Raw genomic sequence first — 53,774 nt, 5'->3', positions numbered from 1 at the left:
AATCCAAAGGAAATTCGGAAAAAAATCGTTGTATTCTACGGTACCTTGACGCTTGGAGGGCGTCACTGAATACAACACAAGCCAATTGGTTTAAATTAACTGTACGCGTAGCAAGCAATGCAAGTAACATAGTTACAAAACATGTTATTCTCCCTTGTTCCAGCCAAAATACATATTTAAACTATCCTTCAACTCGCTGATACACTCCATAGAACCTTCTTTTGACGATCGAGATTATATGATTTTCATTCTATGGCAGCGAGTTATCTTAAGTTACTTCAGTGCCAAACCAGAAATGGTTGCCCGCCTGCGCGGGCATGACAGGTTTTTTTGTCATGTACAGAGGTTTTTTTTAGATCATAATTGACAAGCGAATTAAATCACTGCAAAATACACCCCAGTTCGACGCATGAATGTACAACATTTGTGTAAATATAGAATCTAAAGCTTACTGGGGTGTAGCCAAGCGGTAAGGCACAGGGTTTTGATCCCTGCATTCCTAGGTTCGAATCCTAGCACCCCAGCCACAATCTTGGTGATTCAAGTTAACAGACGGCAGAAGATACCGGGAAGGATGCGTTCACCGGATCGCTAAACAACAATAATATCTTTCTGGCTGTCTTCTGCCATGTGTTTATGCTACCTGATTAAATTTATCTAAGGTTTTCACGCACATGTCTACGATGATGATATTCACTGGCAACGCCACCCCTAAACTTGCCCAAAATATTTCTTCCTATTTAAACTTACCTATTGGCAAAGCGAACGTTGGAACGTTCAGCGATGGTGAAACCATGGTCGAGATCTTGGAAAATGTCCGAGGAAGAGATGTCTTTATTATCCAATCAACCTGTGCGCCATCAAATAACAATTTAATGGAACTCTTGGCCATGGCAGATGCGCTCAGACGCTCCTCAGCCAACCGTATTACCGCCGTCATTCCCTATTTCGGATATGCAAGGCAGGACCGTCGCGTACGTTCAGCCCGTGTTCCCATCACCGCTAAAGTCGTTGCTGATATGATTACCTCCGTTGGCATTGGTCGCGTGCTAACGGTTGACCTGCACGCCGATCAAATACAGGGATTTTTCTGCATGCCTGTCGATAACGTGTACTCTACCCCGGTTTTATTGGATGATATTCAGAAACAACAACTAGATAATTTAATGGTTATTTCTCCGGATGTAGGTGGGGTGGTGCGTGCTCGCGCTATGGCCAAGCGGTTAAATGATGCGGAGCTTTCCATTATTGATAAGCGCCGTAGCGGTCCTAATAAATCAGAAGTCATGCACATCATTGGTGACCCTAAAGGTCGCAATTGTATTATTGTCGATGATATCGTCGACACGGCTGGAACCTTATGTTCTGCCGCCATTGAGCTTAAAAGAAGCGGAGCAAAAAGCGTGCGAGCATACATCACTCACCCCGTTTTATCTGGGCCTGCCATCACCAACATCATGAGTTCTTCACTAGACGAAGTCGTTGTTACAGACACCATTCCTCTCTCTAAAGAAGCCAAAAGTTGTTCTAAAATTAGAGTGGTTAGCCTTGCGGAAATGATTGCTCAAGCCATAAAGCGCGTTAATGAAGAAGAGTCTATCAGCTCAATGTTTGCTGATTAAGAGACAATTTATCTTCAATAAGATCATGAAGTTTTGGGAGTCAACGAACATACTTATTATTTTGATGCATAATAATTAATTAAATACATCCATTGGATTACAATTTAATCTTACTCACCCCACCCTCTCTCTCCACACTTCGTGCGGGTGAGAGGGGAAAAGGCGGTGAATTTATGTAACAACGGCGCGCTTCAAGCACAGTATGTAAACAACATACAAAAAGCCGAGATGGGGTTTATCAATCGCGAGAACCAACGTATTTATCATCAAAGTAGTGACGTAGCTTGGTTCTTAATGTTCCACGGCTGATACCCAACATGAGCGCTGCGCGGGATTGATTGTATTTACAATGCTCCATAACTGCACGGAATAAGGGTGCTTCAACTTCCTCAAGCACAAATTGGTATAAATCAACAGGATCAGTCCCCTTCAGCTCGGAAAAATATTTTTGCACTGATTGAGTTACGCTCTGGGCCAAAGATGCAGTTGTATCCCCAGCTTCATTGCTGATTGTTGTCATTATTATTAACTCCTTCTTTCAAAAAAAAATAATTCTAACGAAATGAATATAGCTCGACAAGTTTGAAGAATAAATGGTGGGCATTTAGCCCACCAAGTCTTAACTAAAATTGAACCATAGCCGGATTAAATGGGTTACCATTAACCGTTAATTGACCCTCACTCAAGGTCACATGAATAACGTATTCATTGCCTTGCTTCTCCAATGCACCGGCTGCGACCAAAGCATCTAGTTTTTCTTGGGCCTTTGCCTCCGCTTTTTGGTCAAGTTCTGCAAGCGTCATTTGTTTAGTAACCGGCTGCTCGGCTGGTGCAGTAGTCGCATCGGACTGAGCCGCTTGTTCCTGTGGCTTAACTTTACCTTGTGGTTGAGTATCACCATCTTGATTCTGCGCACCAGCTGCTTGAGCTTCGTTACCGGCCGGTTGTTGAACCTGTTCTTGTTGCTCATCCGCAGCATGCATCTGCATTTGATTAGCCAATGCATCTTGCAAGCTAGGCTGCTTGATGAGTTGACGCTTTGCTGCTTCCTTAAACCCTTGTTTTACAAACTCAGCAGGCATCTTAAGGTGACCTTCGCCCCTAATTTGCTGGATGAGCTGGAAGGGATTTGATGAATCGCCTTGCGGTAAATTCAAGGTAAGATTGCCTTCAATATTACCCTCGGGCATCACAAAGCTCAATGTTGTAACTTCCAACTGGGCTCCCTTACTAAACAGCTTTGGCAACTCTGGTAAAATAGTAAATAAAGCTTGCTGACGTTCGGCATCGGAACTTCCCTGCACTTGATTGGCTTGCTCATTGATTTTCGCCAAAACATCTGCATCTAAGTTTTTGATCGCCAGCTTTATCTCACCAGGACCATAGGTTTTGCCATCCATGTATAGTTGATTTAATGAAACCTCAAGATGAGAGTGAAACAAACCATCCTCAATATCGCTCTTCGTATGAGCATTAAATTTAGAGAGTTCAAATGTCTTTTGATCATGATTCGTCACCAAAACAGAAGGCAATGAAAAGCTAGCTTGACCTAAATACAATCCATTTTCAGCTTGATACAGATTGTACTCACTACTAACCTGGCTAACCGTTGCGGTCATTTGATCCTTTTTGACATTAATCCCCTTAATATTCATATCACCATCAATGTGATCCAATTGGGAAGTTAATGTGACATCGCTGGTCATGCCATGCCATTCAAATGTACCCCCGCCATCTTTAGCAATCAATGTAAACTGCGGTAGTTGAGCCCGAAATCGGCTACGATTTAGATAGTTTACTAATACGCTGACATTCAGTTTTGGGGTTGTCGATTCATTGGCAAAGGTCTCGGAAAATTTTTCTTTAAATTGATCAGGAAGATTCAATTCCGTCTTTGCGTATCCTAAGCCGAAATGAACACCATCTTTTGCGAAAATTACCGGGCCATGATAAATAGAAAGTGGCATATCCATTGTATAGTTTTGAGCAGGTACTAAGGTAGGGTGATCATCTTGGCCTTTCACCACTCGCTCAGGAACATGAACTTTCCATAATAAATCTGCTTTAGACGTAAACCAACCTCGATCATAGCGGTTAATCGTAACATTCAATCCGTTTGCTTGATTAACTAAAGTAATATCTTTCTTTAAGGTACGCTCGGTCATCATTCCTGTGCCGTAATATCCACCAAGGATTAAAACAACTAAGATAATTATCAATCCCACTAATTTTTTCATTATCAGCTCCGTGTTTAAAATGATCCTCTTTTTTGCGTTCTGGGCAATTAATTGCAAGAGGGTAATGTTTTATCGCAAAATAATTGCGTTAGAAAACAGCTGTTATTAAAGCACGATAATTGTATTCTCGCAAAGGCATTGAGCGATCTGGAGGAAATTATTTTTAAATAGAACTCAACTGTTCTGTGTGCGTCGCTTGTCATAGCCCGGCCATTAAACTATCACCGAACGCAACAGGATTGCGTTCGGTGATAGTCGACGCACTTATTGTTGTTTACAATAAGTTTCTTTCACCATGAAGGCTAAAATTAATGCGATAAACGAGCAAATAGGTAATATTTGTAAGCCAAATTGAAAATCAGATAAATGGAGCATCTCAACATTGTAAGCTCTTGTGCCAGAAATCAAGTCCACCATTTTCCCTACCAGCGGTTGTAATGAGGCACCTACAAAAATTGAGATCATATTGGTAAAAGCAATGGATGTGCCAATGACTTTTCGCTCATGCAACTCCGTTGAAACAGCATATGCAATTGCAACACCGGTATTGGTTAAGCCGAATGCAAAGAATAAGAGATAAGCCATCGTTTTATTCATTTCAGGAGAAAAGACATAAGCGGTGGTTAGAACCATTCCAAAAATGGCAGACACAATCATGATGGGCTTTCGTCTACCCATTTTATCCGATAACCAGCCTGATAATGGCCCGCCTATTCCCCAACCAATAAAGATAAGCCCAGTCGCAAATGCTGCTGCATGAGCAGTTAAACCTCGACCATATTGCAGATAAGCTGGTCCTATCGATTCTCCAATAACCGCGGTAGGTCCAAACAAAAATCCAGCATAAAGTGCGTTTATCCAAGCTTGTTTGTGGGTCAAAATAATACGAAGACTTTCGGCTATGCTGATTTTATGTTCATCTTTAATGCGATTTGCTTTCTTTGCTGGTCTATCTTGCACGAATTGATACAGCAAACCAGCCAACAAAATAAACAAAAATGCAATAATCAACATGCTGTGACGCCAGCCAACCGAGCCTACTAAAAAAGATACAGGTGCTTCGCCGGCGGCCGCGCCAAGCATGCCAAGCGCTTGGGTCAACCCCGCCAATAAGCCAAGCATCGCAGTGGGGAACCAGGATGTTGCTAACCTTAGCGCACAGACAAATGCAAATGCGGCACTAAATCCAATTAACATTCTGCCAATCGATGCGGTTAAGAGTCCATCCGCAAGTCCAAACACACAGCATCCAAAAGCAGTAATTAAAGACATGATGGTCAAAATCCAGCGGATACTTAGTCTGTCTACGGTAAGTCCAACAGGAATTTGCATTAAAATATAAGGAATGTAAAAAGAGGCTGTTAAAATACCAAATCCAGCTTCATTGATGCCAAAATCGCTTTGCAGAAAGCGATGCATGACACCCGGAGCAACTCTTGCCATATAATCGGAAAAAAAAAAGGCAGCAGCTAATCCCCAGACAAGCCAAGCATAGCCAAGCTTTTTTTGAGTTCTATCTTTATTTGTTTGCGAGAGTACAATTGAATTCATAGGTCCACTATTAGATTTTCTGAATATCTTATACTAGCCTCTAAAGAGGCGTCGTTGCTCAATAATCATGCAAAATTGTTGTCCCATTATACTGTTGCGGTAGATAATTTCAACCTATATCCACAACCTTCCTACCAGCCACTGTTTTTCAATCGGAAATAAATCTGATAAAATTATGGGCTATTTTACTAATCATTTAGATGTTGATGAACGAATTAGAAACAGCCATTTTAAACGCGTTTCAGCAGGAAGGCGCACAGAAGGAGGCCAATAAAGCCTACTTGGAATTTATTAAAGCCAATTTCATTATTCCTATCGAAGCCGATAGTGAAGCAGATCCTAAAGTGCTTTACTGTATGGATCAAGGCCTTGTTTTTTTACCTGTGTTTAGCAACATGGTTTTTTTTGATGCTTGGGCAAACGATATCGCTGAGCAGATTAAATTATTGCGTTTATCTGGCGTTGATTTACTGAAGGGCATTGGCGATGAAGTTACGGTTTGCTTAAATATTGGCAGTTCTTGCTATAAAGAGTTTAATCCGGCTGAGCTTGCTAGAATGCGAAGCATGGTCCTCAAGTTTTTCAATAAATAGACAGGACTTAATCTTTAAAAATTCCAAACTCCCAATCATGGCTGGGAATTTGGTATTTTTAAAGCTGTTTAATACCCAAAAATGTTCTTACGCCACCATGTCTAAAACTTGGTATCCTAAAATAGCTGATACTGCAATAACGCTGCTTAATTCCAGCACTTTAGTAATAAATCCAGTCTTGGCTGAGGCATAGAAACGTTCGTCATTCGCTGCAAATTCTTCCGTTATGTGATCATACCCAATGTAATCGGTTATATCATAAATGGGCTCTTCTTTGTAAAATCCAGCCCACCAGCCATCAGACCATTGTTCATACTCTCTAGTGCCTTCCTTATAAGGGTTGTTCTCCTCACTTACATTGGTCAACCCACATTCGTAGCCATAGGCATAGCATGCTTCAAAGGAGGGATGCTCAACATTGAATTTTAATTTAATATAAGGTACAAATTCGTTGATTGTGTTCATGTCATTACCCCTTTCATTTTCATTGTGATGTAAGTTGGTCAACCATTAATGACCTTGACTTAGTATTTATTTTACCTCTTCAAATTCCAATTTATATCGAGCTAAGAAAACTTTACATTTTCTTCACAAACAAATTCTGCAGTAAATGATTTATCGGCCGAACCGTTAAAGATCTTTAAGGGGGAAATCGCTGTGAGTTCAAATCGGGAATGATTTGTGCAACGGATATTAGGGGGCAAGGCGCTTTATATGCCATTGTCCGTCTTTTAGTATATATTGAAGCCTGTCGTGGAGCCTATTGTCCCTTCCTTGCCAGAATTCTACCGTTTCAGGGTTAACGACATACCCACCCCAATATTCAGGCCGTACGATAGGTTCTTGTTGATGTTTCGCAATCAGTTCATTAAATCGGTGTTCCAACTCGCCTCTCTCCCCAACAACCCGGCTCTGGGGTGAGCAGATTGCGCTCAATTGACTAGACAACGGTCTTGAAGCAAAATAAGTGTCTGATTGCGTTTTGGATGCTTTTTGAATCGACCCTCGAATTCGGACTTGTCGAGCCATTTCTGGCCAGTAAAAATTTAATGCAACATAAGGATTTTGATCAATCTGAATGGCTTTGGTACTTTGATAGTTCGTAAAAAAAACAAACGCATTGTTTTCAATCCCTTTCAAAAGCACAACACGCGTATCGGGATGGCCTTGATGATCGACTGTCGCCAACACCATGGCGGTAGGATCAATCGTTTCAACTTCAATTACATCTTGAAACCAACGCTCAAATTGCTCAAAAGGTGTAAGGGCCGCGTCTTGTTTAGAGAGCGATAGCGTTCCATATTCACGTCTAATGTCAGCGATTGTTTTCCATTTTTTCATTCGTTGAATTCCTTGGCTTTAAAACAGCTTATCGCGTCTAAGCTATGTATCCTGCGGTCAAGCCGTAAGATACAACGCATAATTATTGCGATAAAGCTTCGCTAGACTCCCTAGGCAGCGTCCCTAAAGTTTCGCGACCAGCGAAAAGCAATAACTTTAGGGACGCTGCCTAGTTTAGCTTTAAACATCACACTTTACACGACGAATGTTCTGCAAGCGGTTAGACTTACCATCCTGTGATTTCAGCAATCGCCTCCCCTAATAGGGCCGGGGATTTCACAGTTTTAACACCAGCGGCTTCAAGCGCTGCAAATTTATCTTCCGCAGTACCTTTACCACCAGATATAATTGCTCCGGCATGGCCCATGCGCTTTCCGGCTGGCGCGGTAACGCCTGCAATATAAGAAACGACAGGCTTGCTAACATACTCTTTGATGTATTGTGCCGCTTCTTCTTCAGCGGTTCCGCCGATTTCGCCTACCAAAATGATGGCTTCGGTTTGTTCGTCTTTTTCAAACAATTCTAACACGTCGATAAAGTTTGTCCCGGGAATGGGATCCCCTCCTATCCCAACACAAGTACTTTGGCCAAATCCCTTATCCGTGGTTTGTTTGACTGCCTCATAAGTTAATGTCCCAGAACGAGAAACAATTCCTACCTTGCCAGGAAGATGAATGGCTCCTGGCATAATGCCAATTTTGCATTCCCCTGGTGTAATCACTCCCGGGCAGTTAGGTCCTATCAAACGACTGTTAGTATTGTTCTCAAGATAGGTCTTTACTTCCAGCATGTCTAATACTGGAACGCCTTCTGTGATGCAAACTATCAATCGAATTCCAGCATCAGCGGCTTCTAAGATGGAGTCTTTACAAAAAGGGGCTGGAACATAAATCACGCTAGCATCTGCTCCTGTTTCGCGAATAGCGTCTTTAACGGTATTAAAAACTGGCAACCCTAGGTGCTCTTGCCCTCCTTTGCCAGGTGTAACGCCCCCGACCATGCGTGTTCCGTATTCAATCGCCTGCTCAGAGTGAAACGTACCTTGTTTTCCGGTGAATCCCTGGCAAATGACTTTAGTGTCTTTGTTAATTAATATACTCATTCATAACCTCGAGGTTTTAGTGTGGCTAGAACTTTTACAATCAGAGCCACATTAATTTAAACGGATAAGCCTAATCCACGTATCAAGAAACTTGTTCTACAATTTTTTTAGCCGCATCGGTTAAGCTGGTGGCCGCAATCACATTCAAATCGCTTTGATTCAAAATGTCTGCGCCTTTTTTAGCATTATTTCCTTCGAGACGAACAACGACAGGCACGTTCACATCAACTTCTTTGACGGCCTCTAAAATCCCTTCTGCAATTAAATCACAACGTACAATACCACCAAAAATATTAACCAGAATGCCTTTCACTTTTTCGTCTGAGAGAATGATTTTAAAAGCTTCTCGAACGCGTTCTTTAGTGGCACCACCGCCTACATCTAAGAAATTTGCAGGTTCCCCACCATGTAGTTTAATAACATCCATAGTGGCCATAGCCAATCCCGCGCCATTGACCATACAACCTATCTCACCATCCAAAGGAATATAGTTTAATTCCCAGTCATGCGCGCGGTTGACCCGTTCATCTTCCTGAGTCGTATCTCGCATAGCTTTCAATTTGGGCTGACGATACAACGCGTTATCATCAATATTCACTTTACCATCGAGACAAATCAAATTACCTTGCTTATTAACAACGAGCGGGTTAATTTCTAGCAAGCTTAAATCACATTCTACAAACATTTTCCCCAATGCAATCATTAGGTTGGTGAATTGTTTAATTTGATCCCCTTCTAAACCCAAATTAAATGCGGTTTCGCGACACTGATAGGGCATCACGCCAACCATCGGATCCACTTGAATTTTAAATATTTTTTCAGGTGTTTCTTCGGCCACTTTTTCAATTTCAACGCCACCTTCCGTTGAAGCCATGATTACCACGCGGCGTGTGGCGCGATCAATCACCGCACCCAAATAAAGCTCGCGTTCGATATCACTGGTTTCTTCAACTAAGACTGAATTAACCGGTTGACCATGTTCATCAGTTTGGTAAGTCACCAAACGAGAACCTAAGATGGATTTAACATATGAACTTAGTTCTTCTTTATTGGAAACCAACTTCACACCGCCCGCTTTGCCGCGGCCGCCTGCATGAACTTGTGCTTTCACGACCCATCGGGGTGTTGATAACTTGGATGCAACCTGCAGCGCATCTTCTACATTATGGGCCACTTCCCCATTCGGGACTGGAAGTCCATAGCTTGCAAATAATTGCTTGGCTTGATATTCATGTAAATTCATTCTGTTTTCCTATAAAAATCCATTAGAGTGCGTGTTTACAATCCACTAGACTAAACTGAAAAGACTTGACTTTCGAGCATTAACGAAGCACCGAACATCGAAGCTTATCAGCCAAGATAGTAAATTGTTAATACACCCCTAAAAAAATAAGACAGATAAGATGATCTTATCTGTCTTCTTGTGATTAAGATTAGACATTCAACAATAAACGTGCAGGATCTTCTAGAAGCTCCTTTACGCTTACTAAAAACTGTACCGAGTCTTTACCATCAATTAGGCGGTGATCATAAGAAAGCGCCAGATACATCATTGGACGAATGACAATCTCACCGTTTTCAACGATTGGTCGTTGTTCGATCTTATGCATGCCAAGAATACCGGTTTGCGGTGGGTTTATAATAGGAGTAGCCAGAAGAGAACCAAATACACCCCCATTAGTAATGGTAAAAGTTCCCCCCTGCATCTCGTCCATCGATAATTTACCTTGTCGGGCACGTGTTGCGGAATCGGCTATGGTATTTTCAATTTCTGCCATGCTTAACTGATCCGCATCGCGCACAATAGGAACCACCAAGCCGCGCTCTGTTGAAACGGCAATTCCAATATCATAATAACCGTGATAAACGATATCCTGACCATCAATAGACGCATTTACGGCTGGGAATCGCTTCAATGATTCAACGACCGCCTTCGTAAAGAAGGACATAAAGCCTAGCTTTGCGCCATGTTTTTTCTCAAAACTATCCTTATATTGCGCACGAATATCCATCACCGCTTTAAGATTAACTTCATTGAATGTGGTTAGCATGGCTGCGTTATGCTGAGCTTCGACTAAGCGCTCTGCAATTTTGGCACGTAATCGCGACATAGGAACGCGCCGTTCTTCTCGAACTCCCGTTGAAACAGGTGCTTTGTCTTTTGCTTTCTCTTCGGTGGATTTTTTTGCTTTATCGCGATTCGATTCGATATAAGCCACAACATCTTCTTTGGTGATACGACCGTCTTTCCCTGTGCCTTTAATTTGGTTGGGCTGTAAGTCATGTTCAGCGAGCATGCGACGAACTGCGGGGCTGGCGGCTTTTTCTTCGTCACCTGATTTTTCTTGCTTTTCTTCTTTCTCTTCTTTTGTTTCTTTCTGCTTTTTCTCTTCTTTGTCCGACTTGCCGTCTTCGGCTCCTTCTTCTATCGTAGCTAAGATTTCACCGGCCGTAACCGTGTCACCTTCGTCAAAATGAATTTCTTTTAATACCCCATCCGCCGGAGCAGGGACTTCCAGAACGACTTTATCGGTTTCTAAGTCAACGAGATTTTCATCCCGTGATACTTTGTCACCCACTTTTTTATGCCAAGTGGCAATAGTAGCGTCAGCAACTGACTCGGGTAAGGCCGGTACATTGACTTCGATAGACATAATTTTACCTTTTTTGTAAATTAATTTTAGTGTTTAACGTCTCTGGCATTAGGGAACTGTCCCTACCCCAAAGCTCCGATTCTTTATGGCCTAAGCCACTCATTGTTCCATTAAAGCTTCTTTCACCAACTTTTCTTGTTGCTCAGCATGAAGTTTTGGACTTCCCACCGCAGGAGCTGCAGCAAACCCTCTGCCAGCATAATACAGAGAATGATCTTCCTGTAAGCAATCCTTAATGTTATGTTGAGAAGCGAACCAAACGCCTTGATTTTGGGGCTCTTCTTGACACCAGATAATTTTTTTAGCGTTTGGATATTTTGCCAGCTGTCTCTTTAGCTCCTGTTTCGGGAACGGATAAAGTTGCTCAATCCGGATAATAGCAACATGATCTAACGATTCTTCGCGCCGCTTTTGCAATAAGTCATAATAAACTTTCCCGCAGCAAAGAACTATTTTAGACACCTTTTCTTCCTTTAGCTCATCAACTTCAGGGATAACATTATAAAACTTTCCTTCAGATAAATCTTCAAGTGATGAAACGGCCAATTTATGCCGTAATAAACTTTTGGGCGTCATGACAATTAAAGGTTTTCTGTACTTACGTTTAATCTGACGTCGTAGTAAATGGAAGATTTGAGCTGGTGTTGTTGGAACACAAACTTGCATATTCTGTTGCGCACAAAGCTGCATAAAGCGTTCTAATCTTGCGGAAGAGTGCTCTGGTCCTTGGCCTTCGTAGCCATGCGGCAAAAACATAACAAGACCCGATAAACGCCCCCATTTTTGCTCGCCAGAGCTAATGAATTGATCAATAACAACCTGAGCTCCATTAGCAAAATCACCAAATTGAGCTTCCCAAATCACTAAAGTGTTTGGTTCAGAAGCCGAATAACCATATTCAAACGCCAACACCGCCTCTTCGGAAAGAACGGAATCAATCACCACAAAAGGCTTAAGTGGATTATCAACTATGGTTTCTAAAGGAGTGTAGGTATTGCCTGTTTTGGCATCATGCAACACGGCGTGACGATGCGCAAAAGTTCCTCGGGATGAGTCTTGACCAGACAGACGAACAGAATACCCTTCGTGTATCAATGAAGCATATGCTAGTGTTTCAGCAAACCCCCAATTAATCGGCGTTTCACCCGCAGCCATTTTTCTTCGTTCTTCAAGTAAACGCTTAACCACAGAGTGCGGTGTAAAACTATCCGGTACTGAATTCACTTTTTCAGCTAATTCTTTTAGTGTTTTTTCATCAACGGTCGTATCCGCCTTTTCGGTCCATTTAGTATGAATAAAAGGGGTCCAATCCACTGCGCGCTTCCCGGAGTAGGATCCTTTAACCGTTTCAACCACGGCTTCACCTTTATCGAGCTTATCTCGATACTCTTCTGCTAGCTGCTCGACTTTTTCCTTGCTGATTAGCCCTTCATCAATCAACTCACTGGCGTAGAGATCTTTGACGGTCGGCATCGCTTTGATTTTTTGATACATTTCAGGCTGGGTTACGGAAGGCTCATCAGCTTCATTATGTCCATGACGTCGATAGCAAACCAAATCCACCACAACATCGCGTTTAAATTTCATTCGAAACTCAAATGCAATGCGAGTTGCAAACATTACCGCGTCTGGATCGTTGCCGTTAACATGAATAATTGGCGCTTGCACCATTTTCGCAACGTCCGTGCAATATAAGGTTGAGCGAGCATCCAAGGGATTGCTGGTCGTAAAACCAATCTGGTTATTAACGACAACATGGACTGTTCCGCCGGTACAATACCCTCTGGCTTGGGAGAAGTTGAACGTCTCCATCACAACACCTTGACCTGCAAAAGCAGCATCACCATGGATTACTAAGGGTAACACACTATCCTTTTTCTCCAAATCATTGCGTCTTCTTAGCCTTGAGCGAACCGACCCTTCGACTACCGGACCGATGATTTCTAAATGAGAAGGATTGAACGCCAGGGCAACATGGACGATATTGCCAGATTCCGTTCTTAGATCCGATGAATACCCCAAGTGGTATTTGACGTCGCCCGTTCGCTCTGAATTCACTTTTCCTTCAAATTCTTGGAACAAGGCATCAGGCTCTTTTCCAAGCACATTGACTAAAACATTTAATCTTCCGCGATGGGCCATGCCAATAACAATTTCTTTTACTTCACGATCCCCACCGGATCGAATGATTTCTTGCACTAAAGGAATGAGGGCATCCCCCCCTTCCACAGAAAACCGTTTTTGGCCAACGTATCGTGAGCCAAGATATTTTTCCAGACCTTCGGTTGCAATCAGCTCATTAAGAACTTTAAGTTTATGTTTGGTCGAAAGCTTAAGCTGGCCATGGACACTTTCAAGTTGTTGCTGAATCCAGCGACGTTCGTCGGTATTGGCAATATGCATGTACTCAATGCCAATGCTTCCACAATACGTTTTCTTTAAGAGTTCGTAAATTTTAGAAAGAGGCATCGGCTTTTCATTAAATGAATGGCCAGGATGAAACTCTTTATTCCAGTCTGCATCGGTTAGGTTATGGTAGGATAATTTCAGGCTATCGACTGGGGTGCGCTCAGACATGTTCAAAGGATCCAACTTCGCAACGAGGTGTCCATAAGTACGGTAAGCGTTGATTAAGTTAGCAATTTCAGCTTGTTTACGATCAGCGGAAGTCACTTGAACGCACTTCTTATTGGCCGTTTCCTGAAAATAGTCTCGAATTTTTCGATGAGAAACGTCTTCTTCCGCGTTTATTTTTGGTAATTCACGAAAGAATGTTTGCCAGTCTTCAGGAACGGACTCAGGGTCGCTCAGATAATCTTCGTATAGAGAGTCAATATATGCCATGCTTCCACCAGAGAGGTAAGAAGAGGCTATTTCTTTTTGCAGATTACTGCTGCTCATTACATCATTCTCCAAAGGTACGTCGAGTAATTTGGCCAAACAAAACATTCTAGCCAGCTATACAAGACAAAAAACTCATACATCACGAGCCAATTCAGCCGAGGCGCAAGCTGCCTTAAGGAACCTTCCCTAGTTCATCCGTTTTAGTTGCAAGTGTAGTTGGCTTCTTGTAAGTTCGCCAAAAATGCGTGGCTTTTCTGAGTCTTAACTTATCGTTTACAACTCAAAAAAGCCAGGCGAAGCCCTTAACAAGCCGGCTGGTTTTTAGCGATTAGTCCCTAATTGGCTTATAAAAATAGTCTTTGCGTGTCTTGGGTTAAACCCAACGAAAGTATCCGCCTAAAAGTCGCATGTTGAAGTATCTTGGGTATACCCACGCACTATGTTTCAACGCTCAGCATTTGCTGGCGAATTTCTCCAATTGCTTTGGATGGGTCGAGTCCCTTCGGGCAAACATTAGTACAGTTCATAATAGTACGACAACGAAACACACTGAAAGGATCTTGTAAGTTTTTTAATCGTTTAAACGTCGCCGTATCGCGATTATCCGCTAAGAATCGCTGTGCTTGCAGCAAACCTGCAGGCCCTACGAATTTTTCAGGGTTCCACCAGTAAGATGGACACGAACTTGTGCAGCAAGCGCATAAAATACACTCATATAAGCCATCAAGCTTGGAACGCTCCTCTGGAGATTGTAACCGCTCTCTTGGAGGCGCCTCTGAATCATTTTGCAAATAAGGTTCAATACGTTCGTATTGCTCATAAAATTGCGCCATATCCACTACAAGATCTCGGATAACCGGAAAGCCTGGCAGTGGACGGATGATAATTTTATCGGAGTTAAGCTTAGACAGATGGGTCACACAAGCCAGCCCATTTGTGCCATTGATGTTCATGCCATCTGAACCACAAACCCCTTCACGACAGGAACGCCTAAACGATAGGGTTGGATCTTGTTCATTTTTCAAGCGCTCAAGCAGTGTTAATAACATCGGATCGCTTTTGGCAGGAACCGATAGTTCATAATCCTGCATATAAGGCTTGTCATCTTGGTCAGGATTATAGCGATAAATCGACAAGGTCAGATTTTTTGTTTCAGCCATGGCATATCCTCATTAATAAACGCGTTCTTTCGGCTCAAATGGCTCGACAAACTGGGGCTTGGTATTCACTGGACGATAGTCAATTTTATCATCTTCTGACTGATAAATAGTATGCTTAATCCAGTGTTCGTCATCCCGATTTGGATAATCTTCACGACTATGAGCACCACGGCTTTCCGTACGTGCCAGTGCAGATTTCGCCGTGGCATAGGCGGTTGCCATTAAATTATCTAGTTCCAGCGCTGTAACTCGTTCAGTATTAAAGACGTTACTTTTATCTTCTAGTGTTGCGTCATTTAAACGATCGCGTAATTTCTGTAATCGCTCAAGGCCTTTTTCCATGACCTCACCCGTGCGAAACACACCGAAATCTTCTTGCATAACCCGCTGCATTTCATCACGGATTACTGCTGGGCTTTCACCTTCTGAAGAGTTCTCCCACCGTTGATATCGCTCCAATGCGACTTCGATGTTGTCATCAGTGACATAAGGCATATCTGGTAGTTGGTTGGATTGCCATTGCAACTCCACATGAAGCCCGGCAGCACGCCCAAAAACGACCAGATCCAATAATGAATTACCCCCAAGCCGATTGGCACCATGAACTGAAACGCAAGCACATTCACCTACGGCATACAATCCTTCAATCACTTGATCTTGGCCTTTATGTTGTGTTATCACCTGACCATGGATGTTTGTTGGAATTCCACCCATGCTGTAATGGCATGTTGGTACCACAGGAATCGGTTCTTCAATAGGATCAACGCCAGCAAACTGTAACGACAGCTCGCGAATACCTGGCAGACGTGATTTAATTAAATCCGCTCCAAGATGATCTAGTTTTAACTTAACGTGATCGATGCCATCCGGATCGAACCCTTTTCCAGCTCTTAACTCTCTGGCTATCGCACGGGCAACCACATCTCGAGAAGCTAAGTCTTTCGCGTGTGGAGCATAACGCTCCATGAAGCGTTCCCCGTCTTTATTGATGAGGTATCCACCTTCCCCACGGCATCCTTCGGTAACCAATGTTCCTGCACCGGCGATTCCGGTAGGATGGAATTGCCACATTTCCATATCTTGTAAAGGCAAGCCCGCACGAAGCGCCATGCCAAACCCATCACCCGTATTAATGTAAGCGTTGGTGGTAGACTGGAAAATACGACCCGCTCCGCCAGTGGCTAAGACACAAACACGGCTTTGGAAATAGACCACATCTCCTGTTTCGATGCACAATGCTGTAACACCGGCGATACGACCATGATCGTCCTTAACAAAATCTAAGGCTAACCACTCACTAAATATATGTGTCTTAGCCTTCAAGTTTTGCTGATACAGCGTATGCAAGAGCGCATGCCCGGTTCTATCCGCCGCAGCACAAGTTCTAGTCGCCTGATCGCCTCCAAAATTTTTTGATTGCCCGCCAAATGGACGTTGATAAATCTTACCGTTATCCATACGAGAAAAAGGAAGCCCCATATGTTCTAGTTCGTAAACCGCTTCAGGTCCAGTTTTGCAAAGATATTCAATACAATCTTGATCGCCGATGTAATCGGCTCCTTTAACGGTATCATACATATGCCATTGCCAATCATCTTCATCAGCATTCCCTAAGGCCGCTGTAATACCGCCTTGCGCTGAAACCGTGTGTGAGCGGGTAGGGAACACCTTAGACAATAAAGCCACTTTCATTCCGGAATTGGCAAGCTGTAATGCCGCCCGCATACCGGCTCCACCCGCCCCAACAATTACTGCATCAAATTTATTACGCATGAAAGCCATTACTATTGTCCCCAAACAATCATTAACGCCCAGATAAATTGGCCGACTAAGAAAAGAGCAACGAGAAGTTGCACAGATAATCGAATGACTGTGCACTTAATGTAATCTGTGGTCACGGTCCAAATACCAATCCAGCTATGCAATACAAACGTGAAAAAAGCCAGTACTGTGCCTACCTTAAACCAGGGAGACTGAAACAACGCATGCCATTGTTCATAACGCAACTCTGGGTGAATGAATAGAAAGGTAATCATAAATAGCGCATATATCGCCAGGTAGACAGCGGTCACGCGTTGTATTAACCAATCTTTTAAGCCATTACCCGTTAAACTTGTGACGTTCGTTACCATATCCAGATTCCTAAACCAATCATCAAAATAATCGCTAGCAGAATAACCAAAAGAGCGCTCCTTCGTCCGGTAGGAAGTCCTTCCGCAAAGCCTAAATCCATAACCATATGGCGAATTCCTGCCAATAAATGATACGCGAGGGCAGATACGAATACCCACGTTAAAAATTTGTTCAATGGGGTGGCTAGAAGGTGCTTCATGGATTCAAACGAAGCTTCTGAACGCAGCGAAAGACTTAATACATATAAAAGAGCTGGAGACAGTAAGAATAAGACAATTCCTGACAAGCGATGCAAAATGGATGCGATGGCCATAGGAGGATACTTTAAGCTCATTAAATCTAGATTAACCGGTCGTTTCTGCTTCACAGTGTTTCTCTTCCTTTTGGAAATTATTAAGTGGGCAAGCCATATGTAGGGTAATACTAAAATCGTTTGCATTTTTTAAAAAACGAGACAAGTATACCACTGTGTTATTCTCACGCAAAGTTTAAGGGATCTGAATGAAACAATTAGGGGTAATTTTTTTGGTTCGTTGGGGATGTGCTTTGATTTATGACATCCTCATCCTTTTAACGCTTTTTCTATTTTATACTTTAATCTGCTTATGGTTTCGTCATGGTCACGCCATTGAACCAGGAACCTTGTGGTATCAAATCACCTTGCTGGCCATTTTCTATGGTTACTATTTTTTTTCGTATCGGTATGGCGGTCAAACCATTGGTCTAAAGGTGTGGAAGATAAAGCTCATCTCGACGCGAGAGAGGGTCAGCGCAGGTCAGGTATTCTTACGCTTACTAGTGTTCATTCCATCAATGATCCTGAGTATTTGTTTGTTTAAACGGCTAAATCCTCTTACAGAAACGCTAACTGGAACCCGCTTAGTTCAGCTGGAAAACGCCTAACGTTTTGGTTTATTTGGGGTCGCGTGGGAGTGCCGAAAAGAATCCCTGGGCGCCTCTGATGGATAACCATAACCTTTATTGGCCAGATTTTTTACAACTTGAAGATATTGCTCTCCCCAAGGACCAGGATCAAAGTTTGTAACCACCACATTGTATTGAAGGTTAATAATGGATTCAAAGGCTTTGCGTTGACAAATTTCATGCCCATCAAAGGCCACCTGCACCTCAGACTCCGGCCCCACGCCCTCATTCTTTAGACGTTCGATGAGAAGATAGATCATTTTTTCAATGGTGTAATTCATTTTACACATAGACATCCCAGCATGGAACATATCTTCTGCTTTAGAAGCGCTCAGCCTATATCCTGAATCGTGAATCGGGTAAACAAACTCCAATTCATTACTATCGTCGGTTTGTTCAGGAGGGATGATCGTTGGAGGAGATATAATCGCTAACGTTGGTTGTACAACGATGATATGAAAATCTGCCCAGTTACGCCATAAATGATAAACGCGCTCGATAATCGTTTCTGGTTCGAGATCGGTATTTTGAACAATCTCTTTAAGCAGATCCTCAGACAGCTCCTCGAACTTTGGTGAGTCTTTATCCTCTGTATTTGCCATGGTGCATTAACCAATTAGGTACGATACTTTAATCTTAGTGGAAAATTATGAATCTAGCACAGCAGCCTCATAATAAACAGGAGAATTTACTTTGCATCGAAAGCAACGGGTCTGACATGCCGTTTGTGTTTTGCAAGGGCGTATAATACCCTTTGTCACCCAAAGATTTAGCATCGGTAATAAAGCCTGCTCATCAAGATGAAATAATCGCTCCAGCTGCTGGGTGCTAACAACTCCATGCTTGATGATGTAATCACGAATTTGTATAAGCATGGCCTCCTCCTTTGAACCTGGAAGTATAATAAAACGTCGCCACAAAAACACCAACAGTAATTGTAATTCCGCTAAACCAGAGTAACGTTTGTTGTGGGTGCTCAATAAATCGTGCGCATTGATAAAATAAAACCGCCATAGCATAAGCCACAATTAAAGACCATGCGATTGAAAACCACATCAAGGTGCGATTGGCTTCTTGTCGAATTGCGGCCATTGTGGACACGCAAGGGATGTACAATAAGATAAATAGCAAATATGCGTAAGCTCCGGCCTTACCATCAAACCGCTCATACATTGCGCCATAGGCCGTTTGAGATAGCTCCCCATCAGGAATACTCGCCACAATAGGATTCACTAGCGCTTGTCCAAGGGTTGCAAAATTTTGTGGAATAGACCACAACGCTTCTTGCATTGCACCCCAAAAATCGAATCCCGCGGTTGTTGCATAATGCGCCATGGTTCCAGTCTGAGCATATAATGTATTTAAAGAGCCCACGACCACTTCTTTAGCCAACATGCCGGTCAAAAGACCAACCGTTGCCGGCCAATTCTCTTCGGTTAGCCCCATAGGATAAAATAAGGGCGTCAACCATCGTCCTAATTGCGATAAAAGTGAAGCACTACTTGCTGTTCCTGTGCTAATTCCGCCATCAAGAGTTATTGAGTTTAATAACCCCAAAATAATGCAGACTGGAATAATTAATTTTCCAGCGCGAAAAATGAAATGGCGCAAGCGTCGGTATGTGTCATTAGCCAGTCTTCGCCAAGAAGGTCGATGATATGCAGGGAGCTCAATAATTAATGATGAGGGATGACCGCGCAGCATAGTTTTTCTAAGTAGAAATCCGGTTAAAACGGCCATCAATATTCCAATGAGATACAAAGAAAATACGACATTTTGCCCTCCCGTTGGGAAAAACGCGGCCACAAAGACCGCATAAATGGCTAGTCGCGCGCTACAAGACATGAACGGGCTCATCAGTACCGTCAATAAGCGATCGCGTTCTGAGTCTAATGTTCGAGCCGCCATGATCGCTGGAACATTGCAACCAAAGCCTACAATCATCGGAACAAAAGACTTGCCTGGAAGTCCAAGAATTCGCATTAACTTATCGACCACAAAGGCCGCTCGCGCCATATAGCCCGATAATTCTAAAAAAGAAAGCATGAAAAACATCGCGGCGATAACAGGAATGAACGTTAACGTCGTATTAATGCCTTTCCCAATTCCATGAGCACAGAGTGCAATCACCCAATTGGGCAGGTGTAGCTGAGTTAATACATTCGCAAAACCCTGAACAAATATTGCATCGGTCGCGATATCAATAAAAGATTGAAAAGCGCCGCCAATATTAATCGCAAATAAGAACATCAAATACATGATGCCCAAAAAAATAGGCAGTGCCCAAATTCGATGCAACAAAAGGCGATCAATCTTAGCCGTCAAGTGCTCACTGGCATCAGACGATTTGCACTGCACGGCTTCCACCAGTTGATGTACGGCCTGGTAGCGTGCATCAGCCATTAAAATATCGCTGTCGGGAAGCACATTCATACGCTCACCTTCTTGAGCCAATAATATAGTATCCCCCTCAAGCACCCTTAATGCGATATAAGAAACTAAGAATGGGCGATGAAAGTCCGGCAGCAAGAGTTCTTCAAGAGCATTTAAAGCGGCGCTTGCCCCTTCTGGCATATTGAGTTTAAGCGTATGTGGTTTGAACGTCTTAGTATGTAAGTATTTCTTTAAGCGTTCAATTCCTTTTGATTTATGAGCTTCTATGGCCACAACAGGGCAGTTTAAACGCTCCGCTAATAACGTCGTATCTATGGAGATACCGCGTTGCGCTGCGATATCACACATATTGAGCGCAATGATCGTAGGTCTGCCGAGCTCTAGCAGTTGGCTTGTCAAATACAAATGCCGCTCCAAATGACAAGCATCAACAACATTAATGATTATATCTGCCTCTTCATGAGCAATGGTTCTGGCCGTAATTCGTTCATCTTGACTTGAACTGGTTGATAGTGCCAACGAATAAATGCCGGGTAAATCTGTGACTTGAATGGTTTTGCCTTGGTCAAAAAACGAGCCGGTTTTTTTTTCTACCGTAACACCAGGCCAATTACCAATTCGTTGATTTTCCCCGGTAAGTGCGTTAAATAGCGTTGTTTTACCGCAGTTTGGGTTTCCAACCAACATAACATGGGTCATAGGCGTTCCCATGATAAATGGCAAGCTTCATCCTTTCTTAAGGTTAACGACGTGCCACGTACCTCAACTTGCATAGGACAACCAAGGGGCGCAACTCGCACCACTGTTATCTCAGCACCTCGGGTGAGTCCTAATGACAATAACCGACGTCGATAGACAGGATCCGTATGACCAAAGTCGATGAGCCGCGCTCGATCACCTGTCGTCAGATTGCTGATGTTAAGCCTCATATTCTATTCCACAGCATAACAATAAAGATTCAACTACAAATGATATCGAGAATCATTCTCAATTACAATAGCAAACACCCTGTTCAATATACCCAAGATACTTTCTCGGATTAAAAACGAGCGTTACGATTTAAATAATCAAGTGATTGCATATCAAATAAACGGCTGACGATTCGTTGAAACTCCGCATACAGCGAACCTTGTGGGTATAATTTATCCGGTGGCGCTTGGGCTGATAGGATAACGCGCACACCTTGATCATACATCACATCAATAAAATGCATAAACAAGATGACCTTAACGGTATCTTGACTAGAAAAAATAGGAACCCCACTGACAAACACTATGTTAAACCGATCGGCGATTTCAAGATAATCCAGTTGTGAACGAGGAAGATTACAAATAACATCAAAATCAAACCAAACCGCATCCTGACTTACTTTTTTACAAACAACCTCGCGCGTTTGGACGGTAATGGTCGACTGCGTTTCGGCCTTTGGCGCGATTGCATCAAATTGAGCGCTCATTTTGTTTGCCGTCGCCTCATTCAGCGGATACAAATACGCTTGTACACTAGGAGCTTTGCCAAGACGATAATCGCGCTTATCTCCTAAGGTCATAATCTGACAATGGGTTGTAATTAAATCAATGGCCGGAAGAAAGCGTGCACGCTGCAACCCTTTTAAATACAACTGGTCTGGTGGCGTATTGGAAGTTGCAACCAGTGTTACCTTGCGGGAAAATAATTCTTTAAGTAATTGTGCCAAAATCATAGCGTCGGCGATGTCATACACTAAAAATTCATCTAAACAAAGTAAACGATTTTTTTTAGCGAGATCAGCGGCTATCGTTTTGAGTGGGTCTTTTAAACCCTGCAACGATCGCAATTGAGCATCAACTTGTTGCATAAAATGATGAAAATGAAAACGGGATTTATTCTCTAAGGGAATTGTTTGGTAAAACAAATCCATGACCAAGGTTTTCCCGGCCCCCACTGGTCCATAGAGGTACAGCCCTGTTATGGATGTTCGGCGTTTAAACCATCGGTTGGTGCGCACAAGCTCATTGGCTAGTTGTTGCAGATTGGTAAGGATTTGTCTTTGCAACGAATCATCTTCAATACGCCCTTCTGCAATAGCCGCCTCATAATGCGCCAATAAGTTCATAATGCAGGAACCTGTCGCCGAATTTCATCGATTAAACGGGTTTTTAACTCTACGAGTCGACCATGAAAAAAATGCCCAGTTTCAGCGAATTCTAATACCGGCAAGGAAGGCGAGGCTTGGTTCGCAAATTCTAATACCAAATCACTGGGAACGACTTCATCATCCTGACCTTGAATAATGATCCAAGGAGATGGAGCGTTTTGAAAGCCTTTGTAATCATAATGATGAACGGGTGGAGCCACCGTGATTAATAATTCATGTTCATGCTGTGCGGCTGTTCTGTACACGACATAAGACCCAAATGAAAAGCCAGCGTATATAAATTTTGCCTCAGGGACAGCGTTTAACCAACGTTCTGAAATAGCCAACATGTCTTCACTTTCACCAACACCAGCATCGTACTCACCTTCGGATTGGCCCACGCCGCGGAAATTAAATCGAAGACTAGGAACGTGCAGCGCCTTAAACGCCCGTGCCATGGTAGTCACTACTTTATTATTCATCGACCCACCCTGCAGCGAATGCGGATGCCCTAAGATAGCCACAACATCACGACGAACCTCATTAGGGACCGTCAACACCCCCTCGATCTGACCCACAGAGCCAGGAATTAAAAAGAGATGTTCACCAGAGACGTTTAGTAATTCATTAATATTCATTGTTACTTGTAATTGTTCAATTAAGGGTTGTCGGTAAGCTTTTCTTGCTTTTTTATCGTTGTGATTTATGATTACAGTCGCGCTGACTCAGTAAGCACTAAGAGCAGCGACTTATTATTATATAACTACCAGGAGGACTTGATCCATGCGACAGGTACCTATTTTTAGTCTCACTGCAACCTTGGCAGAGGGACAACCATGAAAATCCAAGATTTTAAACGTAAAAAAGAACAACAGCAAAAAATTAGTGTTCTAACCTGTTACGATTATCCATCTGCCTGCATCATTGCTGAATCAAACATTGATTGCGTGCTTGTAGGAGATTCGGTCGCGATGGTTATTCATGGTCATGAAACGACCATTAATGCAACCATAGATATGATGGTGCTGCACACCGCGGCTGTCGCTCGAGGTCTTAATCGACAATTTCTTATTGCTGATCTTCCTTTTCTGGCTTATAGAATCTCAAAAGCAGACACTGTAAATGCGGTAAAACAATTGCTGCAAGCCGGCGCTCATGCCGTTAAATTGGAAGGCGCCGATCAAGAGGCATGTGAAACCATCCAACATTTAGTAACCTCAGGCGTTCCGGTCATGGGACATATTGGACTGACACCGCAGTCAATTCATCAACTAGGCGGATATCAGGTACAAGGAAAACAACAAGAACAAGCAAAACGGCTCATACAAGAAGCTAAAGCACTTGAACAAGCGGGATGTTTTGCACTTGTGTTGGAGTGTGTCCCGCAAAATCTCGCGGCGACTATTACTGCTCAATTAACCATCCCAACCATTGGAATAGGTGCAGGTGTAATGACTGATGGTCAGGTCTTAGTCTGGCATGATTTACTGGGGTTACAAACTGAGTTTAAGCCACGTTTTGTTAAACACTATCTTTCCGGCAAAGAAACGCTCTTAAACGCTATCAATACTTATACGGAAGAAGTTTCAAGCCAGGCCTTTCCAACGATGGATCACAGCTACTAACCTCACTTCTGAGTTTGGAGTAATATTTATGAAAACAGTCCATCAATTGACTGAATGGCAGTCTTTACGACGCACCTTAGGCGCTAAACATCAAATCGGCTTTGTTCCCACTATGGGAAACTTGCATGCTGGCCATGCCTCTCTTTACCAAACTTCTAAAGCGGAAAATGACATAACCGTGGCTAGTCTCTTTATCAATCCCACCCAATTCAATCAACCGGATGATTTCAAGCTTTATCCAAAAACATTAGAAGCTGATCTCAATTTATTAAAGGATTTGGGGGTTGATTATTGTATTTTGCCGGACGAACCAAGCATGTATCCAGATCGCTATCGTTACCAGATTCAAGAATGTGAGAACAGCTTAGTGATGGAGGGCGCTCATCGTCCAGGTCATTTCACTGGGGTATTAACCGTTGTTATGAAGTTACTGAATCTAGTTAAACCCCATCGGGCCTATTTCGGGGAAAAAGATTATCAACAATATCAGCTCATACGAGATATGGTCGCGGCATTTTTCATGGATATTGAAGTCCTATCTTGCCCGACCATCCGTGAAACGAGCGGTTTAGCCTGTAGTTCCAGAAATAATCGTTTAGAGTCTAAACAGCGGACATTGGCGGATCAGTTTGCTTCTATATTTCATCAGCCCCTCCCGCGTCAAGACCTCATTGCCCAACTAGATGATCTTGGGATAGAGGTTGAATATCTGGAAGAAAAAGACAACCGTCGCTTTGTCGCCGTAAACATTGGCGGGATACGGCTGATTGATAACTACCTTCTTGATGAAAACAAAAGCGCATATCAGAACATCGCGATGAGCGCTTAGGTGTAGTGGGTTCTGTTTCCTGTTCAGCAGCAGAAGACTCAAATGATTGAAGGCTTTCTGAATCAAACTCGGGCAAAGACACGGACGCATATTAAGTTCAGTTGTTTTTGTCCGCTTCAAAAAGATTAAGAAGTGACTTTTTTCCATGTTTCTTGTGCAAGCGTAATTTGCTTTTCAATTTCTCCTAAGTCCCGTTGCAGAATAAGAATAGCCTGCTGATCTTGCTGCGATGCGCTTTGACAATGATTTAAGCGACGCGCAAGCGACTCTTTCTGTTCCGAAAGCGATTGGATGTTCTGTTCTAGTTGCTGTAACCATTGTTGTCGGGTGGCTAACGTTTGAATATCCAGGTGAGCTGAACACTTAGGCGATAATTTTTTTTCATGAAGCCTGCAAAGACGAACCAAAAGATTAATTTTGCGTGAGATTCTATTGGCTAAAAATTGAGTGCTGTTTTTGCTTGTTTCATGTTTTATAGCTGACAAGTCCGATTTAATTTCTTGGATATATGATTGTGGTCGGTCGTCTCCCGTACACTTAAACAACCCCTCCGGTAACACCTGTTCCTGGATCCTTAGTCCCACCTTATTCATTCGCCATAATAGCTCCGGTAATCTTAAAGCTAATTGCTCGGTAGTCTCTTCATTTGAATTCATAACATGATCCAATTAAACGGTGAGTCGGGATTATAGGCCTCTGCAATATACCCTTGTAATCGGTCAGTGATTTGATATTCCTGAACTTGATGTAAATGGCCACTATAGACGCGAAGATTGATTTCAGGGTAGGTATCCAGTAACTGTTTTAACGCATCTGACAAAGCAAACGAATAGTAAATGGTTCGATTTTCTTCAAGGGTTCGAACCGGATAATGGCCATGCATCGCTTCCATGGGAGGAATATGAGTAAAAATTATGATGGTTTTGATAGATTTTTTGATCCCAGCGGCACATTTTTGTAATAAGAATGCGGCGTCCTGTTCAGCAAGCTGGTTCAGCTTGCTGTTTAAATCATCTAAGTTTAATCGCATTAAATCCTTTATGGAATCACTATCCCAGGTATTCTCTCGAAGGGGTATACTCCCAGTATTACTCCAGCACCCAATCCCTACAATAAAATTATCCTTTAATGTAAATCCTGACTCATAGGTCAAGTAATACGCATTGGGGTAGGCGTGGCTTAGATTTCGAGCTTTTTGGCGGGCTTCATCCACTTGTAAATGATAATAATCATGATTTCCTAAGACAAAATAAACCGGTTTAGTAAATTTACAGAATAGATCTTCTAAAAAACGCCAATTCAACGGGGGATCCCCAATATCTCCGGTTATCCAGACTGCCTCGGCTTCACTCGCTTGAATTCGCTCCAGTAAATGAATGTACTGTTCTTTATCCAAGCGATTTACATGTAAATCAGTTAGCCACAAAGTACGCAAATGAATCTCATTATAAAATTGAGTAGGAATAATTGAAATTTTAGTCTAAATTAATTTAAAAAGTATAGTTGCAAGTTCGGCACAAACTTTTATGCCCATGAAGTCTTAGCAGAAAACCCACTGGTCGGAGAGTTCATTATGACAAAGACGAAGCAATATTTTGAGTCGTTGCTAGAACGTTGTGACATACGTCTTAATGGAACAAGGCCTTGGGATATTCAAGTCCATAATGATGCGGTATTTGCTCGTGTAGTAAAAGAAGGCACTCTAGGAGTTGGTGAGGCATATATGGATGGCTGGTGGGACTGTGATCAGCTGGACGTATTATTTGATCGTTTATTACGAAGTCAATTAGATACCCAAATTAAACCACCGTTAAGCGTGACGATGACGAACTTGATGGCTCGGGTAGTAAATCTGCAAAACAAACGGCGAGCTATCCAAGGCGTGCAACATTACAACATTAGTAATAAGCTCTTTAAAGCGATGTTGGATGAACGCATGATTTACAGTTGTGGCTATTTTAAAACGACTGACAATCTCGATGAGGCACAAACTGCTAAATTAAAATTAAGTTGCGATAAATTACATCTTGAACCGGGCATGCGCTTATTAGATGTCGGCTGTGGCTGGGGAGGAATGGCTAAATACGCAGCTGAACACTATGGTGTATCCGTGGTTGGCATTACCATATCTAAACAGCAGTATGACTTGGCCAAAGATCACTGCAAAGGGTTGGATGTAGATATTCGATTACAAGATTATCGCGATCTTCGTGAAACGTTTGATCGTGTCGTTTCAATTGGCATGTTTGAGCACGTCGGGCACCTTAATTACAACACTTACATGCAAACAATTTATAACTGTTTGAAGGATCAAGGCTTATTTTTATTGCATACCATTGGCGTGGACAAAACAACTTATATTGCAGACCCATGGATACGAAAATATATTTTTCCCAATGGCATGCTACCTTCGATGACCCAAATCTCACAAGCAACGGAGTCTTATTTTACTCTGGAAGATTTGCATAATTTTGGGCCATATTATGATAAAACCCTGTTAGCCTGGCGAGACAACTTCGTTAGACACTGGAGTGAGCTCAGTAAGCACTATGATGAGCGCTTCTATCGCATGTGGCTATACTATCTTTTATCCTGTGCAGGGGGATTTAGAGCACGGGGGATGCAACTGTGGCAAATGGTGCTCTCGAAAGGAGGGTATCCTTTGCCATACCAAGCCCCAAGATAAGCAACCCCAGTTTTCTACTGTGCCATCTGTATCGATGCTTTATTCGCTCGGCGAGATTGGAATTTATTGGCAATAAATGGTGGCAAGCACATAACGATAAAGCCTAACAGCAAGGTAATTTCATAGCGTGTGATGCTGCCTACATTTATTCCATCCGGAGGCATAAAGCTGACAATCAGTGTGGTTAAAGCGCCAACAATACCAATGCCGGCAACAAAAAGAAGTCCCGGCATCCCACCTGGAATTTTAAATCCTCGGGGATGATCAAAAGCACTTAATCTTAACTTAATTGCGGCAGCAAACATAATGAGATACATAATCATGTACAACTGCGCAGCCAAAGCCGTAAGCAACCAATAAGAGCCATTCACGCTTGGCATAAATAAGAACAAACTAGACAAGATTGTAACAATAACGGCTTGACCCAAAAGCATTGTTAATGGTGCATTGCGTTTGTTGGTTCGTTGAAATAAGGGAGGAAGATTGCCATCTTCAGCAGCCACCAATAGCCCTTTCGTTGGTGCAATAATCCAATTACTCACACCACCTAAACCGCCCAATACTAACATGATTGCAATGAGCGGCATAAACCAGCTTAAATGATAGCGAGCAAAAAAAGCATCAAATGCCTGCATAATACCAGCAACCAGGTTGATATCACTTTGTGGTAGAACCACGGCAATGGCTAATGAGCCTAAGATTAGCGTGCTTAAAATAATCAACACCGAGTAAATTAACGCGTAAGGAAATGCTCGTTGTGGATTGTCAACATCGTTGGCATGAACTGTTGCGATTTCAATACCACAGAATGACATCATGATGGCGGTTAAAGAAACCCACATGGAATGATCTTGCCAGTGAGGGATCACATCATTAGATGCAAAATGAACCTGCATGGGATTTCCCCCAAGAATCCAGGCGGCTCCCAACCCAATAATGAGCGCCATGGGAATTAACAGTCCCGAAATTGCACAAATATTACTAAACATGGCTGAGGATTTCATACCACCTAAGTTAACTAACGTAGCCCCCCAGAAAGCACTGACGATAATTAACCAGAGAAAATAAGGGTTTTCGGCCAAAGCAGGATTTATCAAATATCCCACGGTACCTGCAACAAACGATAAAATCGTTGGGTACCAAATGACATTTTCAATCCACTGCAACCAAATCGCAAAAAAGCCGGCTCGTTTTCCAAATGCTTCTTTAACCCAAATATAAATTCCACCTTGCTTGGGCCAGCCTGAAGCCAACTCAGCTGAAACCAAGGCCGTGGGAATGAGAAAAAATAACGCGCCAAGCGCGAAGAAAAAAATCAATTGGCTGCCAAATAATGCCGTCGCGGGTAGATTTCGAATACTATCCACGGAGCCAACTGTAATCATAGTCAAACTGAATACAGTCAAAGCATGTTTTTTATTACTCATTGTATTCCTTTTCTGCTTAATCAGATCAGCAGTAAGTTTAATCTCTTTGTTAGCACAAGCACTACGTCCTGTTTCCTTTCCTTACGGTCGCGACTTAGGATTAGAGAACAAAACACTAGCTAACATTATAATCCGAATAACTTAAGAAAACCTTAATAATCGTACAAAAAAAAATCACAAACGTCGATTTTCTTATACCTGGACTTTATTTTGTCCATCAATTAACAAATAGGGCCAACATTACCACAAATTTCTCATCAAGTAAGCAACTCACCCAGCAAATTGGAACTTAATGTTCCAAAACATAATTTTTAGTTAGCAGCAAGGTCTACCGACCTTACCTGCCCAAGACTCTGAAGACAGGAATATCTGCGCAAATTGTTACCTATTTGAAAAAAAAGTCATTTTTAAGCTAGGATTACAATAAACGCCATGGAAGAACAACCTATGAGGATATCAAAGCGGTGCCTAGTTCTACTTGCTGGATTACTTTCCATTAAGGTTCTTTTTGCCCAAAATATTCCCCCTCGGCATCCGCAATGCCACAATGCAGACAAAATCCTAATTAATGCAACGTTCATTACTTTGAATAACACTCAGCCAGAGGCACATGCAGTTGCGATTCATCAAGAACATATTGTCGCAGTGGGTGATGAGAAATCCTTATTTGAACAGTGTAAAGGCCCGGATACAACACTTATCGATTTAAATGGTGCTACCGTTGCGCCAGGTTTTATTGATACCTACTCTCACTTTATCTTGTATGGATGGCTAGCAAACCACTCCCTAGATTTATCCACCACCAACGCCTTTCAGAGAGCACATTGGAAACCGATTAAGAACATCGATGATTTTCTGAACGCCATAAAAGCCAATTTAGATCCTAGCAAACCCTGGTTGGTTGTGAGTGGGTATGATGAAGGACGGGTTCAAGGCGCATTATTGAATCAAGGGTTATTAGATGAAATCGATGCTACTCATCCCATCCTTGTGTTTTATGCATCCGGGCAAAAAGCCCTATTAAACACCGCCGCAATAAGGAAAATTCAACAAGATAAACGCTTTGGATCAATATACATTGACTACGAAGGGGTCATCAGTGGCAACAGTTTAAATCACTTTCTAACCGCATTTATCAAACCTATGGAGGTGGCTGAGGCCATTGAAACGGCAGCAAAACATTATACAGAGCAAGGGTATACGACGATTACTGAGGTGAACAGCACCCCTTCATGGATTAACAACTACATTGCGGCCACCAAAAATAAAGCGTTCCCACTGGATGTGGTGTACACAACTTCCAATGCCAAACAACGTCACAATTTACAACAAATGTCCGCGAAAAATCCAAGACTCTATCCTGGACCAGTCCTTGTTAAAGTGGATGGTTTAGCACAAAATTATGCGGCTTATTTAACATCACCTTATATTCAACCTATTGCTCCTTTTAGCTCAGGGTGGCGTGGGGCATTGCACCGTCCACCCAAAGACTTAGAAGAGGAAATCGCATCTGCGCTTCATCAAAAAATACCGCTTGCCATTGAAGCACATGGCGATGCAGCTATTGATTTTTCTTTAAATATTTTACAAAAAACAAAACCCACAGGAGCACCGCTGGTTCTCATCAATATTGAATACATTCGCGAAGACCAATTACAACGACTTAAGCTCTTGGAGGTTCAGGCTAGCTGGTTTTCTCCTTATCTCTTTTACTGGGGAGAAAACATGTGCCATGAGCGTTTAGGCTCTCTTCGCGCTTTACAAATGAACCCCCTGCAAACCGCAAAAAAAATATTAGGGCAAACCCCAGCACACGCCAACTCTCCTGCCGTTCCTCCATCTCCAATTGATGCCATGAACTGGATGACCACCCGAACGGTGCAACGGTGGCATTATCCGGTTAACCGCCGCTGTCCACAGTATTTCAATATCAATGAACGAATCAGTATGAAAGAAGCGCTGGAGTCCTTTACAATTGATGCGGCCAAGTTATATCAATTGGATCACGAAAAAGGGTCCATTGAGCGAGGGAAATTAGCAGATATGGTTATCTTAAGTCATAATCCTTTGAAGGATTTAAGCGACTCTTTAAAGGTAACAGGTACGATTGTGCGGGGTCAGATTCATTTCATGGATAAAAAGCCCGCAAATAAACCTCTGAGTGCACCCCAATCCAGCACGCTACCTTAATCGCTTACCAGTTAGAACCTCATAAATTTTAGTTGGCGAGGGTTCATGACCGAGTTCACCACTGACAATCCCCGCTATCCCTTCAGGAAATTGCTGAGCAAGTTGTTCAACACTTTTCGCAGGATCTTGGCCGCTCAAATTTGCGCTGGTGGAAATCAATGGACCGGCAAAACTAAGCGCTTTTGCAACAGGATGCGCACTCATCCGTATGGCTAGCGTGTCTCGTTCGCCGGTAATCCAATCTGGAATGGATTCGGCTCTTGGAAAAATCCAGGTTACAGGCCCAGGCCAGGTTTCTTGAACCTTTCGCATCGCCAAATCGGGAATCGGCGCGGTTAACTCTGATAATTGCTCCCAAGAAGAGATTAGAAGAATGAATCCTTTTGAAGATTCGCGATTCTTTAAACGAAGCAATTGGGCTACTGCTGTTTCATTAAACGGATCGCACCCTAGCCCAAAGACTGCCTCTGTAGGGTAAGCAATCACCTCTCCTTGATTCATTAACTCCCGAGCATGCTTAATTTCATGGACTATACGCATCGCGTTCAAATTAGATTCTTCGTTTAAGTTTAATGCAGATTACTGGTAATATCGGCAAATTACAAGCCTCTAAAACGATGAAGTGGGGCGTTTTTTTGTTTCATCCTAGATGAGTTTGGAGCATGTATGATCCAACAAATTCCCCCGTCAATGGCCCACCCTATGGTTATTGGGAGAAAATGACCTAACCTGCTTTGGCGTTATGCGTCACTTCGATTCCACGCCCAAGCATAGATTAATATAAAACCAGGTTGATTAATATTTGATTTTTATGTAATATATAGTATCCGTTACCTCGAGGAATCCATGTCCAATGGCAAAGTTTCATGCTTTTTTTATCGCCACTTTACTGATGTTTCTTTCCTTTTTGGGTCATGCTACCCCTACCTTAGATGAAAAAATAGGTCAGATGCTCATTATCGGCTTTGACGGCCAAGAAGTTACCGAGAACTCTCCTATTACTCAAGTAATTAATCACTACAATATTGGTGGGGTAATTCTTTTTGACTTCAATAAAAAAACCGGTACTTTTGATAAAAATATTTCAAGTCCGAAGCAGCTAAAAAAACTCAATCAATCTTTAAAAGAACAAGCCGAACGTTCAAATCGCACCCATCATCGGGACGATTTACCGCTGCTCATCTCAGTTGACTACGAAGGTGGCGTTGTTACTCGTCTTCGTAAAGATAAAGGCTTTCCGGATACTTATTCTGCAAAACGTATTGCCCAAATGCCTTTGAGCGAAGCGCAAGATGCTGCTAAAGAGATGGCGAATACTCTGCACACCTACGGGTTTAATTTAGACTTTGCGCCAGTACTGGATGTAGATATTAATCCCAATAATCCTGTGATAGGCGGGCTCGAACGGAGTTTTTCTGAAAATCCATACGTTGTGCAACAATATGCACAATTGTTTGCTACGGAATTTACCCAACACCAAATTGAATGCGCTTACAAGCATTTTCCTGGCCATGGAAGTTCGGATTCCGATTCTCACCTAGGCTTTGTCGATGTGACAGAATCTTGGCAAGAAAAAGAGCTTCTTCCCTTCGAGTTAAGCATAAACGAACCTAATCACTGCCATATGATTATGAGCGCTCATATAGTCAATCGTAAACTCGACCCCTCTGGTTTACCAGCCACTTTATCCAAATCCGTTTTAACCGGCTTGTTACGTAACAAATTACATTTCGACGGTGTTATCATTACCGATGATATGCAGATGAAAGCCATCACGGAACATTATGGTCTCGAACAAGCATTAAGTTTGGCAATAAACGCAGGTGCTGACATGTTGATATTTGGGAATCAATTATCCGATACTGCACAAAATCCTGGCGAAATCATTCAAATCATTCGTAATAAAGTCAAAACTGGAGAAATCCCGGAAGCTCGGATTAATGACGCTTACGCTCATATCGTAGAATTCAAAAAGCGTCTTAAGCCTCAAAATAAGCAGTAATTGCAGCAATCCCTAATAATCAATTTCAAAAAAATGGGGGTCGTATAAATAGCAATTCCAAGCGACCTTATGGTCATTTTCTTCAATGATGAGCACTAATTTAGGCAGTGCATCAAACTGTGGCATATCATGGATAAAACAAACACGCCTCAGGTTTGCAAAAGTTATAAAATGATGGCGCGGTTGAGCAATGTGAGATGGCGGGAGTGAATAATACCCATCATGAACAATTAATTCACTCGGTTTTCCAGTGATCACAAAGCGATCAGCGGCCGCAGCCGAGATTATCATACTAAGAAACAGCGCGAACCAGACTCGCATCAGGGTTCCCTCCCAACCATCAATCAGTGATATTTATGAAGTCGTATATGCTTAAGTATAGGCAAAATTTTTATTCATTATTCTCGGCAATAGGCCGGTCGGTTATCTTTTTAATAATCGATACCTTAAATTGATCCGCGCCCGACCTCTATCCGCATGAATCAACCTCTATAGCTCGCGAACTTCTTCGATAATAATATCTTCGTTAGGAACATCGTTGTGACCCATGCGAGATCCTGTTCTCACTTTGGCTATTTCATCAACAACATCCATGCCTTCAACCACTTCACCAAAGACACAGTAACCATAAGTTTGTGCTTGATCGCCACTATAATTTAAAAACGTATTATCCACTAAATTAATAAAAAACTGCGACGTGGCTGAGTGGGGATCCATAGTTCTAGCCATTGCAATAGTGCCCCGCTTGTTTGGCTTGGCCTGCTTCGCTTCGTTTTCAACTGGGCTTTTGGCCGGTTTTGTTTTCATATCAGCCGTTAACCCACCGCCCTGGATCATAAAATTATCAATGACACGATGAAAAATGGTATTATCATAAAAGCCATCGCGAACATATTGCAAAAAATTTGCACTGGTTTTAGGGGTATTTTCCTCATCTAGTTGAATTTTAATCGTTCCTTTGGATGTTTTAATCTGGATCATGAAGTCTCCTGTAAAATGCGTTTCGCATTTGTAATTATGAATTTGAGATAATCAGAGCACGCATCTTATCACAAACATCATGCAACACATGAACGTTATGAATGCTTGCTAACGCAGTAAATAAAATAGCTTTTTGCTTACAAAGCTGATGTAAATAAGCACGCGAATAATGTTGACAGGTATAGCAGGTACAATTTGGCATAATCGGGTCTAAATCGTCAGCGTAAATGGCTTTTTTAATTTGGATGCGGCCTTGCTCATGTTCGCTTTCGAACTTTAACCAATGACCATCGTTTACAACGCGGCCACAATACAACGCCCCATGTCTTGCATTTCGAGTTGGAGCCACGCAATCGAACATATCAATACCCTCTTTGACGACATCGATAAGATCTTGTGGGGACATTCCAACGCCCATGGTGTAGCGTGGTTTTTCGGGGGGTAATAAATCCATTACCCAGGTTAAGACCTGCACGGTCTTTTCCATATCAAAGCCAATCGTTTCGCCTCCAATAGCAATGCCATCCGTATCCATGGAGGCTACAAAAGCAGCACTCTCACGCCGTAACGCCTCATAAACCCCACCTTGGACAATCCCAAACAACGCTTGCTGAAACCCATATTTCGAAGTCGGGTATTTCAAATGATAATCCACAGACTGCCTCAACCACCGGTGTGTGCGAGTCATGATATGCTGCACTTGCTCTTTGGTACAGGTGTCTGGGGTACACTGATCAAAGGCCATGATAATGTCTGCACCAATAATCTTCTGTGTTTCTAGGGACATTTCCGGGGTCATGTGAATGATACGATCACTGCCTGGTAAGGAAAAATGTGCGCCCTCTTCATCAATGGTGCAAATTTCTTTATTTTTTGAGAGACTAAAGACCTGGAACCCGCCACTATCCGTGAGCATCGGACCATCCCATCCCATAAACTGATGCATGCCGCCCGCCTTCTCAATGACCTCCATGCCTGGCGCGCATAACATATGATAAGTATTCCCTCCCAAAATAATTTGGCTACCGGCTTCTTTTAATTCGCGGGGAGTCATATTATTAACGCCCGCGCGCGTACCTACGGGCATGAATACAGGAGTTGTAAATGCACCGTGTGGGGTTGTAACGCACGTGACTCTTGCGGCTGTGTATTTATGGCGATGGGTAACTTCGCAACGAAATTTGTTCATAACTAGCGCATAAGGATAAAGAAGCGATCATAACCAAGACCGCTACGGTTTACCAGTCACTTGATGCAAGGTTTTTTTAAGAATAAAAAAAACAAGAACGCTAGCCAAACACATGAACATGAAATAAAACAGTGTCCACATGGCCATGGATAAGCCTAACCAATGCCAATGCTGCTCAGCGCAATCACCCGCACCAAAGAATAAAGCGTGGGCAATATCTTTCCATGGAAAATATTTTAACATCACGTCTAATCCTGGCATGCAGGCTGGGGTCATATCTTGAGGTAAAGACTGTAACCAAACTTGGCGACTAGCAAAATAAATACCAGCCAGTGAAAAAATCATCTGAAACACAGCCACCAAGCGAGCACGCTTAAGGGTAGATAAAGACATCCCCATTAAACAAAATATACCTAAAGCCATTGCACAAAAACGCTGCATAATACAAAGAGGACACGGAATCATGCCCTCAACGTATTGAAAATAAAACGACATGAATACTATAAAAAAAGTTAATAGAAACAAAAAAGATTGTGAGACTCTATAAATACGTTTTGTCATGCTTGTGGCACCATGTATTCAACCGCTTGTTTAATTTCTTCGTCAGTACATTTCGCACATGTCCCTTTGGGAGGCATGGCATTGATGCCTTTAATAGCCGTAGTCACTAACCCGCTGATTCCCTTTTCAGCCAAACGCTTTTTCCAATCCTCTTCAACGCGAAATTTGGGCGCCCCAGCCACACCAGCCTGATGACAAACGGCACAATAGCTATTATAAATTTCAGACCCAGGTGCTTTTTCAACAACCATTTGTGCTTCAGGCTGAAGTTCTTCAACCGTTTTACGAGCTTCTTCAGGGGCTTCTTGAACCCTCACGTTACCGATTGGGCTAATGCGTTTTCTAATTTCTTCGCGATAAAAATCTTCAGCCGCCAAGAGCGGTGTCGCGACTATTAATAATCCAAATAACCATCCTAAACGCATGAGATGAACCTAATCTTAAGGAATAAAAAAATGATACCGATAACGCGTTGTTATTTCTACCTAAATCTCACTCAGAGCGTTACGATAAGCGTCAATCCTCCACGATATTTCATGAACGCATCAGCAATTCTTCAGCATCCAGTTCTTCCATATAACGATTATACGACAGTATTTTAGGCTGACGGACACTAAATAGGTCATTGCCGCGCAAATAAGCATAGTAATACGGATGCGTAGCATCCAAACGGGTTGCGGGCAATAAACAACTGGTCCAATCGTTCGTGCCAGAATTTAAAACTTTGGAAGACCAAAGACCTGGAATTTTTCTACGGCTTGTTAGTTCATTAATCACTTGTCGGCTCGCGCCATGGGCAGAAGCAAGCTCTTGGCAGGCATTCATGTCATGTTCGTTTTTGACAATTAAAAAACTGGTATTTGCATCTTCATCGAGCATAAAAAAGCTCCCGGAATGATCCGCCAGATAATACTCAATAATGCCATTCGCTTGGAGAATGCCCTGGAAAAATTGAACAAAATTTTTATCACTTAAACAGGGAGGAGCCTGAATCGTAAGCATTCGTTCAATCGCATCAGACATACTCTGGAAATATTGATGCTGTAGCTCATTAATGCTTTTGATGATTAGCTCAGCGGCGTTGGTATCATTTTTTTTAATGTAACGATCAATTAGTCCTTCATTAAAGGCTTCTATGGCCAGTGCTTCATTGGCCTGTCCTGAAAGCAGAATTTTTTTAATATTGGGATTTTCAATGCGACGACAAAACTCTAATCCGTCCATGCCGGGCATCGCATAGTCAACCACGATGACAGAGAGCTCAGCAAATCGGTTTGGGTTATACACTTCCGCGTGGATCGCTGCGAAGTCACTGTTGGGGTTAGGTTGTAGTGTAATTTTCTGTTTAGACTCATGATATTCATTAAGATATCGTTGATTTAAAAACTCAAATTCACAGTGTTTATGGTGAATGTAATCCAATGCCTTAGTTGGGTTATCAAATATTCGATAAGCCACCTCTTCATCTAGCTGCAGGACGAAATTCAATAAAAAATCACGATTGTCATCAAGGAAGATCGTAGTACTAGGAAAAAAACAAGTTGGAATCTTATAGTTTTGCATAGCTCCTCCTGAGCAAACCTTAACTATCGATCTAAATCCATCACCATTCACTACAATGGTCATTGCATCAAGGATTTAGGTTAAATCTAAAAGATTAGTATATACTCAACCTCTTTAAAAATGCGAATTATTGTTCTTTATTTTCTCTGTTTGCTGGATTTGGTCTCCAACTCAATGCTATTTGCGCGGGGATTGGGAAAATAGAGTATAAACGTTGTGTAAGCCCCTTCTTCAGATTCACAGCGTATATCCCCCCCAAAACGCCTCATAACTAATTTACAAAAAGAAAGCCCGATTCCTGTTCCCATGAAGGAGGTGGTATAGAAATGTTCAAATAACTGATGCAATTGTTGTTGCGACATGCCTAAGCCCGTGTCTTTAAAATACAAATAATGATATTGGTCATCAGAGTGCGTTGAAATATTAATTTCCCCTCGTTCGGCAACCGCAATGGCGTACAACGCATTTTTCATTAAATTAAAAAGAACATGTTGCATTAATAATTTTGAACCGAAAAATTCAAAATCCCCTTCAAACTGCACTAACCGCCGGGCTTCATTGGTTCGAAAAGGGTAGCGTTCTATTGCTTCTTGCAAACATTCAGACATCGAGCAAGGTTCAAGCACACAGTGTTCCAAATGGTTGTCGCGGCCGGCCTTGATTAATAGCATATCAATGATTGCATTGGCGTAGTTAATTTCATTAATGATGCGATCATTCACCCCCTCCAACTGATTCAGGCGGTTGACACGAATTGGCTTGTCCAACAAGCCTTGTTCTTTTGCCAAACGATAACCATCGAAAAGCGCAGGTAGTGATGTTTTTAATGCTTGTGCCCCGCTTTTAATACTCAGCAATGGGGTACGAAGTTCATGAGCAATCATGCCAGCGGCTGCGGCCATTCCTTTAAGACGCTGGCGTTCAACCACCGCTTTTTTATAATTAACTGTTGAACCCGCCACAATAAAAAAAATAGCCAACAACACTACCTCAGCATGCTCTTCATTAAAAAAAAGTTCCGAGGCTGTAAAATAATATGCGACAAAAGCAATGCTAATTCCAAGCAATAAAAGCACTATGAGACTAACAAAATCAACTAATGATACCAGTAAAAAAACACTGCTTAACAATAACATCGACGCCAAATCGTTAGCGCGATTCATTAAAAACAAATAGGTGAAAAAAAAGGGTAATATGTAAAGAAGCGCGACAAACCAAAACCACGGAATGAGTTTTTGTAGCTGTTTTGGCCAGAATGGACTTAACACCAGACCAAGCCCAAGCGATGCGCCGAATAAATGTAACCTTAAAGCAGCATACGTCTCTGGTTGGGGATACCAAGCTTCCCACAACAGGTAAAAGAACGGAAATCCAAGAAACGCAATGAGTCCAACGACAACATATTGGTGAGAAGAACTTGCCAAATTCTGTTGCATGAATTGATTTATTGAACGCATTGATTGTTTTATAAATTCCATATGACGCCTTTTGTAGTAGGAAATCCTGTTCACATACCATCGCCACTCTCACTGAATAGCACATTTTCCCTATCCCATCAATTAATGATACTATGGGCCACATTCAGCGCTCACATAAATTATTACGGTTCATGTATTCCAAAGCACTTAAAATAGCCACGCGTGAAAGTCCTTTAGCCATATGGCAAGCAGAATATGTTCGTAAAGCCCTTCTTAAATATTGGCCCAAACTTAGCATTGAACTTGCCCCAATGAAAACGACCGGGGATAAATTTCTCAAAGACAATCTAATCACCCTAGGTGGGAAGGGTCTGTTTGTCAAAGAACTCGAACAGGCGCTGCTGAACCGTCGTGCCGATCTGGCGGTTCATTCTATGAAAGATGTGCCAACCGAATTTCCCAAAGGCTTAATCTTGGGGGCAATATGCAAACGCCATAACCCTTTTGATGCATTACTAAGCATCAACTACAACCGTCTCCAAGAGCTCCCTCCTGAGGCTGTCATTGGAACTGTCAGCCTAAGAAGACAAACCCAATTGCTTGCCTTACGTCCGGACTTAAAGATGAAACTCTTAAGAGGAAATATCCTGACGCGAATTAACAAACTGAAAGCAGGCGAATACGATGCGATCGTCTTAGCAGTTTCTGGCTTAGAGCGCCTTCACGAAGAACAGCACATAAAAGAAACCTTTTCGGCAGATGCCATGTTGCCTGCCTGTGGCCAGGGCGCCTTGGGAATTGAATGTCGTGAAGAGGATGAATCTATTCGCGAATTGATAGCCCCCCTCAATGACGCTCTAACCGAACATTGTGTCAAAGCAGAAAGAACCGTTAATGCGTTGTTAGGAGGCAACTGTCGTTCACCGCTAGCGGTGTATTGCGAGCCGAGACAAGACGAAACCATACACATCCAGGCGAGGCTTCTTCATGTTGATGGACAATCCGGTATTGCAGGCGCGTTAGTGGGCAAACTCAGCGAGTCACAACCTCTTGCCGTGCGTTTAGCTGAAGAACTGAAGCAAAAAGGCGCTGGCAAGTTAATTCACGATGCCATACGAACATGAGCGACTTGACTCCGATTCGAGTTTTAAACACTAGACCCAAGGGACAAAATGCTGAGCTAAGTCAGCTCATCCAATCCGTAGGTTGCCAAAGCATTGAATTACCAGCAATTACAATCACACCTCTAAACCAATGGTTAAGTAAACTTCCCTCACTCTCTTCTATTGATTACAGTATTTTTATTAGTACAAACGCTGTAAATCTTTTTTTTGACCGTTTAGACCAACATCATATGACCTGGCCTTCAGCGATTCAAGTCGTTGCGATTGGTCACGCCACAGCCAAAGCGTTGCATAAAAGAGGCGTTAAGGTGATCGCCGTGCCTAACCCAGAAAATAGCGAAGGTTTACTAAAATTACCGCAGATATTAAACGTCAACGATAAACACATCTTACAGGTTAAAGGTGAAGGCGGTCTTGAATTAATTCAGAATACTCTGAAAGCGCGTGGGGCGAATGTAACACCAATAGAGGTTTATCAACGAGCGCTGCCGAGTTATTCCCAATCCAAAATCAATTCACTCTGGCATGAGGATGCCGTGGATATTATACTATTTACCAGTCAAGAAACCGTGCAAAATTTATTTGCTATATTTGGCAACCAAGGTCAATCCTGGCTAAGAGAAAAGCCTTGCTTGGTGATCAGTGAGCGCATAGCCGTCACGGCTAAAGCACTTGGCATGAAAACGATTGTAACTTGCTCTTATGCAACATTAGGCAAGACCTTACTGAATGTTTGTGAGTCAAAAAACTTAAAAAAATGATCTCTTCTGCCGATAGAACGTTAAGAGCTGTTTATAATAAAGGATTAAGTCATGGGTACAAGCGAAAAAACAAACACGACCGAAAGTGCAACTGCTAAGTCAATGAATAAATCAGATCAATCCGCGTCTTCACGCAACTACCCCATAGCCCAGAGGCCTACATTTATCGCTTTTATCCTGGTCATTGCCTTAATTGCTATGGCGTTTGCTTTATTTGCAACCTACACCAACATTCGGCTGCAACGACAGATGGCTACTACCACCGATCAAATGACCACGGAACTTAGTTCCATCAGCGAAACGCATTCCTCCGTGCAACAAAAAATTGATAACACCATAGAGTCCTTTACCGAATCAAGCGACCAATTAGCCGCCAAATTAAATGCACTGGATAAACATATGCAATCGGCGCTTAAGCAGCAGCTGTATCACTCCGATGACTGGATTATGTTAAACGCTCGTTATTACTTGCAGCTTGCTCAAATCAATGCCCACTGGAGCAATAATTCTCAAACGACACTCGCTCTTTTACAACAAGCGGATGAATTACTGGCCACTATCCATGACCCGCGCTTATTTGAAGTTCGTCAAGCGATAGCACAAGAAATAAACCAAATTAAAACGCTTCAGACGGTGGATTATACTGGCCTTCTCAGCAAACTCGAGGCTCTGCAAGAGGCGGTTTCCGCTCTTCCCGTTAAAAAAACCGTCACCCCAGATCTAGAACACGGTGAGAAGCCATCTGAACATAAAACTCCAGAAGCCTGGCGAGAGCGACTCAAAAACAGCGTGAACTTACTTGAGCGATTGGTGGTCATTCGTCGGCATGATGAAGAAATTCAGCCTTTGTTATCTCAGCAACAAGAATCGTTATTACGAGCAAGTATCCGCTTAAATCTGCAAGAAGCACAATGGGCCGTTTTGCAAAACAATGAAATCGTTTATAAGATGGCATTAAATCAAACCGCTGAGACTATTAAGCGCTATTTTGCCGCTGACAGTGCCGTCGCTAAAGGTGTGTTAAAGCAACTTCAAGCGCTTAATAAGAAAGATATCACTGTATCAAAGCTGGATTTAAAGCGTTCGTTAACCTTACTTAATCAGTTGATTCAAGCCAAGAACTCGAAATCCGTTGAGGCCCCTAAAACAGGAGATCGCTCCTAATGATTCGTATGTTATTCATATTATTAGTCCTCTTAGCCTCGGTTTTACTAGGAATTTTTTTACAAAAAGATCCTGGGTATGTGCTCATTTCTTTCCACAAATGGACCATTGAAACCACCCTATGGGTGGCCATCATCGGGTTTATTTTTGTTTTTTTTGCGCTTCATTTTTTTACCTCTTTCTTAAGCTGGGTGCTGGGACTACCCAGCGCCTGGAAGCGGTGGCTAGCGAAACGACGGATCAAAAAAGCCCGCGCTAAGACTCGACAAGGTCTGATCGAATTCAGTGAGGGCCATTGGCAGAACGCCAAGAATCACTTAATTAAGGCCTTACCGGGTACCGATACGCCGTTATTAAATTATTTAACCGCTGCTCGTGCAGCTCAGGAGCTTGAGGACTATGAGTTACGCGATAATTACTTACGCGAAGCCCAACAGTCGATGCCTGAAGCAAAGATTGCTGTAGAACTAACGCAAGCACAATTACAGCTCGCCAATCAGCAATGGGAACAGGCCCTAGCAACCTTAAAACATTTGCAAGATTTAGCACCGAATCATACTTACGTTTTAAAATTATTGATGAAGTTATATGAACAAGTGCGCGATTGGCCGCAACTCATTGCCTTGCTCCCAGAACTAAGACGCCATCAGGTGGTAACAGGTGATGACTATTTACGACTGCAGCAACACGCGTATTTGGAAGCATTGCGGGATTTTATCAAACATAAACATTCTGAAGCCGTTGATGAGTTCTTTATCACTCGTCCAAAAGCGTTGGCGTACAATCCTGAAATTATTGCAGTGTACAGTCGATATCTTCTTGAACAACAACGCGATTCGGAAGCAGAAACGTTCTTGCGTCGAACTTTAGTGAAGCAATTTAATGAAGAGCTGATTACTCTCTATGGCAAAACCAAGGGAGCAAAATTAAAATTCGCTGAAGAGAGGCTGAAAGAACACCCTCATTCTCCAGCGTTATTATTATGTTTAGGCCGCTTAAGTAAAGCTAAAAACCTATGGGGTAAGGCTCGCAGTTATTTTGAAAACAGCATCCAATTAAGTCCTTCTCCTGAGGCGTATTTAGAACTGGGTACCTTATTAGAGTATTTAAACGATCGTGAAAAAGCGTCAGAAGCGTTTCATCAAGGGCTTTTATTACGGACAAGTAATAAGGATCTTCAGCATCACGCTTCATGATGGGTAGATGTAACTGCTCTCCCCCGCCGACTTCCCGCGGCGAATCCAGCAATGTAGAAAGATTATTGGATGCTGCGCAAGCCGCGGGTAGTTGGGCGAAGTGAGGTGAGGTGAGGTGAGGTGAGGTGAGGTGAGGTGAGGTGAGGTGAGCAGTTACGGGTGGATTATAAATAAAGCTTACACCGATCCTCACAATGCAATTGAGTTTGTTCTACCTGTATCGTGATATGATGAATATTAAAATCATGTAAAAGTGTTTTAGCCAACCGCTCTCTTCTTACATCACTTAAAGAAGCCTCGGGCATCCATAAATGCACGGATAACGCATTTTCGCGAGTACTCATTGCCCAAACATGTAAATCATGAACGCCTTGAACCCCTTCAAGACCTTCTAAATAGTACCGAACCTTTGAAATCGAGATTCCACGAGGAACACCATCGATCATTAAGCGAAAACTATCCCGAAATAATGACCATGTTCCTTGCAGTATGATCAAGGCGATTAATAAACCAACCAGGGGATCCAGCCACAACCATCCAGTTATATATAAAAGTCCGGCCGAAAGTACCACACCTACAGAGATTAACGCATCATACATAAGATGTAGAAACGCCCCACGAATGTTAAGATCATTTCCGCCTTTAAAAAACAATGCGGCCGTGGCGGCATTAACAATAACCCCAATGCTCGCCACCACCATAACACTTATCGCATGAACTTCAGAAGGTGCGAAGAATTTATAAATGGCCTCATACGCAATAATACCACACGTAAAAATAAGCACGCCCCCATTGGCAAACGCTGCCAATATGGTTGTTTTTTTCATACCATACGTTGAGCGTTCGGTGGGCTTTTTCTGTAGCATTGAATTAGCAACCCAAGCGACCACAAGACTTAATACGTCTCCTAAATTATGAATCGCATCAGCCAAGAGACTGGTGGAGTTACTTAAGATTGCAAAGAGTACTTGAAATACAACAAAAATACCGTTGGCTAAAATTGCAATGATAAATGCTCGATTAAATTCGGGCATTTGATGAGCATGGGCATGGGCATCTTCATGCTGATGAAAAACCGTCATTCATTGTCCTGTGGGTCATCATTTCGGTAGTAGTTTACACCAATTTTAATGCGACAACGATCATTTTGTTTTCGCCAAGCGTTCGTATCTCGTAATGAATAGACACAACCGCAATATTCTTGTTTGTAAAATTCTTCGCGTTTCGCAATTTCATACATACGCGCGGCCCCACCATTTTTGCGCCAATTGTAAGTCCAGTAAATTAGATTTGGATAACGTTCTGCTGCGCGAACACCAGAGGTATTGATTTGATTCATATCCTTCCAACGTGAAATTCCAAGCGAACTTGAAATAACTGGGAAATCATGCTCATAAGCATATAACGCGGTTCGCTCAAATCGCATGTCAAAACAAGCGGTGCATCGTTTTCCTCGCTCCGGTTCCCACTCCAGTCCTTTTACCCGTTGAAACCAATTGTCTTTGTCATAATCTGCATCAATAAAGGGAATATTGTGCTTTTCAGCAAAAGTGATATTTTCTTGTTTTCGGATTTCATATTCTTGTAGAGGATGAATATTCGGATTATAGAAAAATATTGAAAAATTAATTTCTGAGCACAGCAACGCTTCCATTACTTCGCCCGAACATGGAGCACAGCATGAATGCAACAGCAATCTTGCTGCCCCGTTTGGTAATTCTAACCTTTCTCGTGTAACCATAGGATGTTATTCCTCTTTAGATAATGCGATAAAATGCTTTCGATAATAAACCAACTCTTCAATAGAGTCCTTAATATCATCTAACGCTAAGTGTTTGGATTGCTTTTTGACGCCACTTAAGAGCTTCGGATTCCATCGCGCCGCCAACTCTTTTAACGTGCTCACATCAAGATTGCGATAATGAAAAAAGTCCGCCAACTTAGGCATATAACGCACTAGAAATCGACGATCTTGGCAAATGCTGTTCCCACACATGGGAGACTGCCCTTTGTCAAGGTATTGGCTAAGAAACTGAATCGTTTTTTCTTCCGCCTCTGCTTCAGAGATCTTACTTTCTTTAACCCTCGTGACTAACCCGGATTGATTGTGTTGCCGGGTATTCCACTCATCCATAGCATTTAATAACGCTTCAGGCTGATGAACCGCAAACACAGGACCTTCGGCTAAAATATTAAGTTGCGCGTCTGTGACGATTGTTGCGATTTCTATTATGCGATCGGTTTCAGGATTTAAACCCGTCATTTCGAGATCAATCCAGATAAGATTCTGACTATGTTTCATCTTCTTTCCTACTCATTAACCCGTTTTTCTTTGACGGATTGTAACCGATTTATACGTTGCTTGTGCAACTCGTTTTTAATCGCCTCACCTTTTAGTCCTTCCTCTACCAAGGGTTTAGCGGAAACCGATTGGCAGATCTTGAGCGCTTTTTGCCATAAGGCGATTTCCGTATATTCATTACCCTCCCCATTTTTTCCTAAAGAGTCTGCCTGAGATGCAAGTAGCATTTTTTGAAATAACTCGGGGCGTCTGAACGCATCGGCTTTCTCAAGGATTGAAACCACCGTACTGGCTTTTAAGGTATGATAACGATGAATATTTAAATGATAACGACAAACCATGAGTGCCAACTTACGGTACTCATTGGGAATTCGCAATCGTTCACATAATGACTGTATAACATCCAACCCCAAGTGCTCATGTCGATGGTGTGACGGCCAATCGCTCATCGGGGTTTTCGCTTTGCCTAAATCATGCACTAACGCTGCAAATCGAACAAGTTCATCCTCAGATAACCGGCACGCTGCTTGCAGCACCTGAAGCGTATGAACACCACTATCGATTTCTGGGTGGTGGCGAGGGGGATTTGGCACGCCATAGAGCGCGTCTAATTCCGGTAAAATAATCTTTAATGCCCCACAAGAACGTAGTGTTTGAATGAAAATTTCTGGAGTTGGTTCAGATAGACTCCGTTGCCATTCTTGCCAAACCCGCTCGGGAACTAAATGATTCAACTCGCCGTCTTTGACCATCTGATACATCAATTGCCGAGTCTCATTGGCCACTTTAAACCCTAACTTGCTAAACCGCGCTGCAAATCGCGCTACGCGCAATACGCGAACTGGATCTTCAACAAACGCAGCCGATACATGGCGCAATAGTCCAGCCTGTAAATCTTGTGCGCCGTAGTAAGGATCATACAACGTGCCCTGTTCATCCATAGCCATCGCATTAATCGTGAGATCACGGCGTGCTAAATCTTCTTCAAGCGTCACATTTGGATTGTAATCACAGGTAAACCCATAATACCCTCTTCCTTTCTTACGCTCTGTTCTAGCCAATGCATACTCATCTCCTGTCGATGGATGAAGAAACACTGGGAAATCTTTCCCAACTTGCTGAAACCCTTGGGCTAACAGTTCTTCCGGGGTTGCACCAACCACCACCCAATCTTTTTCCTTTACGGGTCTGCCAAGGAGCGTATCTCGCACAGCTCCACCCACTAAATAGACTTTCATTTGGTGCAATTACCCCTCATACTTAAAAAAGATTACTTTCAATCATAGTCCATAATAAATCATGAGCAAACGTCGAATCAGCAAACAACAATCCTCTCGAATAAAAGAAAAACAATTATCGTTTCAAAAGCCCCTCACCTCAGAAGTAGGCACCACTAACGGCATAGTTATAACACGCTTTGGATCACACGCTCTAATCGAAGATGAATCACGACATCGTCATCACTGCTCCATTCGACCATCACTAGATGCTTTGGTCGCTGGTGATCGCGTCGTGTGGTTGCCACAAGGAGACGGACAGGGAGTCGTAGTCAGTCGTTATCCAAGAACCTCCGTTTTGGGGCGTCATGATAAACGGAGTTTAATTAAACCAGTCGCCGCCAATATCACTCAGGTTATGATCGTAGCCGCTCCCAAGCCAGAGCTATCTTGGCCATTGCTGGATAGCTACCTCGTGATGACTGAATCACTCGGCCTTAATGCGTGTATTGTATTAAATAAAATCGATTTACCTTGTTCTGTATTAAAAGAGCGTTTACAGAAACAGTATCTTACCTTAGGCTATCCTATTCTATTTGCTAGTGAACATTTTGCCAATCATCAAGCTGATCTTAAGCAACAATTAAATGATCAAGTGAGTGTTTTCGTAGGTCAATCTGGGGTAGGCAAATCTTCTCTCATTACCAGCGTTTTGCCGTTTGAATCCAGCATTCAAACGGGTCATATTTCGGAGCTATCCAATTTAGGAAGACACACCACGAGTCATTCGACATTATACCATTTGCCAAGTGGTGGGGCGCTCATTGACTCGCCAGGCGTTCGCGAGTTTGGGTTATGGCATATGTCTCGTGCTGAAATCGCCGCGGGTTATCGCGAGTTTAAACCCTATTTATCACAATGCAAATTTCGCGATTGTGATCATCATAAAACGCCAGGTTGCGCGATTAGAAAAGCGGTTCAAGAAAATAAAATATCTGAGGATCGTTTAAATAATTATGTTAAAATATGTGCACAGTTTGTTAAATAAATAATATTTTATGTGCTCATCGTGTGAATCTCGTAATTGATATTGTGAAGACTAGCACGGCTTCAATCTGAAGTTTTTTGGCCTCTACTATTTATTGTTCTAGGGTTTGATATATCATGCGTAATTACTTTTCCGTGAGTCAAATGACTGCGGGGTTCATTGGAATGATGGTTGGATTTACGAGTTCAATCGCTCTTATATTTCAAGCCGCTCGTATGACTGGGGCGAATGAGGCAGAAATCAGTTCATGGCTTTTGGCCCTAGGAGTTAGCATTGCCATAACCTGTATCGGCCTATCTTTACGATACCGCACACCGATTCTCGTAGGCTGGTCAACGCCAGGCGCTGCGTTGTTAATCGGCAGTTTAAGTGGAATCTCTTTATCTGAAGCGATTGGCGCGTTTATTTTTTCCGCAGGCCTAACCATATTAGCGGGAGTCACAGGAATTTTTGAGCGAGTCATGGCACATATCCCTCGCTCTCTGGCCTCAGCCATGCTGGCCGGCATTTTAATCAGCTTCGGAATGAATATTTTTTCAGCCATGCAAGAGCAGTTTTTAGTGGTGTTTAGTATGTTCCTAACCTATCTAGTCGGAAAGCGCTTTATGCCACGATTTGTTATCTTAGCCGTTTTGTTTGTAGGATTACTAGTAGCCAAGCTAACTGGCATTTTGCATCTTAACCAAGTACATTTAACCATCTCAAAACCTATTTTTACAGTGCCCGTGTTTACATTTTCGTCATTAGTTAGCATCGGATTGCCTTTATTTTTAGTGACAATGACCTCACAAAACTTACCTGGCACTGCGATATTGAAAGCGAATGGATATGAACCTCCAATTTCGCCCATTATTAGCTGGATTGGCTTGGTAAGTTTGGTTTTTGCGCCTTTTGGGTGTTTTTCAATCAATTTAGCCGCTATAACCGCCGCGATATGTGCCAGTAGCCAAGCTGATCTGGATCCAAGCAAACGTTATAAAGCGACAATATTTGCTGGTTTATGTTGGATTGTATTTGGGGTGTTTGGGGCAACCGTGGTTGCTTTAGTAGCCGCATTCCCACAGCAAGTCATTATCGCCCTTGCTGGACTCGCTTTGCTGAGCACCATTGGCAATAATCTTAAATCAGCTCTAGAAGAGGAAGCACATCGCGAACCTGCGCTGATCACTATTCTTGTTTCTGCCTCAGGGATTTCTTTTTTACGAATTGGTTCAGCCTTTTGGGGCCTAGTAGCAGGCATAGTGGCTTTATTAGTATTTAGCTGGAATCAAAATTTAACGCTAAGATTTGTTCACAGGCGCTTGATAAAACAAAGCCTTTAGAACGCTTATAGAGTAAACGAGGGGGCCTCGCTGGTAGAAGACAATGTCACTGGTACCAAACGTCTCGAAGTCAGATTATACCAATATTGCTGCAAGTGTTGGGTTAATGGGACTCGAAGCCTGAATAAGGTGTTTTCTACATGCGGCAACAAATCCGTTACCGACTCGACGGTTTCTGGCAAAAATTTAAATCCGTTTGAAATAACCCTCTCCCAATCCTTTTTGACAACCGCACGTTGATGATGAAACCCTAATCTTGCTCTAGTACATTTAGAGCCTTCCTGAGACAATCTTTTTGCAATTAAATCATTTAAGGTCAACAATACATCGTCTTCGCCCAGATTGATGGGATTATTTTCAAGCCAGCTTTTTATTAAACCAATGGCCTGCGCATCCAACCCTCTTAAGCAAAAAAGATTAAAATACAGTTCTCTCACGACCGGATGCTTTTGAGAAATCATAGCTTTAATAACGGCATCCTGCATCGTTAAATTGTTCGGCATCAGTATTGGGAAGATAGTTAGCATCACTTTTAAATCTAGCCAGAAACTATTTATAAACAACTCTTCCGTCATAATGGTTTTTAACCATCTTCGTGTATCGGTATGGAGTGAATCTACTTCATTGGTTAAGGCTTCATTAACCATTTTGATCAATTCAATATAGGTTTCATGAGCGGATTTAAAATGTTCGCTCATAAAAAAAGGATCTAAAAGATTAAATAGCTTTAATCCTATGCCTGGAACATCATTGCGATAATCAAAACCAGTTATTCTATGGGTTCTTTCGAGAAATCTATGGCTGAGCAGTGATATATATATTTTTTGAAGTTGGCTAATGAGTTTCTCACCACCATTTTTACTGATCAGCCTCTTTTGTGAGGCTAGCCGAATTTCATCTATAGAAACCGATGGACTCGCTTCGATATCTTTTCTAAATTTCATCCATGGGAAATAATCCACCACTAATTGCAAAAACCAGCGACAACTCAAAGCCACACATTCATCTTTATGAACTTGGTCTAATATCACTCCAAATGTCTTCTTTTGACCATGATAAATAATCGTATGGTTATCTAATCGAGTCCTTTCTCGACTTGGTAAGGCCTCATAAAAAACCTGAAATTCATCAAAGGCTTGTTCTGCTGCGGTCAATTGTATCGGGCTATAATTTTGTGCATAGAGTAACCCAATCGGATATAGGCTGCGATTAACAAGGTTCCAAATCGCTAATACGGTAGAGATTGCAAGCGGGTCAATGGCGTCTTGTTCATACGTTTTTAGATATCGCCTGTATTTTGAATTCAGTTTTAATCGCTCTTTCTCAATTTTACTTAAAGGGCGTGGTGGAGGGCCAAACACAACGCTTGGAACATAAAAGGTACCTTGTGTCTCGAGCTGTCGTTTACAATAAGGAAGATAAATTAATTCCTGACCATCCTCAGAAAGCAACGTATCATCCAGGCTAAAGTTTACGGTGCTTTGTTTTCCAATGGGGTCAAACGTTGTCTTTAGAGTCGGCATCAGTAATAAATAATAATCCTTGGGCACAAGGTCTGCGCCACTTAAACACTGGGCAAGCTTTTTCCAAGGGTCATCCGCACCTGTGTTAGTATAATCTAGTTTAGTACCCATAATGCTAGGCCACCGCTTTCCATATAATGCGATGATTGCCTTAATAATTGCTTTATTAAGGGACTGGGAAGATTGAAGTTCTCTCATGATCCAAGCCAGATCATCTTCATATTCACTGTGCGATTCTATTAAGCGCTGTATGTGTACACTCAAATCATCGACCGTAAATCCAGGACCAAGATGTAATGATTCGTAAAAAGGCCTCATTGTAGGGATATTCAAAATAAAGGAAGCATCGAACTGGGCGACCCATTTAGCAACGCCCAGCATTTTGGGAAGTAATGTTGAGAAGTCTTGTACAAGACAATCCAGGAGTATATTGATTAAGAAAGAGCCTCCTTCTACTTCAATTCCTTGTCCATAAAAAGCATTGACATCATCGACTGGGTATTCTTCCAAGGTATTATTTAAAGCGAGTACTCTTGTGCGAAATTCGCTTCGACTGCGTGAGCTAGTGTCAAAAAAATATTGCAACAGCTCGTAGAGTTCCACAACCGCCATTCGCGGAGGTTTACCTTTTGCCTCCCATTTTTCAAACGCTGAGCGCTCTAGATAGGCCCAAAATGTCGTGTATTCATAACCACGATAATGAATACTAACACTGCGCTCTGGTTTAGGTCGTAATCTACTGAGTTCTTTAATTGATAACGGATAAGTCTTGGAAAGTTTGTTTTGTCGATAGGTTGAGAGTGGCAATCCGTGTGAAGTGCGTGATAAAAGACCACTTACTTGGCATAAAGTTAATTCGTCCTCTGCTAAATAAAAACTTTGAAGGTCTTTGCTTTCATGCAAAAAATTCAGTGTATTGGGATCCTTTTTATTAGTGACCTCTGGAAATAATATTTGTAAATACGTACGGTTCGGGAGATCTTCCAAATCTTGCGCGTATGCAACCCATAATTGATTGGCAGTAGAGTTCGACAGCGTATAATCATCTGGGGTATCTTTTATCATTTTACGACGTCGAGCAAATAACTTGATCACATAATCTTCAATAGCTTGATCTTGTTCTGGGGATAACTCTACTTGTTCTGATCTAGTGTTAGTCTCTAAGGTTTCAAGAAACGTATTAATAGTTTCAAGTAAGTCTCTATCCTCTTTGGTCTTGTCCGAGACTAAAGAGAGATCATGTGAAAATTTATGAAGACGACTTAACTGCATACCATACAACACAATACATTCAACACTATGTAACCATTAATTTTAATTCAATCTGCCTAATCTTGCGATATAATTTTATAGAATTGTAAATAATTTTCTTAGTACGAGTCAAAATGACATTAATGGTTGTTATTTCGCTCGGTGCGAAATGTGAGCTTGAGAGGCACAAACTGCTACCTTAGCTTTCGGATTTATGTTATATACCCAATCAACTTCAAAATGCGTGATTTATGCTGTTTCTTTTTCTCCCTGCCGCATGTTAAAAAACTCGCAAGCGAATGAGCCATTACTCGCTTTTTAAAATGCGACAGGACAAATAATAAAGGCACCTAAAAACACGTATTTTTGAACGATCACGGGTATATAAATCCAAGAGGAGGCAAAAGCTTTGCCTTAGTTAGGGGGAATAAATGACGCTATCTGCGCTATCTGATGAACTGCTGTTGAAAATTGGCGCTTATTTAAAAAATGAATCAGACATCATCAATCTAGAGAATACTTCACGGCGCCTGCACTCTCTTTTCAAACCTTTACGCTTATTAGAGACATTCTTAAAACGTGTTTCATATGGCGAACAAGATAAAGCAGAGCAATTATTTACAGAAGTCTTTCAAGGGCAAAACGAAAAGATACAACAAGTCTTATGCTATCAAGGGAAATTCACCGATCGTTCTTCTCGAACATTCACTTGTTCCGCTTATGAATATGCCTATTGGGCTAAAGACACCCACATGTGCCGTATGTTAGAACGTCACATGGATGATGAAACGAAAGGAACAATGCTAGCCCGTATCGATGCGATAAAAGCTTACGGACTTTCTTATTTCCAAAACGGCGAGCGACACCAAAGTGTGCATTTTGAATTTACAGAACTTAGAACGGCATTTGAAGAATATATTCAGATTCATGAAGAGGGGCCTCCTGCTGGCAATGTGTATTTTGATGATCGAGATCGAGTAGTTGATGAAATTCGTAGCCGTTTGCAGCCGGTTTTGGAAAAGATACTTAAGGCGCAGCTTAATGTGCCCGCCCATGTGGCTCATGAATTTTGTTGGCGAGATCGCCCATTTTCCCCGTGCCCTTCATTTAAAGAGCCGAGGTTACCGCGTACTTTAACCGTTTATCATTATAGAACACAAAGAGAGAGCTCATGGTTTTCTCCAGTTCGCTTCGATACTCCAGGTTTAGCCGAGATGAGCAGTTTAGTATTATTACGCGGCCGCGAGAATGTTTGCATGCGGGCACCATTTTTCCCCGATTCGCGTTATTTTCGACACGATTTAGATGTACTTCTTCGCCTCAATGAAGTGAGGACAGGTGAACTCCAACAATTGCGAGAGCATTTAATTTCGGCAGCTAAGCCGAGTGCAATGATTCCTTCGTACGTTTAAACTCGAGCGACAAGTCTCAATAGGAAGATACTGTTTCAATTTTGTAGGCTTGAAAAACGCTTGGTCGGTACATGAACTAAACACTCATGTGCGCAAAAAACTTTAGAGGCCTTGCCGAGTCGATTTTTTATAAAAATTACGGTCGCTTGTTTTCGCGCGCAATGTATTTTAAGTCAAAAAAAAAGCCAGCAGTGAATGACAAAGCTGGCTTTAGGGATAAAACCCTGGCGATGACCTACTTTCACATGGGGAGACCCCACACTATCATCGGCGTACGTCTGTTTCACTTCTGAGTTCGGGATGGGATCAGGT

The 53,774-nt window shown here is 42.3% G+C and carries 50 protein-coding genes, 1 tRNA gene and 1 rRNA gene; 16 read left to right on the top strand and 36 right to left on the bottom strand.

Translation table 11 applies throughout. The features are described from left to right. The first annotated feature begins 452 nt into the window (after positions 1 to 452). Both E1O47_RS08800 and E1O47_RS08795 read left to right on the top strand, forming a co-directional pair. A tRNA-Gln gene (locus E1O47_RS08800) sits at positions 453 to 527 on the top strand. A 147-nt stretch (positions 528 to 674) separates the two neighbouring features. Then, positions 675 to 1,622, top strand: a complete 948-nt coding sequence (locus tag E1O47_RS08795) for a ribose-phosphate pyrophosphokinase (protein ID WP_133130889.1) — start codon at positions 675 to 677, stop codon at positions 1,620 to 1,622. Positions 1,623 to 1,860: 238 nt separating this feature from the next. Here E1O47_RS08795 and E1O47_RS08790 read toward each other — a convergent pair whose 3' ends face one another. From E1O47_RS08790 to E1O47_RS08780, 3 genes are all read right to left on the bottom strand, one after another. After that, entirely contained in the window at positions 1,861 to 2,142 is a 282-nt protein-coding gene (locus tag E1O47_RS08790) for a helix-turn-helix domain-containing protein (RefSeq protein ID WP_133130888.1), read from the bottom strand. Between the two features lie 103 nt (positions 2,143 to 2,245). After that, positions 2,246 to 3,859: a YdgA family protein gene (locus E1O47_RS08785; RefSeq protein ID WP_133130887.1), complete on the bottom strand. Its 1,614-nt coding sequence runs from the start codon at positions 3,857 to 3,859 to the stop codon at positions 2,246 to 2,248. Positions 3,860 to 4,123: 264 nt separating this feature from the next. Then, positions 4,124 to 5,410, bottom strand: a complete 1,287-nt coding sequence (locus E1O47_RS08780) for an MFS transporter (RefSeq protein WP_133130886.1) — start codon at positions 5,408 to 5,410, stop codon at positions 4,124 to 4,126. Positions 5,411 to 5,616: 206 nt separating this feature from the next. Here E1O47_RS08780 and E1O47_RS08775 point away from each other — a divergent pair, with 206 nt between their 5' ends. Next, positions 5,617 to 6,003, top strand: coding sequence for an SseB family protein (locus E1O47_RS08775; protein WP_133130885.1), 387 nt, complete (start codon positions 5,617 to 5,619; stop codon positions 6,001 to 6,003). Between the two features lie 87 nt (positions 6,004 to 6,090). On the opposite strand, the gene E1O47_RS08770 is transcribed toward E1O47_RS08775, so the two are convergent. From E1O47_RS08770 to sdhC, 10 genes are all read right to left on the bottom strand, one after another. Further along, positions 6,091 to 6,468: a transmission trait enhancer LetE gene (locus E1O47_RS08770; RefSeq protein ID WP_133130884.1), complete on the bottom strand. Its 378-nt coding sequence runs from the start codon at positions 6,466 to 6,468 to the stop codon at positions 6,091 to 6,093. 228 nt (positions 6,469 to 6,696) lie between these two features. Continuing rightward, positions 6,697 to 7,344, bottom strand: a complete 648-nt coding sequence (gene pdxH, locus E1O47_RS08765) for a pyridoxamine 5'-phosphate oxidase (protein ID WP_133130883.1) — start codon at positions 7,342 to 7,344, stop codon at positions 6,697 to 6,699. Between the two features lie 226 nt (positions 7,345 to 7,570). Then, positions 7,571 to 8,446 carry a succinate--CoA ligase subunit alpha gene (sucD, locus tag E1O47_RS08760; protein WP_133130882.1) on the bottom strand — a complete coding sequence of 292 codons (876 nt, stop codon included), beginning with the start codon at positions 8,444 to 8,446 and terminating at the stop codon, positions 7,571 to 7,573. An 82-nt stretch (positions 8,447 to 8,528) separates the two neighbouring features. Continuing rightward, positions 8,529 to 9,689: an ADP-forming succinate--CoA ligase subunit beta gene (gene sucC, locus E1O47_RS08755; RefSeq protein WP_133130881.1), complete on the bottom strand. Its 1,161-nt coding sequence runs from the start codon at positions 9,687 to 9,689 to the stop codon at positions 8,529 to 8,531. A 190-nt stretch (positions 9,690 to 9,879) separates the two neighbouring features. Continuing rightward, positions 9,880 to 11,100 (bottom strand): 2-oxoglutarate dehydrogenase complex dihydrolipoyllysine-residue succinyltransferase, encoded by a 1,221-nt coding sequence (gene odhB, locus E1O47_RS08750; RefSeq protein WP_133130880.1) that lies wholly within the window; start codon positions 11,098 to 11,100, stop codon positions 9,880 to 9,882. A 99-nt stretch (positions 11,101 to 11,199) separates the two neighbouring features. Next, the gene (locus E1O47_RS08745) at positions 11,200 to 14,001 is read right to left on the bottom strand and encodes a 2-oxoglutarate dehydrogenase E1 component (RefSeq protein WP_133130879.1); all 2,802 of its coding nucleotides are present in this window, start codon (positions 13,999 to 14,001) and stop codon (positions 11,200 to 11,202) included. A 380-nt stretch (positions 14,002 to 14,381) separates the two neighbouring features. Next, positions 14,382 to 15,104 (bottom strand): succinate dehydrogenase iron-sulfur subunit, encoded by a 723-nt coding sequence (locus E1O47_RS08740; protein ID WP_133130878.1) that lies wholly within the window; start codon positions 15,102 to 15,104, stop codon positions 14,382 to 14,384. Positions 15,105 to 15,116: 12 nt separating this feature from the next. Beyond that, complete coding sequence (sdhA, locus tag E1O47_RS08735) at positions 15,117 to 16,886, bottom strand: succinate dehydrogenase flavoprotein subunit (protein WP_133130877.1); 1,770 nt, start codon at positions 16,884 to 16,886, stop codon at positions 15,117 to 15,119. 2 nt (positions 16,887 to 16,888) lie between these two features. Continuing rightward, positions 16,889 to 17,236, bottom strand: coding sequence for a succinate dehydrogenase, hydrophobic membrane anchor protein (sdhD, locus tag E1O47_RS08730; RefSeq protein ID WP_133130876.1), 348 nt, complete (start codon positions 17,234 to 17,236; stop codon positions 16,889 to 16,891). Continuing rightward, on the bottom strand, positions 17,230 to 17,604 hold the full coding sequence (sdhC, locus tag E1O47_RS08725) for a succinate dehydrogenase, cytochrome b556 subunit (RefSeq protein ID WP_133130875.1): 375 nt from the start codon (positions 17,602 to 17,604) through the stop codon (positions 17,230 to 17,232). The genes sdhD and sdhC overlap by 7 nt, the downstream gene beginning before the upstream one ends. A 134-nt stretch (positions 17,605 to 17,738) precedes the next feature. Here sdhC and E1O47_RS08720 point away from each other — a divergent pair, with 134 nt between their 5' ends. Further along, positions 17,739 to 18,140, top strand: coding sequence for an RDD family protein (locus E1O47_RS08720; RefSeq protein ID WP_133130874.1), 402 nt, complete (start codon positions 17,739 to 17,741; stop codon positions 18,138 to 18,140). Here the strand turns inward: E1O47_RS08720 and E1O47_RS08715 are convergent. The 6 genes from E1O47_RS08715 to E1O47_RS08690 all read right to left on the bottom strand — a co-directional run bounded on the left by E1O47_RS08715 (position 18,137) and on the right by E1O47_RS08690 (position 23,309). After that, complete coding sequence (locus tag E1O47_RS08715) at positions 18,137 to 18,763, bottom strand: virulence factor (protein WP_133130873.1); 627 nt, start codon at positions 18,761 to 18,763, stop codon at positions 18,137 to 18,139. The genes E1O47_RS08720 and E1O47_RS08715 overlap by 4 nt on opposite strands. Before the next feature lie 45 nt (positions 18,764 to 18,808). Then, positions 18,809 to 19,036, bottom strand: coding sequence for a FeoC-like transcriptional regulator (locus E1O47_RS08710; RefSeq protein ID WP_133130872.1), 228 nt, complete (start codon positions 19,034 to 19,036; stop codon positions 18,809 to 18,811). Then, entirely contained in the window at positions 19,017 to 21,254 is a 2,238-nt protein-coding gene (feoB, locus tag E1O47_RS08705; RefSeq protein WP_133130871.1) for a Fe(2+) transporter permease subunit FeoB, read from the bottom strand. The genes E1O47_RS08710 and feoB overlap by 20 nt, the downstream gene beginning before the upstream one ends. After that, positions 21,251 to 21,484, bottom strand: a complete 234-nt coding sequence (locus E1O47_RS08700; protein WP_133130870.1) for a FeoA family protein — start codon at positions 21,482 to 21,484, stop codon at positions 21,251 to 21,253. The genes feoB and E1O47_RS08700 overlap by 4 nt, the downstream gene beginning before the upstream one ends. A gap of 110 nt (positions 21,485 to 21,594) precedes the next feature. After that, entirely contained in the window at positions 21,595 to 22,650 is a 1,056-nt protein-coding gene (gene zapE / locus E1O47_RS08695; RefSeq protein WP_133130869.1) for a cell division protein ZapE, read from the bottom strand. Then, on the bottom strand, positions 22,647 to 23,309 hold the full coding sequence (locus E1O47_RS08690; protein WP_133130868.1) for an alpha/beta hydrolase: 663 nt from the start codon (positions 23,307 to 23,309) through the stop codon (positions 22,647 to 22,649). The genes zapE and E1O47_RS08690 overlap by 4 nt, the downstream gene beginning before the upstream one ends. A gap of 198 nt (positions 23,310 to 23,507) precedes the next feature. On the opposite strand from E1O47_RS08690, the gene panB reads away from it, so the two are divergent. Together panB and panC are read left to right on the top strand one after the other, a co-directional pair. Next, positions 23,508 to 24,296 (top strand): 3-methyl-2-oxobutanoate hydroxymethyltransferase, encoded by a 789-nt coding sequence (gene panB, locus E1O47_RS08685; protein WP_133130867.1) that lies wholly within the window; start codon positions 23,508 to 23,510, stop codon positions 24,294 to 24,296. Between the two features lie 28 nt (positions 24,297 to 24,324). After that, positions 24,325 to 25,125, top strand: a complete 801-nt coding sequence (gene panC, locus E1O47_RS08680) for a pantoate--beta-alanine ligase (protein ID WP_133130866.1) — start codon at positions 24,325 to 24,327, stop codon at positions 25,123 to 25,125. Positions 25,126 to 25,250: 125 nt separating this feature from the next. On the opposite strand, the gene priC is transcribed toward panC, so the two are convergent. After that, entirely contained in the window at positions 25,251 to 25,781 is a 531-nt protein-coding gene (gene priC / locus E1O47_RS08675; RefSeq protein ID WP_133130865.1) for a primosomal replication protein PriC, read from the bottom strand. Then, on the bottom strand, positions 25,778 to 26,560 hold the full coding sequence (locus E1O47_RS08670) for a metallophosphoesterase family protein (RefSeq protein ID WP_165475086.1): 783 nt from the start codon (positions 26,558 to 26,560) through the stop codon (positions 25,778 to 25,780). Before E1O47_RS08670 ends, priC begins: the two co-directional genes overlap by 4 nt. A 138-nt stretch (positions 26,561 to 26,698) precedes the next feature. Here E1O47_RS08670 and cfa point away from each other — a divergent pair, with 138 nt between their 5' ends. After that, positions 26,699 to 27,811, top strand: a complete 1,113-nt coding sequence (cfa, locus tag E1O47_RS08665) for a cyclopropane fatty acyl phospholipid synthase (RefSeq protein WP_133130863.1) — start codon at positions 26,699 to 26,701, stop codon at positions 27,809 to 27,811. 14 nt (positions 27,812 to 27,825) lie between these two features. On the opposite strand, the gene E1O47_RS08660 is transcribed toward cfa, so the two are convergent. Beyond that, entirely contained in the window at positions 27,826 to 29,238 is a 1,413-nt protein-coding gene (locus E1O47_RS08660) for an APC family permease (protein ID WP_133130862.1), read from the bottom strand. A gap of 432 nt (positions 29,239 to 29,670) precedes the next feature. Here E1O47_RS08660 and E1O47_RS08655 point away from each other — a divergent pair, with 432 nt between their 5' ends. After that, on the top strand, positions 29,671 to 31,428 hold the full coding sequence (locus E1O47_RS08655) for an amidohydrolase (RefSeq protein WP_133130861.1): 1,758 nt from the start codon (positions 29,671 to 29,673) through the stop codon (positions 31,426 to 31,428). On the opposite strand, the gene tsaC is transcribed toward E1O47_RS08655, so the two are convergent. Continuing rightward, positions 31,420 to 31,968, bottom strand: a complete 549-nt coding sequence (gene tsaC / locus E1O47_RS08650) for an L-threonylcarbamoyladenylate synthase type 1 TsaC (RefSeq protein WP_133130860.1) — start codon at positions 31,966 to 31,968, stop codon at positions 31,420 to 31,422. The genes E1O47_RS08655 and tsaC overlap by 9 nt on opposite strands. Before the next feature lie 313 nt (positions 31,969 to 32,281). Between tsaC and E1O47_RS08645 the strand changes: the two genes are divergently transcribed. Beyond that, a complete protein-coding gene (locus E1O47_RS08645) occupies positions 32,282 to 33,430 on the top strand; it encodes a glycoside hydrolase family 3 protein (protein ID WP_133130859.1) in 1,149 nt (382 codons plus the stop codon). A 12-nt stretch (positions 33,431 to 33,442) separates the two neighbouring features. Here the strand turns inward: E1O47_RS08645 and E1O47_RS08640 are convergent, their stop codons facing one another. From E1O47_RS08640 to E1O47_RS08610, 7 genes are all read right to left on the bottom strand, one after another. Further along, on the bottom strand, positions 33,443 to 33,751 hold the full coding sequence (locus E1O47_RS08640) for a hypothetical protein (protein ID WP_133130858.1): 309 nt from the start codon (positions 33,749 to 33,751) through the stop codon (positions 33,443 to 33,445). A 168-nt stretch (positions 33,752 to 33,919) separates the two neighbouring features. After that, the gene (locus E1O47_RS08635) at positions 33,920 to 34,411 is read right to left on the bottom strand and encodes a peptidylprolyl isomerase (protein ID WP_133130857.1); all 492 of its coding nucleotides are present in this window, start codon (positions 34,409 to 34,411) and stop codon (positions 33,920 to 33,922) included. A 34-nt stretch (positions 34,412 to 34,445) separates the two neighbouring features. Next, positions 34,446 to 35,600 (bottom strand): tRNA guanosine(34) transglycosylase Tgt, encoded by a 1,155-nt coding sequence (gene tgt, locus E1O47_RS08630; RefSeq protein ID WP_133130856.1) that lies wholly within the window; start codon positions 35,598 to 35,600, stop codon positions 34,446 to 34,448. Positions 35,601 to 35,642: 42 nt separating this feature from the next. Then, entirely contained in the window at positions 35,643 to 36,161 is a 519-nt protein-coding gene (locus E1O47_RS08625) for a disulfide bond formation protein B (RefSeq protein ID WP_133130855.1), read from the bottom strand. Then, entirely contained in the window at positions 36,158 to 36,586 is a 429-nt protein-coding gene (locus tag E1O47_RS08620; RefSeq protein WP_133130854.1) for a c-type cytochrome, read from the bottom strand. The genes E1O47_RS08625 and E1O47_RS08620 overlap by 4 nt, the downstream gene beginning before the upstream one ends. A 109-nt stretch (positions 36,587 to 36,695) precedes the next feature. Further along, a complete protein-coding gene (locus E1O47_RS08615) occupies positions 36,696 to 37,724 on the bottom strand; it encodes a response regulator (RefSeq protein ID WP_133130853.1) in 1,029 nt (342 codons plus the stop codon). Positions 37,725 to 37,861: 137 nt separating this feature from the next. Further along, positions 37,862 to 39,202: a sensor histidine kinase gene (locus E1O47_RS08610; protein ID WP_133130852.1), complete on the bottom strand. Its 1,341-nt coding sequence runs from the start codon at positions 39,200 to 39,202 to the stop codon at positions 37,862 to 37,864. 131 nt (positions 39,203 to 39,333) lie between these two features. Between E1O47_RS08610 and hemC the strand changes: the two genes are divergently transcribed. From hemC to E1O47_RS08590, 4 genes are read left to right on the top strand one after another with little or no spacing between them, the layout of a single operon-like run. Continuing rightward, positions 39,334 to 40,266 carry a hydroxymethylbilane synthase gene (gene hemC / locus E1O47_RS08605; RefSeq protein ID WP_133130890.1) on the top strand — a complete coding sequence of 311 codons (933 nt, stop codon included), beginning with the start codon at positions 39,334 to 39,336 and terminating at the stop codon, positions 40,264 to 40,266. Continuing rightward, positions 40,263 to 41,027, top strand: coding sequence for a uroporphyrinogen-III synthase (locus tag E1O47_RS08600; RefSeq protein WP_133130851.1), 765 nt, complete (start codon positions 40,263 to 40,265; stop codon positions 41,025 to 41,027). The genes hemC and E1O47_RS08600 overlap by 4 nt, the downstream gene beginning before the upstream one ends. 51 nt (positions 41,028 to 41,078) lie before the next feature. Further along, positions 41,079 to 42,191, top strand: a complete 1,113-nt coding sequence (locus E1O47_RS08595; protein WP_133130850.1) for a uroporphyrinogen-III C-methyltransferase — start codon at positions 41,079 to 41,081, stop codon at positions 42,189 to 42,191. Further along, the gene (locus E1O47_RS08590) at positions 42,191 to 43,387 is read left to right on the top strand and encodes a heme biosynthesis HemY N-terminal domain-containing protein (RefSeq protein ID WP_133130849.1); all 1,197 of its coding nucleotides are present in this window, start codon (positions 42,191 to 42,193) and stop codon (positions 43,385 to 43,387) included. The genes E1O47_RS08595 and E1O47_RS08590 overlap by 1 nt, the downstream gene beginning before the upstream one ends. A 164-nt stretch (positions 43,388 to 43,551) precedes the next feature. On the opposite strand, the gene E1O47_RS08585 is transcribed toward E1O47_RS08590, so the two are convergent. The 4 genes from E1O47_RS08585 to E1O47_RS08570 are packed head-to-tail and all read right to left on the bottom strand — an operon-like array spanning position 43,552 to position 46,927. Beyond that, complete coding sequence (locus E1O47_RS08585) at positions 43,552 to 44,469, bottom strand: cation diffusion facilitator family transporter (protein ID WP_133130848.1); 918 nt, start codon at positions 44,467 to 44,469, stop codon at positions 43,552 to 43,554. Continuing rightward, positions 44,466 to 45,128: an epoxyqueuosine reductase QueH gene (locus E1O47_RS08580; protein WP_133130847.1), complete on the bottom strand. Its 663-nt coding sequence runs from the start codon at positions 45,126 to 45,128 to the stop codon at positions 44,466 to 44,468. The genes E1O47_RS08585 and E1O47_RS08580 overlap by 4 nt, the downstream gene beginning before the upstream one ends. A gap of 6 nt (positions 45,129 to 45,134) precedes the next feature. Further along, entirely contained in the window at positions 45,135 to 45,689 is a 555-nt protein-coding gene (gene orn / locus E1O47_RS08575; protein WP_133130846.1) for an oligoribonuclease, read from the bottom strand. Positions 45,690 to 45,697: 8 nt separating this feature from the next. Then, positions 45,698 to 46,927, bottom strand: a complete 1,230-nt coding sequence (locus E1O47_RS08570; RefSeq protein ID WP_133130845.1) for a multifunctional CCA addition/repair protein — start codon at positions 46,925 to 46,927, stop codon at positions 45,698 to 45,700. Positions 46,928 to 46,988: 61 nt separating this feature from the next. Here E1O47_RS08570 and rsgA point away from each other — a divergent pair, with 61 nt between their 5' ends. Together rsgA and E1O47_RS08560 are read left to right on the top strand one after the other, a co-directional pair. Further along, complete coding sequence (gene rsgA / locus E1O47_RS08565) at positions 46,989 to 47,954, top strand: small ribosomal subunit biogenesis GTPase RsgA (RefSeq protein WP_133130844.1); 966 nt, start codon at positions 46,989 to 46,991, stop codon at positions 47,952 to 47,954. 116 nt (positions 47,955 to 48,070) lie between these two features. Beyond that, on the top strand, positions 48,071 to 49,276 hold the full coding sequence (locus E1O47_RS08560; protein WP_133130843.1) for a benzoate/H(+) symporter BenE family transporter: 1,206 nt from the start codon (positions 48,071 to 48,073) through the stop codon (positions 49,274 to 49,276). Positions 49,277 to 49,281: 5 nt separating this feature from the next. Here E1O47_RS08560 and E1O47_RS08555 read toward each other — a convergent pair whose 3' ends face one another. Beyond that, a complete protein-coding gene (locus tag E1O47_RS08555; protein WP_133130842.1) occupies positions 49,282 to 52,071 on the bottom strand; it encodes a hypothetical protein in 2,790 nt (929 codons plus the stop codon). 410 nt (positions 52,072 to 52,481) lie between these two features. Between E1O47_RS08555 and E1O47_RS08550 the strand changes: the two genes are divergently transcribed. After that, the gene (locus E1O47_RS08550; RefSeq protein WP_133130841.1) at positions 52,482 to 53,462 is read left to right on the top strand and encodes a hypothetical protein; all 981 of its coding nucleotides are present in this window, start codon (positions 52,482 to 52,484) and stop codon (positions 53,460 to 53,462) included. 222 nt (positions 53,463 to 53,684) lie between these two features. On the opposite strand, the gene rrf is transcribed toward E1O47_RS08550, so the two are convergent. Continuing rightward, positions 53,685 to 53,774 (bottom strand): 5S ribosomal RNA (gene rrf, locus E1O47_RS08545); the annotation flags it as partial.

Source organism: Legionella yabuuchiae, from assembly GCF_900640115.1.
In the GTDB taxonomy this organism is placed as follows: domain Bacteria; phylum Pseudomonadota; class Gammaproteobacteria; order Legionellales; family Legionellaceae; genus Legionella_A; species Legionella_A yabuuchiae.
The sequence above is the reverse complement of the archived record's forward strand: the minus strand, read 5'-3'. Positions and strand labels throughout refer to the sequence as shown.

What these genes read in the sequence shown, in the direction of transcription:
- E1O47_RS08795 (WP_133130889.1), top strand. Translation starts at nt 675, where the DNA reads ATGTCTACGATGATGATATTCACTGGCAACGCCACCCCTAAACTTGCC.
- E1O47_RS08790 (WP_133130888.1), bottom strand. Translation starts at nt 2,142, where the DNA reads ATGACAACAATCAGCAATGAAGCTGGGGATACAACTGCATCTTTGGCC.
- E1O47_RS08785 (WP_133130887.1), bottom strand. Translation starts at nt 3,859, where the DNA reads ATGAAAAAATTAGTGGGATTGATAATTATCTTAGTTGTTTTAATCCTT.
- E1O47_RS08780 (WP_133130886.1), bottom strand. Translation starts at nt 5,410, where the DNA reads ATGAATTCAATTGTACTCTCGCAAACAAATAAAGATAGAACTCAAAAA.
- E1O47_RS08775 (WP_133130885.1), top strand. Translation starts at nt 5,617, where the DNA reads ATGAACGAATTAGAAACAGCCATTTTAAACGCGTTTCAGCAGGAAGGC.
- E1O47_RS08770 (WP_133130884.1), bottom strand. Translation starts at nt 6,468, where the DNA reads ATGAACACAATCAACGAATTTGTACCTTATATTAAATTAAAATTCAAT.
- pdxH (WP_133130883.1), bottom strand. Translation starts at nt 7,344, where the DNA reads ATGAAAAAATGGAAAACAATCGCTGACATTAGACGTGAATATGGAACG.
- sucD (WP_133130882.1), bottom strand. Translation starts at nt 8,446, where the DNA reads ATGAGTATATTAATTAACAAAGACACTAAAGTCATTTGCCAGGGATTC.
- sucC (WP_133130881.1), bottom strand. Translation starts at nt 9,689, where the DNA reads ATGAATTTACATGAATATCAAGCCAAGCAATTATTTGCAAGCTATGGA.
- odhB (WP_133130880.1), bottom strand. Translation starts at nt 11,100, where the DNA reads ATGTCTATCGAAGTCAATGTACCGGCCTTACCCGAGTCAGTTGCTGAC.
- E1O47_RS08745 (WP_133130879.1), bottom strand. Translation starts at nt 14,001, where the DNA reads ATGAGCAGCAGTAATCTGCAAAAAGAAATAGCCTCTTCTTACCTCTCT.
- E1O47_RS08740 (WP_133130878.1), bottom strand. Translation starts at nt 15,104, where the DNA reads ATGGCTGAAACAAAAAATCTGACCTTGTCGATTTATCGCTATAATCCT.
- sdhA (WP_133130877.1), bottom strand. Translation starts at nt 16,886, where the DNA reads ATGGCTTTCATGCGTAATAAATTTGATGCAGTAATTGTTGGGGCGGGT.
- sdhD (WP_133130876.1), bottom strand. Translation starts at nt 17,236, where the DNA reads ATGGTAACGAACGTCACAAGTTTAACGGGTAATGGCTTAAAAGATTGG.
- E1O47_RS08720 (WP_133130874.1), top strand. Translation starts at nt 17,739, where the DNA reads ATGAAACAATTAGGGGTAATTTTTTTGGTTCGTTGGGGATGTGCTTTG.
- E1O47_RS08715 (WP_133130873.1), bottom strand. Translation starts at nt 18,763, where the DNA reads ATGGCAAATACAGAGGATAAAGACTCACCAAAGTTCGAGGAGCTGTCT.
- E1O47_RS08710 (WP_133130872.1), bottom strand. Translation starts at nt 19,036, where the DNA reads ATGCTTATACAAATTCGTGATTACATCATCAAGCATGGAGTTGTTAGC.
- feoB (WP_133130871.1), bottom strand. Translation starts at nt 21,254, where the DNA reads ATGACCCATGTTATGTTGGTTGGAAACCCAAACTGCGGTAAAACAACG.
- E1O47_RS08700 (WP_133130870.1), bottom strand. Translation starts at nt 21,484, where the DNA reads ATGAGGCTTAACATCAGCAATCTGACGACAGGTGATCGAGCGCGGCTC.
- zapE (WP_133130869.1), bottom strand. Translation starts at nt 22,650, where the DNA reads ATGAACTTATTGGCGCATTATGAGGCGGCTATTGCAGAAGGGCGTATT.
- E1O47_RS08690 (WP_133130868.1), bottom strand. Translation starts at nt 23,309, where the DNA reads ATGAATATTAATGAATTACTAAACGTCTCTGGTGAACATCTCTTTTTA.
- panB (WP_133130867.1), top strand. Translation starts at nt 23,508, where the DNA reads ATGAAAATCCAAGATTTTAAACGTAAAAAAGAACAACAGCAAAAAATT.
- panC (WP_133130866.1), top strand. Translation starts at nt 24,325, where the DNA reads ATGAAAACAGTCCATCAATTGACTGAATGGCAGTCTTTACGACGCACC.
- priC (WP_133130865.1), bottom strand. Translation starts at nt 25,781, where the DNA reads ATGAATTCAAATGAAGAGACTACCGAGCAATTAGCTTTAAGATTACCG.
- cfa (WP_133130863.1), top strand. Translation starts at nt 26,699, where the DNA reads ATGACAAAGACGAAGCAATATTTTGAGTCGTTGCTAGAACGTTGTGAC.
- E1O47_RS08660 (WP_133130862.1), bottom strand. Translation starts at nt 29,238, where the DNA reads ATGAGTAATAAAAAACATGCTTTGACTGTATTCAGTTTGACTATGATT.
- E1O47_RS08655 (WP_133130861.1), top strand. Translation starts at nt 29,671, where the DNA reads ATGGAAGAACAACCTATGAGGATATCAAAGCGGTGCCTAGTTCTACTT.
- tsaC (WP_133130860.1), bottom strand. Translation starts at nt 31,968, where the DNA reads ATGCGTATAGTCCATGAAATTAAGCATGCTCGGGAGTTAATGAATCAA.
- E1O47_RS08645 (WP_133130859.1), top strand. Translation starts at nt 32,282, where the DNA reads ATGGCAAAGTTTCATGCTTTTTTTATCGCCACTTTACTGATGTTTCTT.
- E1O47_RS08640 (WP_133130858.1), bottom strand. Translation starts at nt 33,751, where the DNA reads ATGCGAGTCTGGTTCGCGCTGTTTCTTAGTATGATAATCTCGGCTGCG.
- E1O47_RS08635 (WP_133130857.1), bottom strand. Translation starts at nt 34,411, where the DNA reads ATGATCCAGATTAAAACATCCAAAGGAACGATTAAAATTCAACTAGAT.
- tgt (WP_133130856.1), bottom strand. Translation starts at nt 35,600, where the DNA reads ATGAACAAATTTCGTTGCGAAGTTACCCATCGCCATAAATACACAGCC.
- E1O47_RS08625 (WP_133130855.1), bottom strand. Translation starts at nt 36,161, where the DNA reads ATGACAAAACGTATTTATAGAGTCTCACAATCTTTTTTGTTTCTATTA.
- E1O47_RS08620 (WP_133130854.1), bottom strand. Translation starts at nt 36,586, where the DNA reads ATGCGTTTAGGATGGTTATTTGGATTATTAATAGTCGCGACACCGCTC.
- E1O47_RS08615 (WP_133130853.1), bottom strand. Translation starts at nt 37,724, where the DNA reads ATGCAAAACTATAAGATTCCAACTTGTTTTTTTCCTAGTACTACGATC.
- E1O47_RS08610 (WP_133130852.1), bottom strand. Translation starts at nt 39,202, where the DNA reads ATGGAATTTATAAAACAATCAATGCGTTCAATAAATCAATTCATGCAA.
- hemC (WP_133130890.1), top strand. Translation starts at nt 39,334, where the DNA reads ATGTATTCCAAAGCACTTAAAATAGCCACGCGTGAAAGTCCTTTAGCC.
- E1O47_RS08600 (WP_133130851.1), top strand. Translation starts at nt 40,263, where the DNA reads ATGAGCGACTTGACTCCGATTCGAGTTTTAAACACTAGACCCAAGGGA.
- E1O47_RS08595 (WP_133130850.1), top strand. Translation starts at nt 41,079, where the DNA reads ATGGGTACAAGCGAAAAAACAAACACGACCGAAAGTGCAACTGCTAAG.
- E1O47_RS08590 (WP_133130849.1), top strand. Translation starts at nt 42,191, where the DNA reads ATGATTCGTATGTTATTCATATTATTAGTCCTCTTAGCCTCGGTTTTA.
- E1O47_RS08585 (WP_133130848.1), bottom strand. Translation starts at nt 44,469, where the DNA reads ATGACGGTTTTTCATCAGCATGAAGATGCCCATGCCCATGCTCATCAA.
- E1O47_RS08580 (WP_133130847.1), bottom strand. Translation starts at nt 45,128, where the DNA reads ATGGTTACACGAGAAAGGTTAGAATTACCAAACGGGGCAGCAAGATTG.
- orn (WP_133130846.1), bottom strand. Translation starts at nt 45,689, where the DNA reads ATGAAACATAGTCAGAATCTTATCTGGATTGATCTCGAAATGACGGGT.
- E1O47_RS08570 (WP_133130845.1), bottom strand. Translation starts at nt 46,927, where the DNA reads ATGAAAGTCTATTTAGTGGGTGGAGCTGTGCGAGATACGCTCCTTGGC.
- rsgA (WP_133130844.1), top strand. Translation starts at nt 46,989, where the DNA reads ATGAGCAAACGTCGAATCAGCAAACAACAATCCTCTCGAATAAAAGAA.
- E1O47_RS08560 (WP_133130843.1), top strand. Translation starts at nt 48,071, where the DNA reads ATGCGTAATTACTTTTCCGTGAGTCAAATGACTGCGGGGTTCATTGGA.
- E1O47_RS08555 (WP_133130842.1), bottom strand. Translation starts at nt 52,071, where the DNA reads ATGCAGTTAAGTCGTCTTCATAAATTTTCACATGATCTCTCTTTAGTC.
- E1O47_RS08550 (WP_133130841.1), top strand. Translation starts at nt 52,482, where the DNA reads ATGACGCTATCTGCGCTATCTGATGAACTGCTGTTGAAAATTGGCGCT.